Raw genomic sequence first — 57,671 nt, 5'->3', positions numbered from 1 at the left:
TGCCTGCATTATGTGATTTTGTTGTGATGGTGAATAAAAATGCGAGCGTTTACTTAGGTTCTCCTAGAATGGCCGCAATGGCTACAGGGGAAAAGGTTTCAATGGAGGAAATGGGTGGTGCCCGCATGCATAATCAAGTCAGCGGCTTAGGTGATATGTTAGTAGAAACGGAGACAGAAGCTCTTGACGCTGCTAAAAAATATTTAGGTTATTTTCCACAAAACTGGATGAAAACCCCAGAGTTAATCGATTCAAAACCTCCTATTGGTGGTAAAAAAATTGAAGAATTAGTACCGGAAAATCAACGTATTCCTATGAATATGTATCCTTTCATTGAAAACATTGTGGACGAAAATTCATTTTTTGAATTCAAAAAGCTGTATGCGAAAGAAATGATTACAGGTTTTTGCCGAATCGGAGGAAGATCAGTAGGAATAGTGGCGAATCAATCAAAAGTAAAAGGCGGTGTTATTTTCCCAGAATCTGCCGAAAAAGCAGCACACTTTATCTCACTTTGTGATGCTTATAATATTCCTTTATTGTTCCTAGTAGATTTACCGGGCTTTATGGTGGGAAGCAAGGTAGAAAAGGAAGCCATCATTAGAAGAGGTGCAAGAATGCTGTCAACAGTGGCAAATGCTACCGTTCCAAGGATTGCTTTAATTGTGAGGAAGGCATATGGTGCTGGTTATGTCGTCATGTCAGGTGCTTCCATGCAGCCGGATGCGTGCATTGCCTTACCTCAAGCACAGCCTGCTATTATGGGACCTGAGGCAGCTGTCAATGCCATGTATTATAATAAAATTCAATCTATTGAGGACCCTGCCGAACGTCAAAAATTCATACAAGAACAGCGTGAAAAATACAATGATGACATTAATGTTTGGAGCCCTGCATCAGAATTTTATATTGATGATGTTGTACCTGGAGACCGTTTACGTAAAGATCTGATTCAAAGGTTTGAATTATACAGTCAAAACAGAGACATTTTAGAAGGAAAAGCACATAAGAAAACCCTTGTCAGAAGGGGATAAAACTTTCTTAAATGTGGATGAGAAAGAATAAAAGCAGAATACTAAAAAAAAACTAATGAGGTGGAACGAAATGGAAGTATTATCTAATATGGCGGGTAATGTTTGGAAAATCACGGTAAAACCAGGAGATCAAGTAACTGAAGGTCAGGATGTAGTGATTTTGGAATCAATGAAAATGGAAATTCCAATCAGTGCAGAGGTAAGCGGTATTGTTGATGAAATTACCGTTAACGAGGGAGACTTTGTCAATGATGGCGATGTGGTTATTAAATTGAAATAACTTCATACGAGGGGGAACAAATATTGTTTACTAAAATTTTAATTGCAAATAGAGGCGAAATTGCGGCCCGTATCATTCGGACATGTAAAAAAATGGGGATTAAAACTGTAGCTATATACTCTGAAGCAGATATCAATTCACCACACGTAGAAATGGCAGATGAAAGTTATTTAATCGGCCCCCCAAGAGTTAATGAAAGCTACTTAAAAATGGAGAAAATAATGGAGGTGGCATTACAAGCAAACGTTGATGCTATCCACCCAGGGTATGGTTTGTTATCCGAAAATCCTGAATTTTCAAAGAAGTGTGCTGAAAATAATATTGTATTTATTGGCCCTTCTCCTTCAACCATTTCACAAATGGGCAGTAAAATTGAGGCTAGAAAATTAATGAGCCATGCAGGCGTTCCCATTGTTCCCGGTACTGATGCACCGTTAGCAGATGTGGAAGAGGCAGTTCGTGAAGCGAAGAATATCGGATATCCTATCATGTTAAAGGCTTCCGCTGGGGGCGGAGGAATTGGAATGCAAAGGGTTGATGATGAAGAAGGCTTGAGAAGGGCCTTTCAAGGGAACCAAAAACGTGCAAAAGACTTTTTTGGAGATGGAGCCATGTTCCTAGAAAAACTCATTTTAAATCCAAGACATATCGAAATTCAATTATTAGCAGATAAAGAGGGTAATACCGTTTATTTAGGGGAAAGAGAGTGCTCGATTCAAAGAAGACATCAAAAAGTAATAGAAGAGGCCCCATCACCATTTATTGATGAACTGACTAGGAAAGAAATGGGCGGAGCAGCTGTTCGGGCAGCACAAGCGATTGGATATGAAAATGCCGGGACAGTAGAATTTATCATGGATGAGCATAAGAACTTTTACTTTCTAGAAGTTAATACTCGGTTGCAGGTTGAACACCCGGTAACAGAGGAAGTTACTGGCTTAGATTTAGTAGAGCAGCAGATTAGGATAGCAAATGGAGAAACGCTAACCATCAGTCAAAAAGACGTTCAATTAAATGGACATGCGATTGAGGTTAGGATTTATGCAGAAGATCCAAATACGTTCTTTCCTTCACCGGGAACAATCACAAGTTTTAGTATACCTAGCGGTGAAAATATTCGCCACGAGTTAGCTGTTGGACAAGGATCTGTTGTAACACCATTTTATGATCCGATGATTGCAAAACTTATTGTAAAAGGACTCACCCGCAATGAAGCGATAAAAAGTATGGGTAAAGTACTGGAACAATATAAAGTGGAAGGGATTAAAACCAATATTCCAACATTAAAAAGAATCGTAAATCATCCGGAATACATTTCTGGAAATACTACAACCAGTTTTATTGACAGCTATTTAAAAACCGCTAAGGTGAATTAAAAATCTGTAACTGGTAAATCTTTGTGACAAAAATAGAAAGAAGGTGTTGCTATGAGAGAGAATCATATTCTAGTTTCGATAGAGGACTATGTGGCAACGATTACATTAAATAGACCACACAAACATAACGCATTAACAGGGGAAATGATGGAGGACTTTGTTTCGCTTCTTAATGAAATGAATGATCGCTCCGATGTTCGTGTCTCGATGATAACAGGGGCAGGAGAAAAATCCTTTTGTTCGGGAGCCGACCTGGGAGGAATGAGTGAAAATAATGAGCAGCACATTTTAAACTATAAGGCCCATGTCACGAAATATAAGAATTGTTTGCTTGCGATTCGCCATTTAAAAAAGCCAATTATTGCGGCAGTAAATGGTTATGCCTTGGCAGGCGGCCTAGGACTCGCTGCTGCTTGTGATATCACGTTTGCCAATGAAAGTGCACAGTTTGGGGCACCGGAAATTAATGTAGGCCTTTGGGGGATGATGATTAGTGCCCCGCTCCTCCAAACCATTGGTCCCAAAAACACCTATGAATTATTTTATACAGGGAAAAAAGTTAATGCTTTGGAAGCAAAAGAGATGGGGCTTTTAAACGCAGTTTATCCGGATCGTGAATTAATGCAGGAAGCAGCACAGTTTGCACGTCAGCTGGCGAAACGAAATCCAACCGCCTTAACATTAGGCAGAGAGGCAATGCAAATGATTCAAGGAATGGATTACGAGAAATCATTGAATTACCTTCGTGATCAAGTAGTTATTTTAGGTGAAACCAAAGATTCAAAGGAAGGTATGAATGCTTTTCTAGAAAAAAGAGAGCCAATATGGAGTGGTCGGTAAGCAGCAAGTGTTTACAAAAAACTATCCTGGTCAGCTTCTAAGAGGTGAAATAAAGGATATGGGAGGAGGGATGTTTTTTAATGAAGATAATTTCTTACCTTAATGAAAATCAAATTAATGCAGGTATAGTCCATGATAATACAGTGATTGATGTTAGCAATGAGTTTCCTGATGTCTTATCAATAATTAAAGCAGGGCATAATGGAATCGATAGACTAAATAGAATCCTAAATTCGAACGTTGAACCAAGACCTTTAATAAGTGAGCATTTATTACCGCCAATTCCTAAATTAGAACGTAATATAATGTGCGTGGGGTGGAATTACTTAGAACATTTTAACGAACGTTTTCGTCAAGATATTGATCTTCCAACTAAACCAACAGTCTTTACAAAAGCCACAGGGACTATAGCCGGCCCTTATGAGGGAATTCCTTTGCCGGAAAACTTTACCCAAAAATTAGACTATGAGGCAGAACTCGCTGTTGTCATCGGACGTAAAGGAAAAAATATTGCTGAGGCAGAAGCATCCGATTATATTTTCGGATATATGTGTGCAAATGATCTATCTGCAAGGGATGTTCAGCATTCTCATGGCGGTCAATGGTTTATGGGGAAAAGTATGGATAAATCGTGTCCTTTGGGCCCTTGGATTGTAACGAAAGATGAAATAAAGGATGTTCAAAATCTGGATATTTATTGTAAAGTCAATGGTAAAATAGTACAGTCTAGCAATACAAGCCTTATGATCTTCCCGATAAATCGGATCATTGCTGAAATTTCAAAGGCGATGACATTAATACCTGGTGATATTATCCTGACAGGAACCCCATCGGGTATTGGAGTAAAACGGAACCCGCCAATGTTATTAAAAGCAGAAGATGTCGTAGAGGTACATATTGCTGAAATTGGAAGCATTAAAAACCGAATCATTGCGGATAATGCTCGGTAATGAGAAATTAACGTATGTCTAAAGTTCTTCTTTTATTACTCTGACAATTGAAAAAACGGTGGGGTGAAAATATGTTGAATAGTAAAGTAGATTATAGCCAATTAGGGATAACAAAAAAGAATGAGTTGAAAGTTGAGAAAACAAAAAATTTGAACATCACATGGAAAACGGGTACAGCTGGGGAAAAAATATGGATGGGTAAAATAATAGCTGAGCCTAGTGCTGAATCTGCTGCACAGCATCATCAAGAATCTGATACCGTTCACTATGTATTAAAGGGAAAAGCCGTCTTTTTTTATGGGGAAGGTTATAAAAGTTCTGTGGAACTTAATGAAGGTGATTTCATTTATATACCACCTTATCATCCATATATCTATAAAAATGGAAGCAATGTCGAATCATTTGATATTGTTACTACCATGGCACCAAATTACAAGGTAGAGTATGTGGATCAGAATGAAAATATTGAAATCCCGGGAGATGATATTACGGGAGAAGTTTTGATCGTAAGAGCATCTGACTTAAATGATTTAACCAATCAAACGAAAAACATGCCCCGAAGAACCGCAGTACAAGCACCTAATCTATGGATTGGACGCGTAACCGGAGAACCTGCAATGGATTCTGGGGAACATCACCATGGCGAGGCCGAGACTGCGGGATTCATTATTAGCGGTATTACTCGACTTTTACATGGCGAAAGATATGAAGACTATGAAGAGTATGAGCCTGGCGATTTTCTTAGAGTACCTCCATATTTACCGCATATTGAACGTAATATGAGTAACACTGATACAGTAGAATTTTTGACAGCACGGAACCCAAGAAACATTGTTGTCAACATAGAAAGCTAATATTGATCGGGATGATAATGAAAAAACCTATCCCATTAGTATTTAATTTCTAAAATCGTATTGGCAGTTTTATAGAAAGTGGGACACTACTTATATCTTTTATCGTATTTAATTTCGTTGAAAGTATGACGGTGGGTCAATGACTAGATTACAATGGAGGGATAAGATTGGCATTTCCGAAGAAGGTAACGATTCGTGAAGTAGGGCCTAGGGAGGGCATGCAAATTGAAAAGACACCAGTCTCTACGGAAGACAAGATTCGATTAATTGATTTGCTATCTGAATGCAATTTTCCTGTGATTGAAGTTACTTCTTTTGTGAGTCCGAAATGGGTACCTCAGATGGCAGATGCAGAGTTAGTTGCTAAAGGCTTTAAAAGGAATCCGGGTACAGAGTACCAATGTATATATCTAAATTCGAAGGGGATTGAGAGAGCTCAAGCCACTGGAAAATTTGACTTGGAAGGCGTTCTTAGTATAATTGCGAGTGAAACATTTTCAAGAAAGAACACCAATCGTTCCATCGAAGAGACATTCGATGAAATGGATGAACGCATAGCTGTTCTACGTAAGTATAATGTTCCAATCAGTTCAATTAATGTTATGACAGCTTTTGGCTGTAACTATGAGGGAGATGTCGATCCACAGCATGTAGTTAGATTGATTGCTAGAACAATAGAAAAAGCAAACGCATATGGTATTGATCCAGAATGTATCCTTCTCGGTGATACTGTTGGATGGGCAAATCCGGTTTCCATCGAGTACCTCGTAGGTCAAGTGCAAGATAAGTGGCCAGATAAAAACATAAACTTACATTTACATGATACCCGAGGAATGGGATTGGCCAACGCCTATGTTGGATTAAAGATGGGAGTTAGTCATTTTGATTCCTCAGTAGGAGGGTTAGGTGGATGCCCATTTGGTGGTTCCAAGGGTGCTGCCGGAAACATTGCAACAGAAGATTTGGTTCATATGTGCCACGAACTGGGTATCAGCACCGGAATTGACTTGGAAAAGCTTATAGGGGTAACCCTGGAAGCAGAAAGAATTCTTGGGCGCGAACTCCCAAGTAAGGTGGCTAAAGGGAGAAGCTTAGATTCTTATCGCAGGATCCCTTCGCGTTAACTTTCTTGTGGTGTAATATTTAGAGTAAACAAACACATTACAGGTTGACTGTTAATACTTAGACTGGCTGTTAGACAATTGATATAGAAAAATTTTAAAAATTGGAGTACGTGATCCTGTCCTGCCTTACTGGTAAATAGGAAGCGTTGCTCCAATTTTTATTTTGCGTAAACGCTCTGTTTTTAATAGTAATATTAATTCTGAAATAAAATTGTTTGAGGGTTTGGGGAATTTCAAAAATTCCAAAAAAATAGTTGATATAATAACCTATTGTAGTATAAAATAAGAATATGAATAACAAGGAGGTTATAAAGGATGTATGAAGATAATAATGTCTTAATATCTGGATTTGCCCAGCTTCCAAGAGGAACAACTTTGTATGAGAAATATAAAACAATAACCGTTGTTTTAGTTATAAATACCGAAACAGAAATTATTGAAGATGCAGAGTTTACATTTATTGCTGATTTAACAAACTATTATTTATCTTCTCTTGTAAAGGGTTATGATTTAAAGAATGGAATTTATCCTTTAATTGAAAAACTAAGAAAGAGTGTTCTAATACCTTCTCAGGGAGCTGTTATTCAATCGATTAAGTCGGCATGGGATCGTTACAAAGAGTCAAAGGGAATTTACGTTAAACAAACTGTTAGTGCTGGTTATCTATGAGGAAAGTCCAAAATTCTTTCTTATATTAATAGATAAAAATCCAGTAACAAGAGCTGAAGCTTATTGTTGCTGGATTTTTATTTTTTACGAGATAAGAAAGTATAAGCTTTGGACTTTGAGAATTGTCTAGCGCAAGCAGCCTAGCCCCTCGAGGTCAAATAACCTTCTGCCCTAAAAGTCAAAAACCTGACTTTTTAGGCAGAAAAACATTTGCTATGCCTGAGGCCGACCAAGGCGCTTGCGCTTTTCTTAATAATTTTATGGAGGACAAATAGATGAATATTTTTGTATTGATGAAGCGAACCTTTGATACAGAAGAAAAAATTTTAATAAACAATGGAAAAATTGAAGAAAGTGGAGCTGAATTCATTATCAATCCATACGATGAATACGCGATTGAAGAAGCGATCATTCTTCGAGAACAACATGGCGGAGAAGTTACAGTTGTTACAGTTGGTGAGGAAGAGACTGAAAAAGAACTTCGTACCGCACTTGCGATGGGTGTCGATAAGGCTGTTCTAATCAAAAGCGATGAACTGGATGTAATTGACCAGTTTACAGTGTCAATGATTCTTGCTGCATATTTAAAAAATCAAGAATATGACATGATTATCGGTGGAAACGTTACAGTTGATGGTGGTTCTGGTCAAGTAGGTCCATCTGTTGCTGAAATTTTAGACATTCCACAAGTAACGACCATTACCAATTTGGAGATTAATGATATGAAAGCAACAATTGTCAGGGATGTTGAAGGCAACGAAGAAATTGTTGAGGTATCACTGCCAGTCCTTGTTACAGCACAACAAGGGTTAAATGAACCTCGATACCCTTCACTGCCAGGGATAATGAAAGCAAAGAAAAAACCATTGGTCAAGTTAGAATTAGATGATCTTAACCTTGATGTGGACGATATTGAAGCAAAATCTGAAACAGTGGAAGTGTTTCTTCCATCAGCAAAACAAGCTGGAAAAGTACTAGAGGGAGAGAACCAAACTCAAGTAAAAGAATTAATTTCACTTTTAATATCTGAGGCCAAAGTTATTTAACGGAGGGGATATATATGGCAAAGAAAGTATTAGTTATTGCAGAGGTTCGTAATGGGGAATTACGTCAAGTTTCTTATGAAGCTATTGCAGCAGGTCAGAAAATAGCAGATGGTGGAGAAGTAGTGGGGGTTATATTAGGAGAAAAAGTGGATGGATTAGCAAATAGCTTAATACATTATGGTGCAGATCGAGTCGTTGTAGTTAATCATTCAAGTCTTAAATACTATACAACAGATGCCTTTCAACAAGCAATCCTTAAAGTGATTGATTTGGAAAATCCTCAAGGCATTATCCTTGGCCATACAGCTCAAGGCAAAGATCTATCACCACGTCTTGCCATAAAATTAAACACAGGTTTAATTTCTGACGTAATAGCTGTCGAAAAAAATGGTGAAGAAGATGTATTCATTCGGCCAATCTATTCAGGGAAAGCATTTGAGAGAAAGAAAATTAAAAAGGGTATAATTTTTGCGGCCATTCGTCCGAACAATATTAACTCTTTGAAGAAGGACGAGTCCAGAACAGGAGAAGTTTCAATTATTTCTGCAGATATTAAAGATCTTCGGACAATGGTTAAAGATGTTGTCCGTAAAGTAACAGGCGGTGTGGATTTATCGGAGGCGAAAGTTATTGTCTCTGGGGGTCGTGGTGTTAAAAAAAAGGATGGATTTGAACCATTAAAAGAACTTGCAGACCTATTAGGAGGAGCTGTTGGTGCATCACGTGGAGCATGTGATGCAGGGTATTGCGATTACTCCTTGCAAATAGGGCAAACAGGTAAGGTGGTAACACCAGAACTTTATATCGCTTGTGGAATATCAGGAGCTATTCAGCATTTAGCGGGTATGTCCAACTCAAAAGTAATTGTTGCGATTAATAAAGATCCAGAAGCCCCTATTTTTAAAGCGGCGGATTATGGAATTGTCGGAGATTTATTTGAAATTGTACCAATCTTAACTGAGGAATTAAAAAAGGTTCTTAAGGTTGAGGAGTTAGTCTAAAGATAATGAAACATTAATTGCCAAAGTGTAATCGATTAGAAATTTCTTTTAGGAGTGTTAACGATGAAAACAGAATTTGTTGTATGTGCTTTCGATAAGTTTTTAAAGTGCAAATATAAGCGTATAAGTGAAACGAACTTAAAGGTTTTATTACCAATGCAGCGCCTATATTTAAATAGTATAGGGATTGTTCATGGAGGAATTATATGTTCACTGGCAGATATTGCAATGGGTAACCTATTTGGAGCAGGAGAAAACAATAAACAAAAAGTTGTCACAGTAGATATGAAAACTACATAAATAAGAGAGGCAAAGGGCAATTTCCTTCTTGCTGATGCTCATTGGATTAAAAGGGCAGACGGATCAATCATATTGATTGTTTTATATACGATGAAAATAACGAAATGGCAGCAAAGGCAAATGCAATTTATATGTATATTTAAGTCTCTCGCATTTTTGATTTATAGAATGCAAAGGTTATAGAAAGTATGTATGTTTACGAAGGGAGTTGACCTGAGCGGTAATCACAGCCAAATGATATGGATGAAAGGGATTAGATTATGATCAATTTCCAAAGGAGCATTAGGATGAATATTTTGCAAATGATGAACTTACTTCTCTTCCTAATTGTAACTGGGTATGCGATTTACTTGTTTGCAGCATTAGTTAAAACTCGCTATCGATATATAAAGTTAGGAAAAAAAGTTGAATTTAATCGGACAGCCAAGGAAAGGGTCGATGCCATTCTCATCAATGTATTGGGACAGAAAAAGCTCTTAAAAGATAAAAAAAGCGGTACCATGCATGTTATGTATTTCTATGGTTTCCTGCTTGTTCAATTCGGAGCCATTGATCTCATTTGGAAAGGGCTGGCCCCAGGTTCCCATCTTCCACTTGGTCCCATTTATCCGTATTTCACTTTCTTTCAGGAAATTGTTGTCTTAATGATTTTGTTTGCTACAGCATGGGGATTCTACCGGCGTTATATTGAAAAACTTGTTCGTTTAAAACGAGGATTTATGGCCGGGCTTGTTTATTATTTTCTTATCGGACTTATGTTATGTACGTTATTGGCTAATGGAATGGACATGATTTGGCTGAGGGATAAGCCTAGTTGGACGGAACCAATTGCTTCGGCGGTTTCGCTCGTATTTAACTGGCTGCCGCAAAGTGTTGCCGGTACACTTTTCTTTGTTTTTTGGTGGGGACATCTTTTGTTTTTATTGGGATTCCTAGTGTATGTTCCACAAGGAAAGCATGCCCATTTAATTGCGGGGATTGCCAATGTTTGGCTAGGGCGTACACATAAAGTTGGCCAATTATCAACGATTGATTTTGAGGACGAATCACAGGTAACATTTGGCGTTAGTAAGATAGAAGATTTTAATCAAAAGCAGCTATTAGATCTTTATGCTTGTGTCGAGTGTGGCCGGTGCACAAATATGTGTCCTGCATCTGGAACAGGTAAAATGCTCTCTCCTAAAGATTTAATTCTAAAGTTGCGGGATCATTTAACGGAAAAAGGTGCAGCCATTACATCGAGAGGACCGTGGATGCCCGCCTTTGCTTTTAACCAAACAAGAGGAAATCAATTAGCATTAGCGGGAAGATTGGCCAGTGCCCAAGAAGCAGCTGTCTCAATAGAAAATGTCAGTTTAATAGGCGATGTTATAACCGAAGAAGAAATTTGGGCGTGTACGACATGCCGCAACTGCGAAGACCAGTGTCCTGTCATGAATGAACATGTGGATAAAATTATTGATTTGCGTCGTTACCTGGTTCTAACAGAGGGAAAAATGAATCCAGATGCCCAGCGTGCGATGACCAATATTGAACGCCAGGGCAATCCATGGGGAATCAACCGAAAGGAACGGGTTAATTGGAGAGAGATGTTAGAGGATGTAAAAGTTCCTACTGTGAAAGAATTGAAAAAAGCAGAAGGAGAGTTCGATGTCCTTTTCTTTGTGGGGTCAATGGGTTCCTATGATAATCGAAGCCAAAAAATCGCGCAATCCTTCGTCCGAGTGCTAAACCTTGCCGGAGTAAAGTTCGCAATCCTCGGTAATGAAGAAAAGAACTCCGGTGATACACCGCGGCGAATTGGAAACGAATTTTTATTCCAAGAGTTAGCAAATGCAAATATTGCAACCTTAAAAAAATACAATGTTAAAAAGATAGTAACAATTGATCCGCATGCTTATAATTCACTAAAAAATGAATATCCTGAATTTGGACTAGTAGCTGAAGTTTATCATCATACAGAGCTGCTTGCACAGTTAATTAAGGAAGGAAAATTAACACCAAAGAATCATGTGGATGAAACAATCACCTACCACGATTCCTGTTATTTGGGACGCTATAACAATATATATGATGCACCTCGTGAAATCTTAAAATCAATTCCTGGTGTCAAAGTTAAAGAACCTAAGAGGAAACGTGAGACAGCCATGTGCTGCGGTGCAGGAGGAGGTCTTATGTGGATGGAGGAAGATACTGGTACTCGCATCAATGAAGCTAGAACAGAACAGCTTCTTGAAACAAAAGCAACGATGATAAGTACGGGGTGTCCATATTGCTTAACAATGATTAGTGACGGAACGAAAGCAAAAGAAGTAGAAGATAAGATACAAACCTTAGATGTGGTAGAAATTCTTGAAAAGTCCTTAATTTAAATGTATAAGAACTTTTGGAAATAAAGTAAATTTATTAATCTAATCTTTCTAAAGGGGATATATCAAATGATATTGAAAGAAGTAGTGGAATTAAGACAAAGTATTGTTCATGATCGCTTAAATATGATTAAACTAGCAATGGATAAAGAGTTTTTCCATCCAGAAGTGTTACAAATTTGTCAGAAAATAGATATGAAAATAGCTATGGTGCAAAAAATAATGTATCTAATTAATAAAAACCAAAATAATTAAAAATGTTATTAAACCTAACTAAACCTATAATTAAAATGCGAATACGATGATGTTTGTGTAGATTGAATTATAGAATTCTAATTTCGTGATATTACATCACTGGAAACCTCTATTAAATCATCAAATAGAAAAGGAAAGAAAACTAGTATTTTAATGGAAGCAATAAGAATGTTAATTGTTGAAACACACCAGTTTTATAAAATAGTTTGTAATGGAAACATTATGACTGTATTATTGTTGGAATATTAAAAAGTATTTGAATATTATATCCGTTTATTGTAAAATAAATTTATCTAAAATTAAATATTTCAGCTGTTATTTACTGGGGTTGATTTAAAATCAACCTCGGATCGTAAATAGGCCCAGCAAATGAGAGATTTTTTCTTTCCTTTTGCTGGGCCTATTTGTTTTGAAACCAATAATATATAACGGAAATTGGGGGTAATTCAAGTGGATATGTTTTTTGATGATTTTAATATCGGTGATGAAATGATAACACCACGTAGAACAATAACAGAAACCGATGTAGTCCAGTTTGCGGGACTTTCGGGTGACTTTAATCCATTGCATATTGATGAGGAATTTGCGAAAGAAACACCTTATAAAACTAGAGTGGCTCATGGACTATTATCAGTATCAGTTATAACGGGTCTACAGTCAATGATGGGAATTGTAAATGGAACAACACTTGGCCTATTGGAAATCAATTGGAAATTCAAAAGAGGAGTAATTCCCGGAGATACCATTTTTGCAAAATTTATAGTAAAAGCAAAACAAGAAACGTCAAAAAAAGACCGTGGTGTTCTTACAAGATCAGTTCTTGTATATAACCAAAGGGATGAAATCGTATCAGAAGGAGAGATTATATTGTTAATGAAGAAAAGGATAGGTATTCCAACCAATTAATTATAGCTTTTGGATTGTTAGTAGTTTTACCAGATTAGATAAAAAAGTAGTAGGGAGAGAAGAAAATGGAAACGATTGAGATAAGGAGAAAGAAATTTAAGGATATTTCCGAAAAGTGGACCCCGGAACCAATTCATGAACTTTTTCTTAAGCAGACAGAAAAATACAAAGATAAAGCTTATATTGTCAGTGATGAACAATACTGGACATATGGTGAAACTAGAAAACTATCAATAAAATTAGCTGCAGGTTTGATTGATTTAGGGGTAAAAAAGGGAGACCATATCGCATTAATTTTCCCAAATTACCCTGAGTTTATATTTTCGAAGTTGGGCAGTGCCATTTCGGGCTGTGTCACTGTGCCTTTAAATTATCGATTAAAAAAGGAAGAATTAAGTTATTTAATCCGTCAATCAGATTCATCTTATATTATTACACTGGACATTTGGAATAATTTTGATTATGTATCAAGTTTAAAAGAACTTTGTCCAGAAGTTTTTGAAGGAAAAAAATCATCAAAGTTTCCCAACTTAAAAAACATTATTGTTTATTCTCCTGAAGGAAAAAAATATAAGGGAACTATAGATTTTTATGAGCTTATAAATTCAATTAAAGATGATCAATCTGATCAAATTTTAATCAAGTATAAGAAAAATAGGAACGATTATGTATCAGATGTTACAGATATTATGTACACCTCCGGTACAACATCATTACCAAAGGGTGTACTGGTTACACATGATATGATTTGGAGAAGTGCCCTGGGAACGAGCCTGAGCAGAGGATATCAAGAAGGCAGAAGAATATTTGTTCCGATTCCATTCTATCATTGTTTTGGTTATATTGTTGGTGTTGTAGGAGCATCGATGGTAGGTGGGTGTGTAATACTACAGCTTGACTTTGAAGAGTATGAGGCCCTTTCAATCATAGAAAAACATAGAGTTGAAGATATTCTTTGTGTTCCAACTATAGGTTTAAGACTACTTAATGCATTCCGAACAAAAGAAATTGATATCTCAAGTTTGAGAGCGATGTATTGTGCTGGTTCAGAAGTGCCTGCACATATTTGGAAAAGTTTAAAAGAAGAAATGAGGATAGAAGAACTAAATACAGGGTATGGAATGACAGAAATTGCTGCTGGAGCATTACAAACTGATCCAACTGATGATTTGTTTTACCTAAATCAATATGTTGGCCGCCCCATCCCTGGCGGACATGTTGGCTTAAAAGAGCTGAATGGAAAGAATATTGAATTTAGTGTAACTGATATTAATACAGGTGAAATCCTTCCATTCGGAAAGGAAGGAGAATTGATATGCAGAGGTCCCATGGTCACTAAGGGTTATTACAATAAACCGGAAGAGACAGCAAAAACAATTGATAATAACGGCTGGCTGCATACAGGTGATTTGGGTGTCATAGATGAGAATGGCTATATTTCATTGACTGGCAGAATCAAAGAAATTTATCGGATTGGTGCAGAGAATGTTGCACCAAAAGAAATTGAGGGTATTTTTACAAGTCATCCCAAAGTAAATCAGGCATATGTAATAGGGGTTCCCTGCCCAATGATGGGCGAAGTTGGTATGGCGTGGATTGTTCTGGAACAAGGCGCAGATGCAACGGAGGAAGAAATGTTGCAATATGTAACTGATAAATTAGCAAGATTTAAAATTCCTAAGTATATAAGGTTTGTAACCCAACAGGAACTTCCAGTTACTTCGACGGGAAAAATACAAAAATTTAAATTAAAAGAATGGTATTTAAATGAAAAAGAAAAGATTAAATCAGTATTTTAATTGAAATTTAATAATTTGCCTTTTGTCTTAATAGGAAAAAGTTTCAAAAGGGGATACGGAGGAATCTTTATGAAAAGGGTAAATGGAAAAGTAGTCTTAATTACTGGTGCAGCAGGTGGTCAAGGTAGAGAAGAGTCAAAATTGTTCGCAAAACATGGTGCAAAACTGGTATTAACAGATATTAATGAGGAAGGTATGATGGAAACCGTTTCATTAATCGAAGATCATCATGAAGACATTCTTACATTAAAACATGATATTTCTTTGGAAAAGGAATGGGAAAGAGTAATTGCGAAAACAGAGGAAAGGTTTGGAAGACTAGACGTATTAATAAACAACGCTGGGATACTAATCAGAAATGGTATTTTTGAAACTTCACTTGAAGAGTTTGAGAAAATCCAATCAATTAACACGAATGGTACTTTCCTGGGAATGAAATATGCAGCAAAGCTGATGAAAAAATCAGGCGGCGGTTCGATTATCAATATTTCTTCGATTTGGGGGCTTGTGGGAAGCCCAACATCTTTAGCATACCATTCCTCAAAAGGAGCAATAAGGTTAATGACAAAATCGGCTGCAGTAGAATTAGCAAAAGATTATATCCGTGTAAATTCGATTCATCCTGGCGTTATTGCAACAGCCATGGCAGAAGTGAAAAACGGACGACATCCATTAAAAGAGAAGACACCGTGGCCAACTTTGGGAACACCCGATGATATTGCATATGGTGCCATGTACTTAGCCTCTGATGAGTCACGTTTTGTAACAGGTACTGAATTAGTCATTGATGGCGGTTATACAGCGCAATAAATGAAATATTAATGTTATTTCTAGGAAGCAACAAATAAATAAGCAGAAAGTATGCATCAAAAAAATTTGCATATTTTCTGCTTAGGGATAATGATAAGATTTTCCCTTCACTATCTCATTTTTTATCCTTTCTTATATCCAGAAAAAAGCGATGACAATGCGCAACGAAGGATTCAGAAATTTTGGTAGGGTATAGATAACGATGTTTTAATAATCCGATTGTACGACTAAACTTCTTATTTCTAATTTTTAAATGCTTTATGTTATCTTCATATAGATTCACAGATGTTTCAGGTGTAAAAGCAGCACCGCGACCGTTTTTTACAAGCTGCAAAATCGTTGTGGCTTCTTCTACTTCTACTCTATACTTAGGTATAAATCCTACTGATTTACAAAATTGATCTGTAAATTGACGAAAGCTATACTGATTAGTCAAGCCGATAAATGGGAGGTTTTCTATTTCAAGCAAATCAATTGTCCCTTTTTGTGCTTCTATATATGATTTTGGCACAGTCAAAAAAATTTCTTCTTCGTATAATGGCACCCACTCGACATTTTGATGATCAATTTTTTCTGTGGTAATACACACATCATATTTGCCATTCTCTACAAACTGCTGCAAGTTTTCTTTTGATAATGGAACTTGTTTACATTTCACATGTGGATATTCATAAAAAAATAAATCTACGATATTTGTAAATGTATATGGAAGTGTTGTAACAATCGATAAATACCCATTTAACTTCCCTCGTCTCTCCTCTAATCCACGTTCTAAATGATGTACCTCTAAGAAAATTCGCTCTACCCGTTTGAATAAAAAACGTCCATTTTCATTCAGTGAAATGCGCTTCCCATTGCGGAAAAATAGATCCATACTTAGCTCTGCTTCTAGGTTTGTAATCGCCTTGCTTAAAGCTGGCTGCGAAATTGATAGCTCTTTAGCAGCAAGTGACATATTCTCCAATTTAGCTGTTGTATAAAAGTATCTTAATTTAATTAAGTCCATAATCCGCTCATCCTTTTATAATCATAAGTTATAAGTAAATAGATAATTGGTATTTTTAATTATATCAAAAATGTTTTAAAATAAAATCGTAATTTAAATGTGAACAAATGTGTGTAATATATAGGAGGTTATCAAATATGAGATTAAAAGACAAAGTAGCCATCATTACAGGAGCGGCATCAGGTATGGGGAAGGGGGAAGCTGTCAGGTTCGCAAAGGAAGGAGCAAAAGTGGTCGTGGCTGACTTAAATTTGGAAGGTGCCCTAGCCGTTGCCGACGAGATTAAAAAATTTGGCGGAGAAGCTATAGCTTCAGCAGTAAATGTTATGAAAACAGAGGATATTTTAAACTGCGTAAAAGTAGCCGAAGAAACATTCGGTCCAGTTGATGTATTAGTAAATAATGCAGGTGTATTTGATAAATATGCTTCATCATTAGAAACGACATTGGACCAGTGGAACTTCTTTTTAAATATTAACTTAACAAGTGTATTTGAATTTTCAAATGCTGTCTTACCAAGGATGATTGAACGTGGTATTGGTTCTATCGTTAATATTGCATCTATTGCAGGTCTTGTAGCTGGTAAAGGTGGAGCTGCATATACAGCTACAAAACATGGAGTGATTGGATATACAAAGCACTTATCTTCTGAATATGCACGCTATGGTATAAAAATTAACGCGATTTGTCCTGGAACAATCGAAACACCTTTAGTTAAGGATGTTTTATCTGGTATTCCAAAAGATTTAGTACCAACTCGTACATTCGGACAAGTTGAACAAGTAGCAGATTTAGCAGTATTTTTGGCATCAGATGAAGCGAAATTTATGAGTGGTGCAGCTGTACCTATTGATGGGGGATTCACAATTCAATAATGTAAAGCAGTTTATTATCAAGTAATCCATAGCTGAGGAGCAATCATGATTGCTTCTCCTTTTTTATAGGGTAAAGGTATGAAAAAGCAAGGCAAAATTCTTTATAACATGGTGGATTATGGTACAAAGCGCTGCGATTTAAACAGCTAGTACTGGAATTATGATTAGCAAAATAACACAATTCCTCCAAAAACTTTATAATAAACATATACCACCGCACTGTGTTCTCAACACTTCGTGCGTTTTTTTTCATTAAGATTAGATTTTTATAAAGGCATCAGGAATATTTAATATCAAAGTGCATATTTTGTTTGAATGGTACTACTTACCTAGATTTTTAGGTTCATATTCCTAAAAAATGGAGTGATACGATGATTCCAAACTATGATGTAATTATAACAGGTGCAAGATGTGCCGGGGCGACTTTAGCGATATCTCTTGCGGAAGCAGGCTTCCAAGTTCTGTTACTAGATCGTGCAGTATTTCCAAGTGACACTTTATCAACTAATACATTTTTTAATAATACGACTGCTCTGCTTAGGGAAATCGGTGTTTTGGATCAATTGCTGGAAACCCATGTTACACCGGTAAAGATAATCAAATTTCAGTTTGAGGACACCGTCATTGAAGGCCCCATTCCTAAGGTTGCTGGAGAGGATACGGCCTATTCCATTAGGAGGACATACCTGGACGATATTTTGCTTCAACATGCTAAATCAACGGAAAATATAACGGTAATAGAAGGATTCCGTGTAACAGATGTACTGTACGATAAAGATTTAGTGAGCGGTATAAGAGGGGAAAATCGTTCTAAACAAAAACTAGAATACAGGGCCCGCTTAATTGTCGGTGCTGATGGAAGAAATTCCTTGGTCCGAAAATTAGTAAACAGCCAGCTGAAAATCAAAAGTCCTTCAACTGTCGCTGTTTATTACGGCTATTTCTCCGGAATTCCCCACGATTCAGAACCTAAGTTTGAAGTGTATAAGAGAAAAGATAAAATGGCGATATTTTTTCCGACGAATCATAATCAATATGCAGCAGTCGTCAATTTCCCGTTAGAAAATAAGAGTTTACTAGAGAACTTTAAAGAAGCCCCGGAAAATAGCCTGCGCCAATTTTTAATGGGGAATTTCCCGAATACATCAATTGCAGACCGAATGAAAGATTCAACATTAACGGAGTCCATTAAAGGATTAATTGGTTATGAAAATTATTGGTACCAAGGTATGGGAAAAGGCTGGGCGCTGGCGGGAGATGCGGTTTGTTTTAAGGACCCGGCAATGGCTCAGGGAATTCATGACGCAATTCGTGGAGCTCAAATTTTAGCTGATACCTTAATCAAAAATAATTGGCCGGCTATTCAATGGGAAAAAGCAGCTGAAGAATACCAACAATCTTTAGAAAAAGAGTTTATGGTCCGATTTTATATGGGGTGTGAGCTTTCCAAAAATGAGCCTATTACAGTACAACAGGATGCTGTCAATAAAATGATTGCTGCCCATCCTTCCGCAGTAGAGAAGTTTTTGGGTATCTATAATTATGCAAATGAACCTTCGGATTTTGAAAAGGAACTCGGGAGGATTATAGATTCAATCTCTTAAAAATGAATCAACGTCGGCATGGGAAATTTCAGGAATGATAGTGAAAATGATACAATGAATTTATTCACATTAATTGAAAAGGAGTGATTTCAATTGAAATACGCAGATACATGGGATTTAGATACCATTTTTCCCGGGGGAACGAAATCACCGGAATTACAAACAAAATTACAACAGATAAAGAAAGAAATACAGGAATTTCAAAACCTGATCAGCGGGTGGAACTTTACCGAAAATAAATCGGCAGAGCCGTTAAGAGCTATCTTAAAAAAACAGGAGACCATTGGAAAAGGGTTGGGCCAAACAGGGACATTTGTCCAAATGTGGCATGATGCCTTTACGAATGATCAACACGCGAATGTGGTCATGGGGCAGGTCTTAGATTTATCAAGTGAAGTTGAAAAAATATCCACTTCCTACGTGAAAAAACTTGTCGCTATTCCTGATGAAGAATGGCAGCAGCTTTTGCAAAATGAAGGTCTGAAAGTGGTATCGTTTGCTCTTGATGAAATTCGCGAAGAAGGAAAACGTTTGTTATCTGAGGAAGAAGAAAAAATTATTACCGAATTAAATAAAGATGGTCTAACAGCTTGGAGCCGGCTTTATGATACAGCTGTATCGATCATAACCATTCCTTTTACCGATAAAGACGGTAAAACAACGGAATTTTCTGTTGGCCGGGCAATGAATCGGATGTATGCCGATCCAGACCCGGAAGTGCGTAAGCAGCTTTTTGAAAATTGGGAAGCTGCATGGACAAAATTTGCACCTATTTTTGCTGATACATTGAATCATTTAGACGGTTACCGAATTACACTGCAAAAAGCCCACAGCCGTGAACACTTTTTGGAGGAACCATTGGAATACAACCGTATGTCCAAAGAAACTCTTGATGCCATGTGGACAGCTGTCAAGAATAACAAACAGCCTTTTATTGATTTTCTAAATCAAAAGGCAAAAATATTTGGAATGAATAAATTAGGGTGGCAGGACGTTGATGCGCCTGTTGCTATAGGAACAGTGGAACCACATCGATTTACATATGATGAAGCCTGTGATTTTGTCATCGAAAACTTCGCTTCATTTGGTTCTAAATTAGCAGCTTTTGCTAAGCATGCCTTGGAGAACCGCTGGGTGGAGGCTGAAGATCGTCAGAACAAACGGCCGGGCGGCTATTGCACTAGCCTGCCAGAATTCAAAGAATCGCGGATTTTTATGACCTTTACAGGGTCGCCAACAGATGCCAGTACATTGGCACATGAATTAGGGCATGCATTCCATAGCCATGTGATGAAAGATTTACCAGCTTTGAACAGAAAATATGCGATGAATGTTGCCGAAACGGCCAGTACCTTTGCTGAGACAATAATTGGTAATGCCACTGTTGCAAACGCCAAAACGAAAGGAGAAAAAATCTCTCTGTTAAATGCAAAAATGGAAAATGCGACGGCTATGTTTTTAAATATTCATGCTCGTTTTCTATTTGAAACTTCTTTTTATGAAGAACGGTCAAAAGGGATTGTGTCTGAGGAAAGATTGAATGAATTAATGGTCAATGCTCAAAAAGAGGCATACGGTGACAGCTTATCCAGCTATCATCCACATTTCTGGTGCAGTAAATTACACTTTTTTATTGATGATGTTCCATTTTATAATTTTCCGTACACTTTCGGCTTTTTATTCAGCCTGGGTATTTACTCCGAATATTTAAAGAACCCGGATGGCTTTGAAGATAAATACATTGCCTTGCTTCGAGACACTGGTTCGATGAAAGTAGAAGAATTAGCAATGAAACATTTAAATGTTGACTTGACAAAGCCTGATTTTTGGGAGGAAGGCATCCAATTGATGGCAAAAGATGCGGATGAATTTATTCGTTTAACGGAAGAAATGATTTAAGAGTACAAAAATAATAATGTTGATAAGGAGGCCGATTTTCATACAATAGGCCTCTTTTCCGTTTTACAAACAATGAAATGTAGTCTAATTTATCCATTCACTTATTTTTTTTACTCATATAAAATGATTAATGACTAGGTGTATGATACAGGTGGTGAACAGGGTGAATACCGATCAAGCTTTTGAATTGTTAACTGACGCTGGATTTGATCAAGAAATTAGCATTCGAACTGTTAGACGTTGGTTAAGTGAAAGAAAGATAAGATACGAAGGTGTAGGACATCGAGGAAAAGGATTTATTTTTAATGATTCAAATAAAGCTTTAAACATGTTATTGGATGCCGGTTTAACTGAAAATGATGCCCTTCGGATTGCCCAGCGCTGGCTGGACGAAGGTAAAATTCAAAAAAAGGGAATGGAAAATAAAAAAAATAAATACATACCACATGAAAAGATCTTCCAACAGTCTTTAAAAAATCCAACGGAGCAGGATAAAACCATTCATCAGCTGCGGGTAAATATAAAAGCACTGAATGAGCAAATTACGGGAATGGAACAACTTCATCAAACCGCAATAAATTCATTAATTAAACAAAGAGATCAGTTAAATAAAGAAATTCATAAAAACGAATATGAAAAAATTCAATTACAACAAGAGATAAAAAAGTTATTGCAAGATAATATAAATCTAAAAAATAAATTAATGGAATTACAAGAAGAGATTTCAAAGGGATCCAAAAAAGAGCCTAATCATAAACAGGAAGCTGGAATTCCTTCAAGAACAATGGATAGCCGTCAAAAATTAGGACTTTCTAAAACAGCAAGTAATAAAGAAATCTTAGCTGGTTATAAGAAATTGTTATTGGTAACACACCCGGATCATGGCGGGAATGCGGCAGTATTTCATTATATAAAAAGTGAATATGATTATTTTAGAAAAAGTATTAAAGAGCAATAAAATTTGGATTCCGTTAATAGGACTTTTAAAATAAAAATCGTGGATTGATGTTTTTTGATAGAATATGCAGGAATTTTATTTTAAAAGAGGTATATTAATATGTAATAGCGGCTGCAAGCCTTCGAGGACAGTCGTTTATTTTGAAAATTAAACAAGCGCTTACACAACAAAACCCCTTTGCTAATGTTAAAGGGGTTTTGTTGTTAAACAATATAATGTTATACACGTTTAAGTTAACATCAGCAAGATTCATTCTGTCTTTTCAACCGTACTTAAAATTGTTTTAACTAAATAAGAAACAAGGGAGTTAATGGAATGAAAACTCTAAAACTGAATGACTTGTTACATGTCCGCCAAGAGAATGAATTATGGTTTGCCAACAATGATAGAGCTGTTTTTGTTTCGACAAAGGCTTTTGGGGCGATGCAGCGTGATTTAATAGAAAATATTGGGATTAATCGAATGAAAACCTTTTTCTTTAAATATGGTTATCAATTGGGAGTTGAAGATGCACAAGAGGTGGCAAAAAGAGAGTCTTTGAGTTTACTTGAAAAGATTGAATATGGTCCAATTATTCATGGGTTAAAGGGACATGCGAAGTCTCGCATCACTGAAAAAGATTTTGAAGCAGAAGGAAATGAAATTAAATCTTTTCACTTTAAAGGAGTTTGGGAAAATTCTTATGAAGCGGAACAACATCTTCAAAATTTTGGGGTTAGCCAAGGGCCTGTTTGTTATACGTTAACTGGCTATGCCACAGGATATATTACTGGTGTGGTTGGAGTGGATGTCTTTTTCAAAGAATTGCAATGTCAGGGACAAGGAGCTCCGTGTTGTATTTGGGAAGGTCGTCTTGTTTCGGAATGGAAGGAAGAGGCGGAGGAATTCTTCTCTTATAGTAAAGAGCTTCCGATTTTGAAGGAGCTGGAACAAACAAATGAAAAGCTTATACAGGAAAGAAATAATCTGGCACTTGTTTCGAAAACTTATAATAAGATGACCAATGAGCTGATCAGAGGCAATAGTATCGATTCGATTCTTGACATTTTACATCAACAAAATCACTTACCAATTGTTATTGAGGATAATCGGCAGCATGTCTTAGCTTGTAAGGGAATCTCTTTGGAAGACTTCATATCAATGAGAGGAACATTTTCTAAGATTCCAGTTAAAAAGCAAAGCCATTCCAAAGTGAATATTTTCTCGTTTGAAAACGGGACTAGCCTCATGACCCCAATCTATCTTTTAGGCCAGATAGTAGGTTATTGTACTTTTCTATATGAGCAAGGAAGAACCCCTAATTATGAGATTGACTCAATGATTCTAGATCGATTAGCGTCGATTTGCTCACTTCTGTTTTTAAAGGAAAAAACAGAAGTGGATTCAATGGAACAAATGAAAGGTCATTTTCTCGAAGAAATCATTAGCGGGAAATATACGCAGCAAGAAATCATGAGGAAAGCAGACTTTATTCAGTTAGATCTATCCAATCATTATCATATTGCGGCATTGACCTACAAGTTTTTAAATACATGTGATGAAGGGGAATTCACACTTCATAAAAAAATTTTTGAAATGGTTTCTGCTTACTTTCGAGAAGAAAAAAATCTCAATGTATTAATCGGCCAGCAAACTGACAGCTTAATTCTTTTGATTACTGAAAACCAAGTCCGTCAGGAAAACATGAAGAAAACGATTTGGGCTTTAGTTTCCTTTTTAAAAAGGCAAATAAAAAATGCTCTATTCTTAGCAGGAATAAGCTCACAAAACAGCAACATTATTGAAGCAGGTGTTGCAATGGAAGAAGCATGTTCAGCTGTTAGACTTTCTTCCAGGGATGAACCAATCACTCTTTTTAATGATTTAGGCGTGCTTGGCATCTTGATCAATGACCAAAATGAACAAGCCATCAAGAAAATGATCCGGGATCATCTTGGGGTTCTTTACGAGGATATCGATAAGAATAAACTAGAGTTGATTGAAACGCTCTACCATTTTCTTGATCAAGGGGGAAATTTGGATCATGCAGCGGAAAAACTAGCATTATCTAAAAGTGGACTTCGTTATCGTCTCAATAAAATTACAGAACTTCTTGATAGTGACTTGCGTAATCCTCAACGACAATTTCAGTTGATGATAGCTTTAAAAGCTTTGAAAATTGTTGAACATGAAAGAATCAAAAAAATACAAGCAGAGTAAATGGTTTTACGAGGAACTAATAAATTGAAGAGTATGAAAAACTTGAAGTCAATTCATTTTTAACTTTTCTGGACTGCCCGAAGGGATTCAACTTTAGGGGTGTCCAGCTTTTTTTTGCAAAACTGACACAAAGTAGTAGAACTAGTTAAGTTTTCTGTCATCTTGTGTTGTTGTTATGAATTTTCAGATAAATTATTATAAAACTAGTGATTGACAAGGTAATCACAGTAAAAATAGTAATAATCTAAGATTGGAGTTGAGGATATGTTCACAGGCAAAGAGTATTTGGAAAGTCTTAATGACGGCAGGGTAGTTTACTTAAACGGAGAAAAAATAAAAAATGTTACAACACATCCAGCTTATCGGAATGCGGCCCGTTCGTATGCGAGAATGTATGATGCACTTCATGATCCAGCAACACGTGATATCTTAACGACTACTACCGAATTTGGCGACAGAACACATAAATTCTTCAAAACTCCTACCAGCCCTCAGGATTTACTGGAGGCAAGGGATGCCATTGCTCAATGGGCAAAGCTAAGTTATGGTTTTATGGGACGTACCCCTGATTACAAAGCATCTTTCACTGGACACCTAAATGCATTTGGTCATTTTTATGAAGGTTTTGAAGATAATGCAAAGGCATGGTACAAAAAAGCAACAAAGGAAGTACCATTTATTAATCATACAATCATAAATCCACAAGTGGATCGTTCAAAGCCTTTACACGAGAATAAAGATGTCTTTGTTCGTGCAGTTGCAGAAAAAGATGACGGTATTATTGTAAGCGGTGCCAAAATGGTTGGGACAGCTTCTGCTTTAACTCATTATAATTTTGTTGCTAACTATGGACCGAAAGATTTAGGCGGGGGCGATGATAGTCATGCACTTATCTTCTTCGTTCCAATGAATGCTGAAGGGGTCCGTATGATTAGCCGCCAATCCTACGAATTAAATGCTGCCCAAAACGGCACTCCATTTGATTATCCTTTATCAAGCCGCTTTGATGAAAATGATGCGGTGATTGTTCTCGATAACGTCTTTATCCCTTGGGAAAATGTGCTGGCTTATAGAAATGTTGAAGTCTCGAATAATTTTGCAAAAGCAAGCGGCTTTATTCCACGTTTTACCTTTCATGGCTGTACACGTTTAGCTGTTAAATTAGATTTTATGACTGGGCTGCTATTGAAAGCAACAGAAGGAGCGGGAACAAAAAATTTCCGAGGTGTTCAGGCTAAGATTGGCGAGGTCGTTGCTTTACGAAATATGTTCTGGGGTCTTTCCACCGCAATGGCAACAGATCCTGAAAAAGGGCCAAATGGGTTAGTCATTCCAAACTCTTATTCAAGTGCAGCTTATCGAGCTTTAGCTCCATTAGCTTGGGTGAAAGTGAAAAATATTTTTGAACAGGTCGTTGCAGGTGGGTTAATTCAATTACCTTCAAGCTCAAAAGATTTCCTCAATAAGGATTTAAGACCTTATTTAGATACGTATTACAGAGGAACAGGAATCGGGGCTGAAGAACGTGTAAAATTGCTGAAAATGGTTTGGGATACAATTGGGACTGAGTTTGGTGGCCGTCATGAATTATACGAAGTCAACTATGCTGGAAACCATGAAAACATCAATATGGAGGCTCTATTCCATTTTGAAGCGGCAGGTGCAGCGGATCAACAAAAAGCGTTCGTTGAGTCTGCATTAAACGATTATGACCTATATGGTTGGACAAACCAAACGTGGGCAGATGCGGTAGAAAAAGAACCTGTCATCGGATCATAAAAATTTTTAGAGGGAGGGAACAAAATGGATGATCGTCAATTTCGCCAAGCGATGGGGAAATTCGCTACTGGTGTTACCGTGATTACAACTGAGGTCGATGGAGAGGCCCATGGCATGACGGCAAATGCCTTCATGTCGGTCTCTCTCGTTCCGAAACTAATAGTGATTTCTGTCGGAGAAAGAGCGCAAATGCTAGAAAAAATCAAACAAAGTAAAAAGTTTGCCGTCAATATTTTATCGGGAGAGCAGCAAGAATACTCGATGCTCTTTGCTGGTCAAATAAAAGAAAAAAGAGAAGTCAATTTTGACCGGCTCGCTGATCTCCCGGTCTTAACAGGAGCGATTGCTCAAGTTGCTTGTGAAGTAGTAAATGAGCATGTTGAAGGAGACCATACTTTATTTATCGGCAAGGTCATCGATCTTCAGGTTGAGGAAGAAGAGCCGCTATTGTTCTTTAATGGCAAGTATCGCTCGTTAACACCTGAAGAAAGTTTTAGCAAATAAGCAGTCTATTTTAAAAACCACGAATCATAGATTACTAGGATAAAAACAACTGCAAAGATGGGATATTTAATTATGAAAGAAGTAAAGAAATTATGAACTAAGGAGGGAGTCATCTTGGAATTCATTCATGTGACGAGCACCAACCGCCAAAAAACTCTTTTAACAGCAAAACCTTGTGTGATGGCTTTAGGATTTTTTGATGGTGTTCATTTAGGTCATCAGCAGGTCTTAAAAGAGGCAAAAAGAGTTGCGGAAGAGCAAGAACTCCCTTTCGTTATTATGAGTTTTTTTCCTCATCCGAAAGAAGTACTTTCAAATGGGAAAAGAATCTTTCCTTATTTGATGCCCATTAACGATAAACGAAGAATCTTTGAAGACCTTGGGGCAGATTGTTTTTACCTAATTCAGTTTGATAGGGAATTTGCTGGATTATCGCCAAGGGAATTTGTTCAGACTTATCTTCTTCATTTAGGAGCTAAACAGGTGGTGGCAGGTTTTGACTTTTCCTATGGTTACCAAGGAAAAGGAAATTTAAATACGATTAAAAACGATTCAGATGGAAAAATCGAGGGAATTAATGTCGATAAAATAGAATGGGAAGGGGAAAAAATCAGCTCTACGACCATTCGAAATATGGTCTTGTCTGGTGAAATGGAAAAGATCCCACCATATTTGGGAAGTGATTACCAAACTGAGGGCAGGGTTATGTTCCGTAATAATAATACTGAGATTAGGCTTCTACGGCATTATTTGCTTCCTGCACAAGGTTTTTATGAAGTTACCTTAAACCATCACCAAGAGCTTTTAACGCAAATCGCGTCGGTATATGACGGAACGATTACTTTATTCTCATCCCAGGGGCAAGGTTCTCCGTTAAATGAATGGCAAACCATTCGCCTGTCATGGAAGAAACGCTTGTCCCAAAGGTGTGAAGAGTTAAGACATGTGTTTTTAAGTTCCGCTTTGGTGAAATCATGAGGGAATCTTACCTTTTCCAGTAACCAAGTCTTTCAGAAATTAATTCTCCAGAACGGATCAATTCACCTGCGAAATACTGAATCCGCTGTTTTGAGAATCGTGAACTAGGACCTACTAGATTAATAGCAGCAATGACACTGCCCGTATGGTCTCTGACTGGAGCCGATACAGATGTCCGCCCAAGGGTATATCCATCGATACTTACGGAAAAACCTTGCTTTAAGATTGTTTTTAACTCTTGTCGGAACATATCTGGGTCTGTAATCGTTTTTGGTGTAATGGCATCGAGTCCATTCTGAATCACCAGGTCGATTAAGTGGGTACCGCTATGTGCAAGAAGGAGTTTTCCTGAGCTCGTACAGTGAGCGTAATTCTGTAATCCTAAATGTGATGGCACTTTATTCGAGGTTTTGCTTTCAACTTTATCTAAATAGACAACATGGTTCCCATCTAAAATCGCTAGATGAGCAGTTTCCCCGCATTTATTGGCTAAATCAGTGAGAATTGGATGTGCTTCAGTATGCAGGTTGATGTTGCCTAAGACAATTGAGCTCAGTTCAAGAACAGAAAGGCCTAATTCATATTTATTCGTTTCTTTATTTTTTTGTACTAAACCCTCAGATGCCAGGGTAGAGAGAATTCTTTGGACACTGCTCTTGCCGATTTTAAGTTCATTCGCGAGTTCACGTACTCCTTTTTGCGGCTGATCCATTTTGAATGTACGCAGAATTTTAATCGCGTTTTTTACCGAAGATAGCAGCTTATCTTGTTCTTGTATCATATTTTCCTCCGATTACAAAAAAATTATATAAAAATTCAAAAAAATGTCCCGTATACAGGGACAAAGCTATTGTGAGTATTGTGAAGGCCCTTTAAGATAAAGGCATACATCAGGTTTTAGACAATTTTAAAAACATTGGTACCGAATATAATGAAAACGGTATCACTTTTCAGTATATTTAGTCAATATAATTTGTTCGTGTCTACAAAACAAAAAAATTAAAAAGGAAACTTAGGGAGGAACAAGCATGACTAATTTTAAAGAACCAATTTTTGATGTAGCACAGCTAGCACACGTAGAGATACTTTCTCCAAAACTTGAACAATCAGTTGAATTTTTCACAAGATTCCTAGGAATGGAAGTAACAGCTCGTTCTGGTGGATCCGTTTATCTTCGTGCTTATGAAGATTTCTACCATAATACTTTAAAAATCACCGAATCAAAAGAAGCAGGAGTCGCTCATGTTGCATGGCGTGCGACATCGCCGCAAGCGCTTGAGAGGCGCGTCGAAGAAATTGAAAAAACAGGTTTAGGCAAAGGCTGGATTGATGGAGATATTGGTCATGGCAGAGCTTATCAATTTTCGACACCTGACGGTCATCTAATGGAAATCCTTTGGGATGTTGAATATTACAAGGTTCAAGACCAGCAACGCTCAAAACTATTAAACCGCCCTTCAAAACGTCCAGATCGTGGTGTACCAGTTCGCCGCTTAGATCATATTAATCTAATGACTTCAAGTCCTGCAGTTGATACAAACTTTTTAATTGATAATCTAGGCTTCCGTTTAAGAGAGCAAATTCAAGATAACGGTCATGTTCTTGGAAGCTGGATCAGCGTTTCCAATCTAGTTCATGAAATTGCATATATGCAAGAACCAAATGGTATAAAAGGAAAACTTCATCATCTTTGTTACTGGTACGGTATTCCGCAAAACCTATATGATGTGGCAGACTTGCTGAAAGATCATGATATTAAAATTGAGGTTCCTCCTAATAAACATGGTGTTTCCCAAGCGTTTTGCATGTATGTGATTGAACCAGGAGGCAATCGTATAGAATTGTTCGGTGATGCAGGGTATATCATTACGGATCCGGCGTGGAAACCAGTAATTTGGGAAATGAAGGATGTTCCTGGAAATGGCGATACTTGGATTGGAACTGAATTTCCACAATCTTGGTGGACTCAAGGAACACCACTTACATCTAATAAGGCTGTTGAAAAAGAAGTTGTAAAACCTTAATTTATTGAATACGAGAAAAGCGGGGTGTAAGGTCTTGGCAAAAGTAAAAGCAGCGATTTTAGGATCGGGAAATATAGGAACAGATTTGATGTACAAAATTTTAAAAAATGATGGAAACATGGAGTTAGTGTTAGTTGCAGGAATTGACCCAAATTCTGAAGGGCTTGCAAGAGCAAAGGATAAGGGAATTACAACAAGCCATCATGGGATTGATGCGATTTTAGAAGACCCAGACATTAAGATTGTGTTTGATGCAACAAGTGCCAAAGCCCATAAACTAAATGCTCAAGCACTAAGAAAACAAGGAAAGTTAGCTGTTGATATGACTCCGGCGGCAATTGGACCATTTGTTGTTCCAACCGTAAATCTGCATGATCATCTTGAAGCGATGAACGTTAACTTAATTTCGTGCGGCGGTCAGGCAACGACTCCGCTCGTTCACGCCGTCAGCCGCGTGGTTCCTGTTCATTATGCAGAAGTTATTACGACAGCGGCAAGTCTGTCAATTGGCCCAGGAACAAGACAAAATGTTGACGAGTTTGTCCGCACAACAGCAAATGCGGTTCAACAAATTGGAGGAGCGACAATGGCGAGAGCGATTCCTGTTTTCAATCCAGCAGAGCCGCCAATCAATATGACAAATTCCATCTATGCGGTAATTAAAGAAGAATTTGATGAAGCAGCGGTAATTGAATCGGTTCAATCGATTGCAGCTGAAATTTCAAGCTATATTCCGGGATATCACTTAAAAGGGACGCCATTTGTTGATTATCGTGAAACCCCATGGGGACATTTGCCAACAGTCGTGATCATGAATGAGGTTGTCGGAGCGGGGGATTTCTTCCCAGCCTATGCCGGGAATTTGGATATCATGACTGCATCTGCCTATCGAGTTGGAGATGTATATGCAGCACATTTTCTTGGATCTAAGGAGGTAACTCGATGAAGATTCCTAGACTGACAGATACAACATTAAGAGACGGTGATCATGCCGTTAGTCATAGTTATACACCAGAACAAGTTCGCTCAATTGTAAAAGATTTAGATGAAGCAGGTGTGCCTGTTATTGAAGTTAGCCATGGTTCTGGTTTAAACGGCTCGACAATTCAGCAAGGGTTTTCGACTCATTCTGAATTTGACTTGATTAAAGCAGCTGTGGAAACAGCAAAACAAGCAAAAATTGCATCTTTATTTGTTCCAGGGATTGGAACGAGCGAAGAGTTAAGAGAGGCCGCCGAAATAGGCATTTCCTTAATCAGGATCGCCGTTCATTGTACGGAAGCAGATGTTACGGAGCAGTACTTCCGCCTGGCAAAAGAATTAGGACTTGAGACCGTTGGGTTCCTAATGATGTCGCATACCCAGCCTGCAAACGTTCTTGCCGAACAGGCGAAGCTGATGGAATCCTATGGCGCAGATTGTGTTTATGTTGTTGATTCTGCTGGAGCACTTGTTCCAAACGGTGTTCGCGAAAGAGTAACCGCATTAAAATCAGCATTGTCCATTAATGTTGGTTTCCACGCTCATAATAATCTTGGCTTGGCAATTGGTAATACGATAACAGCGCTTGAAGCTGGCGCAGACCAAATCGATGGTACGCTGAGAGGATTAGGTGCAGGAGCTGGAAATGCACCAACCGAAATCCTTGTTGCTGTGCTAAACAAAATGAACATTGAAACAGGCATCAACTTAGCGATTTTAATGGATGCAGCGGAGGAAAAGGTGGCTCGTCTGATGCAGTCTCCAATCGTGATTGACCGCGATAACTTATCGAGTGGCTATGCAGGTGTTTATAACAGCTTTTTATTCCATGTTCGACATGCTGCAGAAAAGTTTGATGTCGGTGTATCCGAGATTATGGAAGAGCTGGGGAAAAGGCATGCCGTCGCTGGCCAGGAGGACTGGATTTTAGACGTCGCGGTAGAACTAGCGCAGAAAAAAAGGTTAAAAGTTTAGTACTAGGATAAGGAGGAACACTAGTGTCAATCATTGAAGCTGCTGCCACTCGTTTATTGGAAGCCGAGAAAACAAAGAAAGTGATTGAGCCGTTAACGGTTTCCTATCCAGAAATTACCGTCGATGAAGCCTATCACACACAATTAGAGATTATCCGTAGAAAAATCGAAAGCGGCGGAATCATTGTCGGGAAAAAAATTGGCGCGACAAGCAAAGCGATTCAAAATATGTTTGGCGTCAACCAACCCGATTATGGTCATTTATTGGCAGATATGATGTATGTTGAAGGTGACGATATTTCGCTGGAACCATTTATTCAACCAAAAGTAGAATTTGAGATTGCCTTTATTTTGAAGAAGGATTTAAAAGGTCCCAATGTTTCCATTTTTGATGTCATTGAGTCTACTGATTATATCGTTCCAGCTATTGAAGTGATTGATAGCAGAATTGCAGATTGGAAGATAAAGTTTGAAGATACTGTTGCAGACAATGGTTCTTCTGCTTGTGCGATTATTGGAGGGAAACCGACAAAGCTTGATGGGATTGATCTTACTCATATCGGCATGGTCGCTTATCAAAATGGTGAAATGATTGATTCAGGTGCAGGAGCAGCCGTCCTTGGAAATCCAATTCGTTCGGTTGCATGGCTGGCGAATTCTTTAAGCAAATACAATGTCTCTTTAAAAGCTGGTGAAATTATTCTTTCAGGAGCATTAACTAGTGCCATTGAAGTGAATGTAAATGACATCTTTACTGCGGAGTTTGCTCATATAGGCTCAGTCACAGCTTCTTTTAAAGAATAAGCTCTGTTAAAGAGTGGTGTTGATTTTTTATAACCATGTTGATTGCAGCGGAAGGCACGAAGACTTCCTTGTGGAGCGAAAATCAACAGCCAAGTTTAACATAGCCAAAGAATAAAGGGAATATTTATCAGTGGGGCTCACAATCCTCTGCTGATAAATGGGATATCAATAGAAACTAGGTGAAAACATGATTAAGACGGATGTAATCGATCAAATTGCCTTTGACCTGCTTAAGGCAGAAAAACAGAAAAAACCGGTGAATAGGTTTGTTGACGTCTATCCTGAATTAGATGAAACGTTGGCTTATCAGGTTCAGGAACGCTTAGTAGATATAAAATGTAAAGAAGAAAACACCAAAAAAATAGGTCGAAAACTCGGTTTAACCAGCAAAGCTAAACAACAAATGATTGGTGTTCATGAGCCATCTTATGGAGTCTTGCTTGAAAATATGCAGTTGTTTGAAGATGAAAAGATTTCGCTTGCTCCTTTCATCCATCCAAAATTAGAGCCGGAAATTGCTTTTATTTTTAATAAAGAAGTCAAAGGACCTCATGTAACGGTCGCGGATGTATTAGCAGCAACTGAATATATTGCGCCTGCAGTTGAACTGATTGACAGCCGGTTCCATGGGTTCAGCTTTACACTTCCAGATGCGGTGGCAGATAATTCATCTTCTTCCCGCTTTATTATTGGCGAAAGATTTTATTCTCCTAAAAATTTTGATATGAAATTAATGGGAATGGTATTTAAACAAAACGGTGAAGTCGTTGCAACTGGTGCTGGTGCAGCGGTAATGGGGCATCCTGCGAGAGCGATAGCTTGGTTAGCCAATCGTTTGTATAAAGTCGGCCAAAGTATTCATCCAGGAGAAGTAGTGTTAAGCGGCTCCTTATCAGCTGCGATTAAAATTGAAGCAGGTGACCATTTCACAGCAGGCTTTGATGGCCTTGGTATGGTTGAGGCTGTATTTACGGAATAAATTTCAATGTGAAGGGAGCGGTATTTATGCCATTTATTCAAGTTAATATTCTTAAAGGGAGATCGCCAGAAAAGAAAGAACGTTTAATTCGGGAAATGACCGATTTAGTTTCTGATGTTTTAGATGCTCCCGTCCAAAGTGTTCGCGTGATGATTAATGAATTAGAGCCAGAACACTGGGGGATAGCAGGAGAATCTGTTAAGAAGAGAAATGAGGTTTCAAAATGACAAACGTACAAACCGGAGTAAGAGAAGTCGGTCTTTATATAAACGGTGAATATGTAAAAGCTAAAAGTGGTGCTGTTTTTGAGGTAAAAAACCCTGCTACGCAGGAAATCATTGCGAAAGTAAGTGAAGCCGCACATGAAGATGTGGATCGTGCTTGTCGGGTTGCTAGGGATGCATTTGAGAATGGCCCATGGCGAAAGATGACAGTAGCTGAGCGCTGTTCAAAGCTTCGCCGCATGGCCGAAATCATCCTTGAGCGGAAAGAAGAGATTGCGAGATTAGATGCAACCGATGTCGGGAAACCATTCCATTCTGCGGTCCAGCATGAAGTCCCGCGTGCTGCTAATAACATCAAGTTCTTTGCTGACTTCATGGAGAAGCAAGGCGGTGAAGTGTATCCAATGGAAGAGGAGTATTTGAATTATACCCGCTATGAACCGGTTGGTGTTGCTGCATTAATTACCCCTTGGAATGTTCCTTTTATGTTGACCACTTGGAAACTTGGTCCTTGTCTAGCTGCAGGGAACACAGCGGTTATTAAACCAGCTGAAATGACGCCGCTTTCTGTATCCCTTCTTGGAGAAATTGCCAAGGAAGCAGGGATACCAGATGGCGTTGTCAATGTAGTCCATGGTTTAGGCGGAGTCGTGGGAACTGCTTTGACTTCCCATCCCGAAGTGGATCTTGTTTCTTTTACAGGCTCGACCGCAACAGGAAAGCGAATCATGAAAAGTGGAGCAGATACGTTAAAAAAAGTTTCTTTTGAATTAGGTGGAAAAGCCGCGAATATCATTTTTGAAGATGCTAATCTTGATAAAGCTATACCTGTTTCCATTCATGCAGCATTTATGAATTCAGGGCAAGTCTGTCTTGCGGGCTCCAGAATTTTGGTGCAAAGAACCATTTTAGATGAGTTTCTTGAAAGGTTTAAGAAAGCAGCAATGGAACTTAAAGTAGGCGATCCGCAAGATGTGGAAACAAAAATGGGTCCGGTTGTCAGTGAAGAGCATTATAAAAAAGTAACAAGCTATCTTGAGATTGCCAAAGAAGAAAATGCTATGTTAATCTGCGGTGGCAAACGTCCAGATTTACCGGAATATTTACAAAAGGGTTTCTATTTAGAGCCTACGGTGTATATTCAAGAAAATCCAAAGTCTCGTATTTGCCAAGAAGAAATCTTTGGACCAATCGTGACGATCATCCCATTTGATACCGAAGAAGAAGCGCTTCGAATTGCTAATGATACAGATTATGGCTTAAACGGCGTTGTTTGGACCGAAAATCTCAAGCGTGCCCACCGAATTTCACATTCAGTTCGTGCTGGTACGATATGGGTGAACTGCTGGTTTGTTCGTGATCTAAGAGCTCCTTTTGGTGGAATGAAGAAAAGCGGGGTGGGACGTGAAGGCGGTCATCATAGCATGGAATTTTTTACAGAAGCAAAAAATATTTGCATTGCTTTGAAATAATGTAATGCAATGAAGCTGAGTTTTAGGATGGAATCATTGTTCTAGCAGGAAGCATTTCAACTGGTCAAGACATTCTTGCAGCAGATCTTGTTTATTCGGGAACCGCGCTTCCTTGCATCGGAGAATATAACAACAAGGAATAACAGAACATCTTGATGGAGTCAATGATAGAAGATATTCTTTACACTAATGTTTTGAGCGGAATCCATGCAAATTTTTTGCTTACAAGTCTGAAATGGATCGGCAGGAAAAGAGAGTGAATGTTCGAAAGCATGGAAAGATATTTGGTTTGCTGGACATGGGGTTTGGCGAATAAGTAAGGTTCAATTGATGGCTGTAACTGCAGGATAGTTACAAATCAAATATCAACGTGTTAAAAATAAAAGTAAATTCAAAGTGATTTTTGGGAAAGCTATCCATCGGCATAACAATAATATTTGTTATCCTGAAAATTGAATTGTTTAGTTTAGGATTGAATAAACAATTAGAATTTCTAATTGTTGGAAGGGATGAGGGGGAATTACTCGAATGGCGAGTGGAATGATGGTAAAGGAAACTGCTCAAATATGGGCAGTTTCTTTATTTTTTTACCAAAATAATCAAGAAGAAAAAATTTGTGTTAATATTGTAGTAAGATAACTTATAACTTTCATATAATTGTAGATATTTTAATCTATAAGTAATAGTGCTATACTATAAGTAGGTTAGTATTGGTTCGGAAATGATGTGTGGCTAAGTTACGTCCGGCTTGCTATGCTGCATAAGCAGGGACGCCTGCATCCTTTCTGTAAATCTTAGGGGATAAAAGGATGGGAAATATGAGTATTAAACAAACTGGTTCAGACGTAATCTTAATTGGCGCCGGTATTATGAGTGCTACTTTGGGGTCGTTTTTGAAAGAATTATCACCGGACTGGGAAATTACGGTGTTTGAGAAACTCGAAAGCGCAGGAGAGGAAAGCTCAAATGAATGGAACAACGCTGGAACAGGGCATTCTGCACTTTGTGAGTTAAACTACACACCCGAAAAACCTGATGGATCTATAGATATTACGAAGGCAATCAGAATTAATGAACAGTTCCAACTTTCAAAGCAATTTTGGTCTTATCTTGTAGATAGCAAACTAATAAAGAATCCGCATGACTTTATCATGCCGCTGCCTCATATGAGTTTAGTACATGGGGAACAGAACGTAGCTTTCCTGAGAAAGCGTTTTGAAGCATTATCAAAAAATCCATTGTTTAAGGGGATGGAATTTTCCGACAACCCTAATAAATTGAAGGAATGGATTCCGCTTATTATGGAAGGCCGAACTTCCAACGAGCCTATTGCAGCAACTAAAATTGACTCTGGAACGGATGTCAACTTTGGTAATTTAACCCGGATGCTGCTTGGTCACTTAGAAAATCAAAATGTTGATATTAGATATAGACACCAAGTAGAAGATATTAAACGTACCGAAGACGGCTTATGGGAATTAAAAGTATGGAACATGGAAACAGGTGCGATTGAACGTCATACTGCAAAATTCGTCTTTATTGGCGCCGGCGGCGGAAGTCTTCCTATACTGCAAAAAACAGGGATTCCTGAAAGCAAGCATGTTGGCGGATTCCCGGTAAGCGGTCTATTCCTGGTATGTAATAATCCAGAAGTTGTGAAGAAGCATCATGCAAAAGTTTACGGTAAAGCTAAAGTTGGTGCTCCTCCAATGTCTGTACCACACCTTGATACACGTTATATTGACAACAAAAGATCATTACTATTTGGACCATTTGCCGGTTTCTCGCCAAAATTCTTAAAAAACGGTTCTAATATGGATTTATTAGGTTCTGTTAAACCGGATAATGTTTTAACCATGTTAGCTGCTGGTGCAAAGAACATTCCATTAACCAAATATTTGATCCAACAGCTTATGTTATCAAAGGAGCAGCGTATTGAAGAGCTGCGGGAATTTATCCCAAATGCTAAAAGCGAGGATTGGGATATCGTAGTAGCAGGCCAGCGCGTCCAAGTAATTAAAGATACAGATGCCGGCGGAAAAGGAACCCTTCAATTCGGTACAGAGGTAATCAATGCTGCTGACGGATCAATCGCTGCATTGTTAGGTGCTTCTCCAGGTGCATCTACTGCTGTACACGTAATGCTGGATGTCATTAATAGATGCTTCCCGCAATATATCAATGAATGGGAACCAAAAATTAAAGAAATGATTCCATCTTATGGCTTGAAATTATTGGAACACCCAGAGCTTATTCGCAAGATTCAAGCTTCAACAGCTCGGTCGCTTGGCCTCAGCGATAACATAGAGCTGCAGGCTGCCGGAAGCGTATCGTAATCAAGTGTGAATTTTTGAACTTTCGGGAAATATCAAGGTCAAAGATTTAAAAATATTATTATCGAATAATATAATTGCTATTTTTCTATAAAAAAGGACTTCTCTTGTAAGAAGTCCTTTTTGCTATTTTTATTGAATCGAAGATGACGTTTGCTAATTTAGCCCATTCCGATACTTTAACCTGATATTTGATGAGCTGCCGGAAGCATTTTTGCTGATACAAGTCTTTTATAAACCGTAATGCCAATCCATGAAGCTAGAAATGCTTTAATTACCCCAACCACAATAAACGGTAAAAATCCCGAGGCAAAAGCTGTTGACCAGTTTAGGTTTGCAGCGAATTTCAGCCAGACTGTTCCGATGGATAATGTAATCAACATGGCGGCAGTATTGGCAATCATGGCTTGGGGAATGGTATATTTTGTCTTTTCTAAAATAAGGCCTGTAATAAATGCTGCTGGAATAAATCCAACAATAAAACCGCCTGTAGGCCCTACAATTACCCCAAATCCTCCAGACATTTCACTAAAAAAAGGAATTCCTGCTGCGCCCATGAAGGCATACAAGATAACGGAAAGAGTGCCATATCTAGAACCTAAAATGGTAGCCGCTAATCCAACTGCAAGTGTTTGGCCTGTAATCGGAACAAGCGGCAGCGGGATGGTCACCTGTGCCAAGATGCCAATGATTGCTGCAAATAGGGCACTAAAAATCCACATTTTTAATTGAGTATGTGATTGTAACATATTTTCCCTCCTAGACTTTAAGTAAACTTATTAATAAAAAAGGTTAACAATAAGATTATAAATCTTTAGTTAATTTGGTGTCAATCTTGTATCTATTAAAAATTGAATGTGTGACTGATGATCAGAGTCAATCAGATAGATTTTTTTAACGAATATCATTTCTCAAAAATCAATTACGACAATTTTTTGGAAGGAAAGTAGGACTTTTTAATTAAAAGCTAAGAGAATTGTTGATTTGTGGAGGAAAAAGCAGGATTTTCATTTTATAAGGGGAATATATATATATAACAACGATTTACCGGTCTATCCAATTAACGTATGAAAGAAGGTATAAGTGATGAACGAAACTTTTTTTGCAGACTATAAGAAATATATTGTTAAGCCGGTCGACGAAAAGTCAGTTGTTGAAGATGTATTTGATCCCTCAAAGTATGCTTCTCATTATATTCTGACATTGTCTCTATTCGACTCCCGCATATCGGCCTGGAGAGATGCTGGTAAATACGAAATAGATATAGAAAAAAGCATCAAAACAGTTTTGAAAGATTTCAATAAAAAACAGCGTAAGTCCCGTTATCTGCAGCTGCTTGAATTAGATAAGTTTCAAAACTATTTTGTATTGGCACTTTCCACGAAAACAAAATGTCAATCAGAAGAAGAACATGAACGTATTGCTTTTATTGTTGATAATATCATCATGAATCCATTTTATGTGGGGCAGCAATGGTTTAATTTAATTGGAGAAAAAGGGAAAGTCGAACGTAAGCTGTTTTCCTTTTCTTTTAAAAAATATGATATAGGTGTCCAAGAGCACCCGAAAAAATATGAATTAATACCCAAAAATGGGGAAATGAAGCTGATTAAAACCCTTTAATAGAGCGGTATTCTGTTTAGTGCAAAACAAATTAACAGAATGTTCTAAATAACAGAATATACAAATTACTAATTTTGAAATAAATGAGAAAAATGCAGCTGGACTTATATTTTTTAAAATTTCACTATTTATTTTTACAATCCTTGCATATTTTAAAAATAAGTGGTATGATAGTAAAGAATTATTTTTGTTCAGTGTAAAAAATCGCATAAGTTTATCTTTTCGTCTTTGGATCACTGAGGTCAAGGATAGTATTATAATGTGTGTGTTATACACTAGGAGGCAACATAAATGGAAAATGGTAAAGTAAAATGGTTTAATGCAGAAAAAGGTTTCGGATTCATTGAACGTGAAGGCGGAGAAGATGTATTCGTTCATTTCTCAGCTATCCAAGGCGAAGGTTTCAAATCTCTTGATGAAGGTCAATCAGTAACTTTTGACGTTGAGCAAGGTCAACGTGGACCTCAAGCTGCAAACGTTCGTAAAGCTTAATATAAATAAGAGGCAGGCTCTTTCTTAAGAGTCTGCCTCTTTTTTTTCGGATCATTGATAAACAAAAAACTCTACTCACAAATGAGCAGAGTAAGGAACCATTCTGTCCTTTAAATTATATTTTTTCAACTTTCGATATAGAGTGGATCTTGCTACATTCAATTCTTTTGAAACAGCGGAAATATTCCAGCCTGTTTGGATTAAAAGTTGTCGTATTTGCTCCATTTCTGTTTTTTCGATAATAGAAAAACCGGAAGGCTTTTGTGTTTTTTGAAAATACTTGGTTTTTAGTTCTGCTAAATAGTCAGGTAAATGTCTTTTTTCAACTTCAGATGAATCACAAAAGATAACGGCATGTTCCAGTGCATTTCTTAATTCCCTTATATTTCCCGGCCATGTATAACTCAAAAAGAAATCTTTTGTTCTCTCTGTTAAACCCATAGGCATACGTCTTTTATACTTTTGCGCAAATTGATTCAAATAGTAATTACTGATAGGTATAATATCTTCTTTCCTTTCTCGCAAGGAAGGAATGGAGATGGAAATGACATTTAATCTGAAAAATAAATCCTTTCTAAAAAGTCCCTCGTCAATCATGGCTTTTAAGTTTTTATTCGTTGCTGCAATGACTTTTACATCAATCTCAATTGGCTTAGAAGAACCTAGTCTGGTAAATTCCTTTTCCTGAAGCACTCTAAGTAAATGAACCTGCAAATCAATGGGCATTTCACCGATTTCATCCAAAAAGATGGTCCCGCCATTTGCCTCTTCGAATTTTCCTCTTTTCCCGTCTTTTTTTCCGCCTGTAAATGTCCCGCCTTCATAGCCAAAAAGTTCACTTCCTATTAGTTCTTTCTGCACAGCACCACAATTAATGGCGATGAAAGGTTTATCATTTCCTGAACTTCTTTCATGAATATGCCTTGCAATAAGCTCTTTACCTGTGCCTGTTTCACCGGTTAACAAGATAGGGGCGTTGATTGGTGCAACCTGTTCGCATTTATGTAATATATTTTTTATCATTGCGGATTCGCCTATAATAGTACGTTCTTTTAAAGAGCGCACAAGGGATGAGCTCTGATGATTCTTTTCTTTGAACATAATTATATAGCCAATTTCTTCTCTATTTAAACTGATGGGTTTGGCACCTTTAAATTGGTAACCATTCTTTTCTGCTTCCTTAATGAGCTTTGTATGGTAAGCAGTTTGATTGGCTGCCGTGTTCATGCTTTGGAAAAGATCCTTTATTTGCGGGTGATTTTCAATATTCATCATTTTTTTAAGTTTTAACGTTTCCATTAGTACTGGATCGCCATTTATAAAAACAAACTCATTACTAAAGACTAAAATAGGATTATCTTTCCATCGGGTTTTACTATGATGATAGTATTCTTCTAGATGGAAATATTTCTCTTTATACATGGTAAGAAGCTCTTGTTCAATGATCTGTGCCAGGGACACCGCTAAACCAAGTGTGTGTGGCTGGGTGCTGGGCCAAAGGCCGGTAAAGTCGATAGCACCAATTACCTTTTTCGTGTATGGATGGAAAATGGGTGAGGATGAGCATGTCATTGGATGGAAGCCTTCACAAAAATGTTCAGCAGAAAAAACTTGAATAGGCTTTTTGGAAATAATACTTGTACCAATAGCATTGGTGCCAGCCGCATTTTCACTCCAATCCATACCTGGTAAGAAATTCATCTTTTCAGTTTTTCTAATAATATCCGATTCGCCTTTTAAATAAATCATATTTCCATTTTCATCATTTAACGTAATCAAGTAGCCAGTCCCAGCTAATTTATCAAAAATGTTATCAATGATTGGTTTGGCTGCACGGTAAAGGTCTGATTCTGATAGGAGTTTTTCTAGTTCCAATGTAGTAAGTACGTTTTTGGCTTGTTTTTGTCCAGGGTTCAAACCAATAGACTGACAACGGCTCCATGAATGTAGTATTTCACTGCGGACGGAGGCTAGCACATTTTCATTTAAAGAAGGGTTAGTTATAAAGTTTTCCCATGTTTTTCTTAATTCGTCTACTTTGTGAAACAAATCCTGTGTGGAAAAAACGGAGAGAAAAGAGTTTATCAAACCTTTTAAACCTCCTCAAAATATTTTAAAACAATCTGAACCAGCAAAATTATACGCTTTAAGAGGATTGAAGCGATCTAGGAAGACGATTAAAAAATACGAATTAATAATCACTTGATTATTCTGTATATTCATAATATTAGACCAACCTTGAATTTATATCAATAATAATGTTCACTGTTTTAAGTAAAACAGTGTGTTTCGCTACAGTGTAGCGAAACGCTACAAGACAATTCCCAAAAAAACGTTGAAATTTTGAATATTAACGAGAATGGAGATTGGCACGCTCCTTGCATTATAAAAAGTAACAGCAAAATAAGAATAAATAGTCTTACTTAGACTGCTGTTAAATTTTTCGCTAGAAGGGAGATTTTTATTTGGCCAGATCACAAATTCTTGCCATTGATGCAGGGGGCACAATGACAGACACATTCATTATTGATGAAAAAGGAGATTTTGTTGTAGGCAAGGCACAAACAACACCTTTGGATGAACATATTGGACTATTAAACTCTGCTAAAGATGCCTTAAGCCAATGGAATGCCAAAGTAGAGGATGAATTCCCAAATCTTCTTGCCGGAGTTTATTCTGGAACAGCGATGCTTAACCGTCTAGTTTCAAGAGTTGGCCGCCGGGTCGGCTTAGTCGTGAACAGAGGAATGGAGGATAACCATCGAATGGGACGCGGACTTCAATCCTTCCTTGGCTATTCCTACTCGGACAAAATTCATATTAATACACATCACTTTGATTCTCCTCTTGTGCCTAGGAAATGGACAGTCGGTGTAACAGAGAGGGTAGACCTGTTTGGAAATGTTGTTATTCCTCTTTATGAACATGAGGTGGAGCCGGCAATTCAAAAACTGATTGATGAAGATGTTGAAGCAATTGTCATCAGTTTGCTTCATTCCTATAAGTATCCTGCACATGAGAGAAAGGTACGCGATATCGCAGAACAAATTGTTAAAAAGGCAAATAAAGATATTAAAGTTTTTGCAACGGTAGACTATTATCCTGTGAGAAAAGAATCTCACCGGACCAATACAACAATTGTTGAGGCATATGCAGCCGAGCCATCACGGCAGACATTAGCAAACATTGACACTGCCCTAAGAGAAGCAGGAACTAATTTTGACCTGCGGATCATGGCCAGCCACGGGGGCACGATTAGCATAAAAGCAAACGAATTAGCGAGAACCTGTGTTTCCGGACCAATTGGCGGAATGGTTGGTGCTAAATACTTAGCGGAAAAGCTTGGATTAAAGAATGTTGCTTGTTCAGATATCGGCGGAACAAGTTTTGATATTGGCCTAATTACTCAAGGTGAGCTTTCAATCAATACAAGTCCAGACATGGCCCGCCTTGTCTTGTCCCTGCCGCTTGTTGCAATGGATACAACAGGTGCTGGTACAGGAAGCTTTGTCCGCATCGATCCTAACTATGGAAATATTACACTGGGACCTGACAGTGCGGGATCACGTGTAGGTGTTTGTAACCCAGGCGGAGGCATTGACACGGTCACTGTTTCAGACTGCCACGTTGTTCTTGGTCTCATCAATCCAGATAACTTTATCGGTGGAGTCATCAAGCTTTCTAAAGAAAAAGCTTATGAAGCTGTTAAAAAACAAATTGCTGATCCGCTTGGCTTATCTGTGGAGGATGCAGCATACGGAGTTATCGAACTATTAGAATCACAGCTGCGCAACTATCTGGAGTCTATGATTCTAGGAAAAGGCTATTCTCCTTCACAATATGTCTGCTTCTCTTATGGCGGGGGAGGGCCGCTTCATACAGCCGGCTATACAAAGGGGCTGGGTTTTGAGGAAGTTCTTATTCCTGCCTGGGCTGCCGGATTCTCGGCATTCGGCTGTGGTGCTGCTGATTTCGAATACCGCTATGATAAAACATTAGATATTAATGTCGCTGAAAAAGCGGAAGACTCTGATATTTTACTGGCTGGAAAAGAACTTCAGGGAGCATGGGATGAATTAAAGAAAAAGGTAACAGAAGAGTTTAAGAAAAATGATTATGCACCGGAAGAAGTTGATTTCCGTCTTCTATACCGTATGCAATACCAAGGCCAATTAAATGATTTGGAAATTGAGGCACCGATTTCAGCTTTCCATTCTGTTGATGATTGGGAAAGCCTTATCAAGACGTTTGAAGAAACATACGCAAGAGTTTACGCACGAGCTGCCCTTTCACCAGAGCTTGGCTACTCCATTACAGGTGCGATTGTCCGAGGAGTTGTTGAGGTAGCAAAGCCGCAGATTCCTGAAGAGCCAATATATGGAGAAACTCCTCCAGCAGATGCTTTAGCAGGATATCGTCAAATTTATTGGAACGGAGAATTCCTGCCGGCAAAAATTTACGAAATGGAAAAATTGATGCCAGGGAACCGTATTCAGGCGTTTTCTATTTTGGAATCTACGGCAACTACATTAGTTGTCCCTCTTGGCTTTGAAGCATATCTTGATGAGCACCGGATTTTCCATCTAAAGGAAATGAAGTAACGAGCTTATTTTAAAAATATGAAGGAGGTACTGAATTTGGCTAAAACTATTAAGGATCATCAACAAACAAAGAAGGCAATCGGCTGGGACGGAAAAACGCTAAAGCAAATGCGAAGAGAAATGAACGACATCAGTAAAGAGACGGGACATTATGCTGGTTTAAGAACACTTCCATTTAAGGAAACCGATCCCATTCGTTTTGAAAAAATCTACTCCAAGCTCCGCGGCGGGGTCGTACATGCTAGAGAAACGGCAAAAAAAGTTGCCGCTTCGCCAATCGTTGAGCAGGAAGGCGAGCTTTGCTTCAGTTTGTACACTCCTGAAGCCGACTCCATTGTTACTTCAACCGGCATCATTATTCACGTAGGAACAATGGGGGCAGCCATTAAATTTATGATTGAAAATGATTATGAAGATAATCCAGGAATAAATGATAAGGATATTTTCTGTAATAACGATAACCATGTAGGAAATGTTCATACATGTGATGTTCATACATTAGTTCCAATTTTCTGGGAAGGTGAAGTGGTTGGCTGGGCTGGCGGCGTAACCCATGTTATCGATACAGGAGCTTCTGCACCAGGAAGTATGCCAATGGGACCTGTCCAGAGATATGATGACGGTTATCAGGTAACGTGCCGAAAGATTGGGCAAAACGATACACTTTCTAAAGACTGGATTCTTGAAAGCACCAGGTCTGTGCGTGCGGTTAAATATTGGACACTTGATGAAAAGACCCGCATTGCAGGCTGTCATATGATCCGTGACCTTGTTCTTGATGTTATCAAGGAGGAGGGCGTCGATAACTATAAACAATTTATTCGTGAAATTATTGAGGATGGCCGCCGCGGTTTCGTAAACCAGGTGAAAACGATGTTGATTCCTGGAAAGTACCGTCAAGCATCTTTTGTTGACATTCCGTTTAAGGACCTGGATCTGCCATCCTTTGCAAAGCTAAATACGATCATTCATACACCATCAGAAATTACGGTTCATAAAGATGCAAAGCTTGAAATTGACTTTGAAGGGGCAAATCGATGGGGCTGGCATCCGTTTAACGCGACACCTGTATCCATTACGAGCGGAATTTGGGTCATGCTTTCCCAAACATTGGTACCAAATGACCGGATTAATGATGGTGCCTATTATGCAAGTAAATTTGGTATCCCGTATGGTTCGTGGTTTAACCCGGATGATATTCGTTCGGCCCATTCGAATACTTGGCATGCGCTTGTGGCCGCTTGGTCTCCTTTATGGCGGGGATTAAGCCGTGCCTATTTCGGACGCGGATATTTAGAAGAAGTAAATGCTGGAAATGCTCATACCTCCAATTGGCTCATGGGCGGAGGATATGATCAATATGGCCAATTATCTGCCATGAACAGTTTTGAAACCTCATCCTGCGGGGTTGGAGCCAGTGCTGTTCAGGATGGAATCAGCCATTCGGCCGCTCTTTGGAATCCAGAAGGCGATATGGGCGACATGGAAATTTGGGAGCTCTTAGAGCCGCTGATCTTCTTAGGAAGACAAATTTTACCTGGATCGGGCGGTGCAGGTAAATACCGCGGCGGAAACGGCTGGCAATCACTTCGTTTAGGATGGGGAGCAAAAGAATGGACAATGTTCGTCGCCGGTGCCGGAGTCATGGCAACAGATTGCGGTTTAATGGGCGGATACCCGGCATCTTCAGGATATCGATTCCAGGCTAACAAAACAAACATTAAAGAGCGTATTGCTAAAGGACTGCCGCTCCCATTAGGCGGCGATGTGGATCCTGATAATCCAATATATGAGGATAATATGGAAGCTGAGGTTATCCACCGCGACAGGCAGGCCGTGTCTACGCAAGAGCAGTTTGGCGATTACGATGTGATTATGAACTATCTCCGCGGGGGTCCAGGATTTGGCGATCCGCTTGAAAGAAATCCAAAGCAGGTTGAAAGTGACTTAAATGAAAAGTATATCCTGCTGCGCTATGCGGAACAAGTATATGGGTGTGTCTTCGTGGAAGAAAATGGCGTCTACACCGTTGATTTAAAAGCGACGGAAGAAAAACGCAAAGAAATCCGCAAGCAGCGTTTGGAGCGCAGTCAGCCTGTAAAAGAATGGATGCAAGAAGAAAGAACAAAGATCATGAACGAAGACGCTTCTATTCAGGTTAGACATATGTATGCGCAAAGCTTTGCCTTAAGCGAAAAATTCACCGATGAATTCAAGGACTTCTGGAATATCCCTGAAGAGTGGATGATCTATGAGGATGATTTGGGGGTCCCTACTCTTGGGGCACATATCAATCGTTTCAAGCAAAAGAAATAAAAAATGAGACAAAGAGGTGAATGGCGTGGCAAAATACGATAAGAAAAGAATAAATGAGTTAATTGAAGGGACATTAGAGTTTTATCAGTTAAAGGAAATGATGTCCAGCCATAAAGACCCTGAACGATTCGAACTTTATCGGGAGGTTTTGCAGGATCGGGTGAGCTGGGATGATCCAATCCTTCTTCCATATGGCTTGCATTTATATATTGTACAAAAAGCAAACGGAGACCGCATTGTTAAATGTGACTGTGGTCATGAATTTTGCGATTACAAAGAAAATTGGAAGCTTCACGCTCGGATTTTTGTTCGGGACACTGAGGAGAAGATGAACGAAATTTATCCAAAATTAATGTCTCCTGATCCAGAATGGCAGGTAATTAGGGAATATTATTGCCCTAATTGTGCAGCACAGCTGGAGGTTGAAGCAGTTCCTCCTTGGTATCCAATTATTCTTGATTTTGAACCGGATATTGATACGTTCTATAAAGAATGGATAAAAAAACCACTGCCAAAAGCATAATGTGAAACTTCAATCAGCGGGGGTTGACTTTCCGTCAATGTGTAATGCATAGATTTAAGCGGCGATCCAAATGGACCGCCGCTTTCTGCTTTACAACCTTACTAAAGTACTATTTTATTTCTGTAATTATCGGAATATATTGATAAATAAAAGAATGATTGTTAAACTATTACTAAATAATGGATCGGAGCCACTCCAAAGGAAGGAACTACAAGGGATGAATTTTGAACATCTGAAAGTATTCCATACTGTAGCTCGTGAAAAAAGCTTCTCCAAAACTGCGAAAATCCTTCATATGTCACAGCCTGCTATCAGCCTTCAAATCCGGCAGCTGGAAGAATCTCTTAATACCAAACTATTTAAAAGAACAACTAGAAAGGTAGATTTAACGCAAGCAGGCGAAATCTTGTTTCAATCTGCTGAAAAAATATTTTATATCGTTCATCAAACTGAAAAAGATATTACATTGCTGTCTAATTCTATTCACGGTGTTTTACATATTGGCGCAAGTTTGACAATGGGAGAACATATCCTCCCGCAGGTGATTGGAAATTTCAAGAGGGAATTTCCAAATGTGCAAATACTATTGGATATTAACAATTCAGAACAAGTGATAGAAAAGCTGATTAACGAGAAAATTCATATTGGATTTGTTCAATCCATGATTAATTATCCTGAATATCGGCAGCGCATTTTCTTTGAGGACGAGTTAATCATCATTGCCGCAAATGATTTTTCATTGCAAGATTCGATGGAATTGGGAAACAGCCTGACCCTGGAGGATATTTATACTCTTCCATTTGTTTTTCGTGAATCAGGATCAGGGACCAGGCAATTATTTGAAGAACAGTTAATAAAAAATAATATTGATCCATCAAAACTGCATGTTATTCTTGAATTGGACAATACACAGTCAATCAAATCGGCCGTGGAAGCAGGTATCGGTATATCAATAATTTCAAAAGCATCTGTTCAGCATGAACTTTCGCTAAAAACAATCCGGCAATTAACGATTCAGGGTTTAAATTTAAAGAGATATTTTTATTCGGTTTATGATGAAAAGAAATTAACACCGGCTGGTGAAACTTTTCTATCATTTATCCATTATGAACTTTGATGGTAAAAGAGATATAGTAAACTAGTTCTAAAGACCAACTCTATCATTCGAGCTGGTCTTTTTTATTACCTATGGAAACTGTACGAAATGATTCATAAATATTTCAGATAAATTTAATTTTATATTAGAATATATTGAATATTATAAATATATTGAATTTTGGGGAGCACATCCATTATGATTAAACATGCAAGCCCAACCTTTTGGGCTGGTTAAGAAATGAATGATAGATGGAGGGGTTCCATGGAAGAGGTTAAAAATCGTGATAATCAAACGGTCGAAGTAAATGTTCAAGAAACAGTTTCCGAAATGGTAAGAAAAGCAAAAGCGGCGATGAATTCCTTTTATAACTACAGCCAGGAACAGGTAGATGAAGTGGTTCAAGCTGTTGCCTGGGCGATCTATAAACCCGGTCATGCAGAAAAATTGGCTGAAATTGCCTTAAAAGATACAGGGTTAGGCCGTTACGAAGATAAGGTTACGAAGAAAAGACGGAAAACGTTAGGAACACTCCGGGACCTGAAAGGAGAAAAATCTGTCGGTATCATTAATATTGACGAAGCAAAGGGCATAACAGAAATCGCTAAACCAGTTGGCGTTGTGGCTGCTGTTGTACCTTCTACCAATCCAGGTGCAACGCCTGCTAATATTGCTATGATGGCACTAAAAGGGCGGAATGCAATCATTATTGCGCCTTCACCAAAAGGACATTCCACAAGTCAATTACTTCTCCAATATATACACGAAGAATTTGAAAAAATCGGTGCGCCAAAAGATCTATTCCAAATACTACCTGCCCCAGTAAATAAAGCCATTACAAAAGAATTAATGAGTCAGGCTGATTTTGTAACAGTAACAGGTTCGGCAAATAATGTCCGTAATGGTCAAACGTGCGGCAAACCGAATGCCTGTGTAGGAGCCGGAAATGTTGTTTCTATTGTAGATGCCTCTGCCAACATTGAAGAGACAGCCAGGAGAATTTTCTTAAGTAAAACCTTTGATAATGCCACTAGCTGCTCAAACGATAACTCAGTTGTCATTGAAGAAGCAGTTTATGATCAGATGATAGAAGCACTGGAAAAACAGGGTGGATATCTCTGTAATGCCGAGGAAAAAAAGCGTCTGCAGGAGGCAATGTGGATAGATGGAAAAAGAAATCCACGCACCACGGCCAAAGATCCCAATGTGATTGCTAAGGAGGCAGGTCTGGATAATGTGAATGCCCAAAATGCGTCCTTCTTCATGGTGAAAGAGACCGGGGTAGGAAAAGATTATCCATTTTCCGGTGAAAAGCTGGCTGTAGTTCTAACGGTTTATAAAGCCAAGGATTTCCAAGAAGCAATGAAACTAACAAAGAAAATTTTAAATTACCAGGGAAAAGGACACTCCTGCGGACTGCATACTACCAATGAAAAACATATAGAACAGATTGGATATGAAATGGATGTATGCAGATTATTGATTAATCAAGTTCAAGTGTATGGTAATGGCGGTAATTTTAATAATGGACTAAACTTTACCCTTTCTATGGGCGGAGGTTCATGGGGAGGCAATAATATCGGAGAAAATTTATCTTATAAACATTTTTTAAATATTACAAGAGTTTCCCGGGTTATTCCGGAAGTAGTTCCGACAGAAGAAGAGTTGTGGGGTAATTATTGGAATAAATATGGAAAGTAATCCGGAGGTGATGGATTGATGAAATTATTCGAATACCAAGCTAAAGAGCTATTTGAACAAATTGAAATTCCTGTACCAAATCGTACGTTCATTAAAGGACTTGAAGGAATGGCGGAAGCAGCAGGCCAAATTGGTTTTCCTTGTGTTTTAAAAGCCCAGGTGCTGCAAGGCGGAAGAGGGAAAGCGGGACTTATTAAGCTGGTTTCAAATATAGAGGAAGCGTCAAACCAGGCGGAATCCATTTTTTCAAAAGCGAAAAATATGTCCGGTCTTTTGATTGAAGAAGCTATTCAAATCGAAAAAGAACTCTACGTTTCGATTACAGCTGATCCCGTAACAGGAAAAGCCATGATGATGGCCTGTTCCGAAGGCGGCATGGATATTGAGGAAATTGCCAAAGACATTCCGGAACGAATCCATAAAATTTATATTGATCTTTCAAAAGGGATCCAACCTTACCAAGTGCGCGGCCTTTTATATGAAATGGGAATAGATGAAAAATTAATAGGGCAGGGGACTAAAATTTTGCAAGATTTGTATAATGTCTTTAGAACCTATGAAGCTGAATTAGTGGAAATTAATCCATTGATTGTAACCAAGGATGGAAAATTAATAGCAGGGGATGGGAAAGTAAGTATAGATGATAATGCCTTATTTAGACATCCCCAGTTTAAGGCGACTGAGGCCTATTATGAAAATGATGCGGAATATGAAGCGGCGGAGGAAGGAATCCCATATATCCAGTTTGATGGAGAAATCGGTTTAATGTGTGCCGGTGCTGGTTTGACAAACACGGTCTTTGACCTGGTGAATGATTATGGTGGTAAGGTTGCTAACTATCTTGAATTTGGCGGACCTAATTATCGTAAGGCGAAGAAGGCAATGGATATTATGATGAAAAATGATATAAAGATTCTGCTGATCGTAACGTTTGGAACCATTGCAAGAGCTGATGTGATGGCAGAGGGAATTGTAGAAGCCATTAAAGAACTCAATCCACCTTTTCCAATTGTTGCTGCCATTAGGGGAACTGGCGAAGAAAAAGCTCATGAGCTTCTTCGAAGTGCAGGGATTGAGCCATTAATCGATACAGAAGAGGCGGTCAAGAAAGCAATAGCACTTTCTGGGGGTGTAAAACAATGAGCATTATCCTAGACCAATTTACACGGGTATTGGTTCAAGGTATTACGGGAAAGGAAGGAAGCTTCTGGACAAAACATATGATTGATTATGGCACAAATGTTGTGGCAGGTGTGACACCTGGCAGGGAAGGGCAGTATGCTGCCGGTGTACCAGTTTTTCATACTGTTGAAAGGGCTGTAAGAAATATACCGGTAGATGCTTCCTTATTGTTTGTGCCTCCGCGGTTTGCAAAAGAAGCCTTATTTGAAGCACTTGATGCCGGAATTAAGAAAGTGGTGATTCTATGTGACGGTATTCCGCTGCATGATGCACTGCAGATGAGAAAGGCAGCCATTGATGCTGGTGCTATGGTCATTGGCGGAAATACTTCAGGGATTATATCAATGGGTCAGGCAATGATGGGATTTTTCCCGTATTGGCTGGAACGTGTGTACCGGCCAGGACGGATCGGCATTATGACACGAAGCGGTTCCCTTACAAATGAAGTAACGGCTGAAGTGGTAAGAGCTGGCTTTGGAGCCTCGTCACTTATCGGTATAGGCGGTGACCCCGTCCCATTGACCCGGTTTGCAGAGGTGCTGCCATTATTCCAAGCAGATCCAAATACAGATGCTGTTGTGTTGATTGGTGAACTTGGGGGCACCATGGAGGAGGAAGTGGCCGAAGCCATTGAAAAGAAAATCTTTACTAAACCGCTGGTTGCCTTTTTAGGCGGCAGAACCGCACCAAAAGGGAAAAAAATGGGTCACGCAGGTGCTATCATAACGGCTGGAAAAGGGACAGTTCAAGACAAAATGCTGGCATTAAGAAATGCTGGAGCTCTTGTTGCCGAACGTCCAAGACAGGTTGGCACACTATTGGAATCGATTTTAACCTCCAAAATTTGATCATGTTTTTTCTTAAGGCTGTTTTCGTAAACTATGTTGTTATGCCAAGAAAAGCAGTGGTTTATTCTATTTAGGAATAAGCGGACTCTGCGAAAAAGCTGGATTACAGGATAGCCCCCTTGGAAGTAAAAAATAAGCGGAGGTTTTCCCGTTATTTGCAAAATTAAGGCTTAAATAGTAAAAAATAAGCGGAGTTTTTTCCGTTATTCAATAAAAAGCACCCGATTTTAGCAGTTTAAAATCAAATAAGGGAAATTCCTCCGTCTATTTCAGCTAATTAACATCCAATTTCCTAAATAAGGGGAATTTCTACCTCTATTTTTTGAACGAATCTTAAAAAGGGTGCAAAAAGCAACAATCTTTTAGAAAAGAGCCTTTCTTAAAAACTGAAAGTGCTTACAACGGATAAGGAATATTCCTGAAACACCTGGACAGGAATATTCCTTACCATTCTTCACTAGTCTAAATGTAAGCGTTTTAAAAAATACAAATAAAGGATGTGATAAATACCAAAAAGCGGCGGGTGCTCATAAGCAAATTATATGTTGAGATTTTGAGCAAGGCAAAACCAATAATAGGGGGAAAGGTATGAAGAAAAAAATCCCAGTTGGAACTAAGGTGTTATTTCTTCTATGTGCCATGTACTTCATTACCTACATCGATCGTGTTAACATTGCCACTGCAGCTCCATTCATAGAAAAAGATTTAGGATTATCAACAACGGAAATGGGTTTTATCTTATCTGCATTTGCATACCCATATGCTCTTCTTCAGATTTTCGGTGGTTGGATTGGCGATAAGGCTGGTGCTAAGAAAACTCTTACCTTTGTAGGTCTGATTTGGTCTTTAACAACAGCTTTAACCGGTATGGTAACAGGATTAGTCAGTGCTATATTAGTTAGAATTGGCCTTGGCTTCGGCGAAGGAGCAGCCTTTCCTACAGCTACAAAGGCAATGTCCCAATGGCTGCCAAGAGAAAAATTTGGTTTTGCACAAGGCATTGTCCACTCAGCTTCCAGGCTTGGAAATGCTATTGCACCACCGGTTATTGCTCTATTTATTGTTGCTTTTGGCTGGAGAGAATCATTCTTTATTATGGGTGCAATCAGTATTATTTGGATGGTGGTCTGGACTTTGTATTTTAAAGATAATCCGAAAGACCATCCTAAAATCACTCCAGAGGAATTAGCCACATTACCTGTTTATGAAGAAAATCATCCTCAATCTAAAAAGATCATCCCTTGGAAAAAACTATTTAAGCGAATTCTTCCTGTTACATTTGTAGACTTTTGTTATGGATGGACCTTATGGGTATATTTAACTTGGCTCCCGTCGTTTTTATTTACTGCTTATCATTTGAATATTAAGAGTTCAGCATTATTTTCAGCTGGTATTTTATTATCTGGGGTTATTGGTGATACTTTGGGAGGAGTATTATCTGACCGGATTTACAAAAAGACAAAAAACCTAAAGTTTGCTAGAAGATCAATCCTTATCACTGGATTAGCAGGGTCGCTGATCTTTTTATTACCAACCTTATTTGTTCATAACCTTACTTTAATTGCCATATCCATGAGCTTGGCCTTTTTCTTCCTTGAGCTTTGTAATGCCAATTTATGGGCAATCCCGATGGATATAGCTCCAGATTATTCTGGAACAGCGAGCGGCATGATGAATACTGGATTTGGAATAGCAGGTATGGTGTCACCAGTTGCGTTTGGATTTTTAATTTCACTCTCAGGAAACTGGCAGGTTCCATTTGTTATGTCCGTCATCCTATTACTAATTGGCGTGTTTGTAACGTTAACAATCGACCCGTCTAATAAATTGAAAATGGATTCTGATCAGGACAATACCGATTTGACAACTCCAATGTAAAATATAGCTAAAAAAATAGACATTAAGCTAATCGCTTAATGTCTATTTTAATGAATTAATATGCTAAATTGTACAATGCTTTAATATGTGATAAGTAACGTACATTACTTGCTTCCTTCATTAAGCTTGCAGGAAGACCTTTAAGTGAAATATTATTAGCACCTACAGTAGCAACTGCGTCTTTGCGTCCAAGGCTTGCAAGAGTACCTGAATTAACTGGAGAGAATTTTTCCATTTCTTTTCCGTTTAAGTAGGCATATAAGTTGTAACCAACTAGTTCGCCCATCTGCCAAGCATTTTGTGCAGTTGGAGCATATGGACGTCCGCCTTCTGGAGGGAATGCAACAGCACTATCACCCACAACAAATACATCTTGGTGTGATTTAGATTGCAGGAATTCGTTAACGGTTGCTTTACCGCGGTCAACTTCAAGTCCTGATTCGCCAACGATTGGAAGTGCTGCAACACCGCCTGTCCAAATAAACGTATTAGCAACGATTTTTTGGCCGTCTTTTAATTCAATTTCATTACCTTTAACACCTGTAACAGGAAGTCCTGTTAAAAATTCAACACCACGTGCTGATAAGCTTTCCATTGCACGCTCGATTAAGTGGTCTGGTAAAACCGGAAGAATTTTTGGCGCAGCTTCAACAAGCTTGATTTTTAATTCGTCTGCACTTACCCCATATTTTTTTGCAATCTTAGGGAAGTTGTCAATGATCTCACCAACAAGTTCAACACCGGTTAGTCCGCCGCCGCCAATAACAATGGTTGCATCAGCTTGATTTTTTGTTTCAGCATATGAACGAATACGGTCTTCGATATGTTGATTAATTTTGTTAGCATCATCTACTGATTTTAATACCATGCTGTTTTCTTCAAGTCCTGGAATACCAAAGTAACCAGTTTTACTTCCTAGAGCAACGATTAGTACATCATAGGATAATTGTGAACCGTCAGCAAGTTTGACTTCTTTCTTATCAACGGAGAAAGATTCAACCTTAGAAATTTTAATGTTAACGTCAAGTCCTTTGAAAAGTTTTTCCAATGGAATGGAAATTGCTTGTTCCTTAATAGTTCCACCTGCAAGACGGTGTAATTCAGTAATAATTTGATGTGTAGGGAACTGATTAACCACTGTAACTTCTGCTTCATTTTTATTTAAATATTTACGTAATGTTAATGCAGAAAGTACACCGCCGTACCCTGCACCTAAAATGACGATTTGTTTTGACATTGATAAGCCTCCGTTCTTCCTAAATGCATTATTGAAATGATTATTTTTGATTATTTTGTTCGTTGCTGACTTGAAGATAAGCACTTAAAAATCTGAAAAGCTTTTGTGCCTGTGGATCTTTAAGCATTTTTAAAATGCCGAACAGTCCAATTGCTTCGTGATTTACTTCAGCACGATCTTTTGCTTCAATAACATTTGCAGCAAGGTTTTTAACGGAATCTTTTACAGGTGTTGCGATTTCTGAAATGGCGTTGACAGTATCATTTTTTAATACCTCATCAGTTGAAACTAATTGGAATAAATCATAAACCTTTGTTAAATTATTCACTAATTCGGTCAATTTTGGTAACTGCTCAACTAATGTAGTCAAAGATTCCTGTACTTCGGGTTTTAAAAGCTGATCAAGTACATCCAGTTTTTCTTGACTGGCTGTCTTTGTTTCCTGCTGTGCCGCTAAAGTGGTAGTTGACATAATTCAATTCTCCTTTGCATTAACTATTCTAAAAAGAAAACATAGATAGACCATTAAGAAATTACTTAAATGGCCCTTTTGGAGTATTTGACGACTGTGTAACCCCAATGATTAAAACAATAGCCCCATACATAAATTAGAGTCATAAGCATTAGGAATTCCTCATTTAAGCAATAATCATTTCCAAAACGTTCAAGTGGATTCCTGGTTACAGGATAAGTTCAGCGTTTTTTGTTTAGGGGGGTTACTTGTATCAGGTGTAATGGCATTAATTAATACCTTTGGAGCCATGTACGGCTGCAATTTATGCTTAGTATAACCAACAACTCCATGATTTGATGCAGTGTAAGATACCCCCGGCTTTTGCCGTTCTTTTGCAAATATGTAATGCTTCCGCTCTTTAATCCAGATTCTGCTTTGGTCTGATTGTAACTTTATTTAGAGGTTTTCCTATTTCTCAATTCCTCACCATATCGATTATAATCTAAATTGCTTATCTTTAAAAGAAATAAAATACATCTAATCAAATTTTATTCCAAATTCCTGCATCAGATAAAAATGGGTAAATGCCGTTCCTATTTCAATTACAGTACATATTCTGTCAGTAGTTTAAAAAGGAGGTTTGTTAAATGGCTGATGGAGTAGGATACGGCGGCGGTTTTGCCCTGATTGTAGTGTTGTTTATCCTTTTGATCATTGTTGGCGCATCATTTGTTGGCGGATATGGTGGATTCGGTGGTTATGGTGGTTTTTATTAAAATCAAACAGTAAATTTGAAAGAGAAGGGGACTTTCATTTAGAAGGGCCCCTTTTTATGGTTGCTTTTAACAAGAGATCATCATTTCCTGTTGTTTCTCCCTGGACTTTCAAGAATAGGTTGAAGAAAACATAGGAAGAATTTTTTAATTTATTTCCTTCAGACACTAACAGACCTCAGTTATCATATCGTACATTAATTAAATTAAAAATGGGTTAAAAATCTAACTATCTTAAAATAAGTCTAAGTGAGAAGGATGAATGTTCATGCCGGTAATTGTTGGGCCAATAGAAATTTTGAATGTAAGCGGGGATGGTATTCTAAATGTTGGTGATGCAGCTTTTGTAACACCAAAGTCAAGTGCAAAAACGTTTGGTGGTTCAGGTGGATTTAATACTGGCGGGTTGGTTTTCTCAGCTACAGGAGCCAGTGGCACTAACGTGATTGATACAGACGTGGTTGATGAGCCAATGGCCGGAAATAAATAAAAAAATGATTTTACGGCGGAAATTCCGTCGTCTATTTTGTGGTTTCGACGTTTTGCTCTGTCATCTTTTCAAAAAATTTTTGGAATGCGTAATTTAAAAATGCATTTGTAATAATTAATGAAAAAAACTTGGTGGAACTTATCTTTATTTTAAAGAACTTCAATTTTCTAAATAAAGTGATGATAGGAAAGGCATAAATTAAATCTGCAATGATATTGATGAAAGAATATAAGAAATATTTCCCCTTGGATAAATGGAAAACCCAGAAATTTGCGAAAAAGTATGGCCCCATTATCAAAATTAATGTATCACACACCATTGCACTTGCTCCGCCTTTAACTTTCCACAGTTTGTGGACGGTAAAATAGAAAATCTCCAAAAGAAGAACAGTTGATGAAAACAATGTAACAGGTAAAAATTTAATATACGATTTTTTAGGAAGAAGCACAGCCGCAATGATTGAACATAAAACAATGAAGACTCTTATGGAATTTTTCAACATCTAAAAACCTCCAGGTCGTAGTTTTTTATAATTTGCACAAAGTTTGGTATTTTCATTACAAAATGATTGGTTGTTTGCCAAGCTTCCCTTTGGATGTTAAAAAATCAGCGGGGTATGGAGCCCCGCTGATGTAAAATCCATTATACCGACTGATTGATGGATTTGATCTTATCATCTTCATTTATTTTATGCGGTACTAAATTTTCATCACCCGGCATTAGCCTCCACCCTTTGTTCACCACAATCCGAAGCCATGTTCCGGGCATCCAAGAAGTAACTAGTGCGAGCATGACAAGGATAGCGAAAAATTCCTGGTTGATGATACCAGCTGTATATGCTACAGAGGACAAGACAATTCCCGGGCCGCCCCGGTCATTTATGGCCACACCTAAATTGAAACTTGTAAAATGATCCTGTTTCATTGCACGAGAAGAGAGATATACTGCTAAAGTTTGTGTAAGGGTGGCAAATAATAAGTAGACTAGGAAGAATAGAGGGTTAAAGTGCCTTACTAAATCTAATTGCAGCCCTACTGTTGCAAAATAAATGGGAATAAACCAGGAAAACGATATATTGGAAACACTTTGTTCGACACGTTCGGATACACCTTTTGGTAAGGCAACCTTAGCAATAATACCGGCAAGAAGTGCACCAAATATAGTTTCAACATGCAGGCTGCCGGCTACTGAAGCGAGTATGAACATTATAAATAAAAAGTAGCCTAAATTAGAAGCGCGAAATAATAAATT

General features: G+C 38.2%; 52 protein-coding genes (2 of these 52 cut by a window edge). 44 read left to right on the top strand and 8 right to left on the bottom strand.

Annotated features, from left to right (window positions below; all coding sequences use genetic code 11):
* The 16 genes from M3183_RS08310 to M3183_RS08235 all read left to right on the top strand — a co-directional run.
* A protein-coding gene (locus M3183_RS08310) for an acyl-CoA carboxylase subunit beta (protein WP_251468408.1) crosses the window boundary here: on the top strand, positions 1 to 1,034 show its 3' portion. Its footprint begins 544 nt before the window's first position; the window shows 1,034 of its 1,578 coding nt (coding positions 545-1,578); the start codon falls outside the window, past its left edge; its stop codon occupies positions 1,032 to 1,034.
* Positions 1,035 to 1,104: 70 nt separating this feature from the next.
* Positions 1,105 to 1,314 carry an acetyl-CoA carboxylase biotin carboxyl carrier protein subunit gene (locus M3183_RS08305; RefSeq protein ID WP_251468406.1) on the top strand — a complete coding sequence of 70 codons (210 nt, stop codon included), beginning with the start codon at positions 1,105 to 1,107 and terminating at the stop codon, positions 1,312 to 1,314.
* A gap of 23 nt (positions 1,315 to 1,337) precedes the next feature.
* Positions 1,338 to 2,690, top strand: a complete 1,353-nt coding sequence (locus tag M3183_RS08300; RefSeq protein WP_251468404.1) for an acetyl-CoA carboxylase biotin carboxylase subunit — start codon at positions 1,338 to 1,340, stop codon at positions 2,688 to 2,690.
* 51 nt (positions 2,691 to 2,741) lie between these two features.
* A complete protein-coding gene (locus tag M3183_RS08295) occupies positions 2,742 to 3,530 on the top strand; it encodes an enoyl-CoA hydratase/isomerase family protein (RefSeq protein WP_251468402.1) in 789 nt (262 codons plus the stop codon).
* Between the two features lie 80 nt (positions 3,531 to 3,610).
* Positions 3,611 to 4,480: a fumarylacetoacetate hydrolase family protein gene (locus M3183_RS08290; RefSeq protein ID WP_251468400.1), complete on the top strand. Its 870-nt coding sequence runs from the start codon at positions 3,611 to 3,613 to the stop codon at positions 4,478 to 4,480.
* Positions 4,481 to 4,551: 71 nt separating this feature from the next.
* Complete coding sequence (locus M3183_RS08285; protein ID WP_251468398.1) at positions 4,552 to 5,334, top strand: cupin domain-containing protein; 783 nt, start codon at positions 4,552 to 4,554, stop codon at positions 5,332 to 5,334.
* 167 nt (positions 5,335 to 5,501) lie between these two features.
* Positions 5,502 to 6,458 carry a hydroxymethylglutaryl-CoA lyase gene (locus tag M3183_RS08280; RefSeq protein WP_251468396.1) on the top strand — a complete coding sequence of 319 codons (957 nt, stop codon included), beginning with the start codon at positions 5,502 to 5,504 and terminating at the stop codon, positions 6,456 to 6,458.
* Positions 6,459 to 6,773: 315 nt separating this feature from the next.
* A complete protein-coding gene (locus tag M3183_RS08275; RefSeq protein ID WP_251468395.1) occupies positions 6,774 to 7,127 on the top strand; it encodes a DUF3870 domain-containing protein in 354 nt (117 codons plus the stop codon).
* A gap of 275 nt (positions 7,128 to 7,402) precedes the next feature.
* Positions 7,403 to 8,173, top strand: a complete 771-nt coding sequence (locus M3183_RS08270) for an electron transfer flavoprotein subunit beta/FixA family protein (RefSeq protein WP_251468393.1) — start codon at positions 7,403 to 7,405, stop codon at positions 8,171 to 8,173.
* Positions 8,174 to 8,187: 14 nt separating this feature from the next.
* Positions 8,188 to 9,174, top strand: a complete 987-nt coding sequence (locus tag M3183_RS08265) for an electron transfer flavoprotein subunit alpha/FixB family protein (protein WP_251468391.1) — start codon at positions 8,188 to 8,190, stop codon at positions 9,172 to 9,174.
* Between the two features lie 63 nt (positions 9,175 to 9,237).
* A complete protein-coding gene (locus tag M3183_RS08260; RefSeq protein ID WP_251468389.1) occupies positions 9,238 to 9,474 on the top strand; it encodes a PaaI family thioesterase in 237 nt (78 codons plus the stop codon).
* A gap of 287 nt (positions 9,475 to 9,761) precedes the next feature.
* On the top strand, positions 9,762 to 11,846 hold the full coding sequence (locus M3183_RS08255; protein ID WP_251468387.1) for a (Fe-S)-binding protein: 2,085 nt from the start codon (positions 9,762 to 9,764) through the stop codon (positions 11,844 to 11,846).
* A gap of 66 nt (positions 11,847 to 11,912) precedes the next feature.
* Positions 11,913 to 12,098 carry a Spo0E family sporulation regulatory protein-aspartic acid phosphatase gene (locus M3183_RS08250; RefSeq protein WP_251468385.1) on the top strand — a complete coding sequence of 62 codons (186 nt, stop codon included), beginning with the start codon at positions 11,913 to 11,915 and terminating at the stop codon, positions 12,096 to 12,098.
* Between the two features lie 456 nt (positions 12,099 to 12,554).
* Positions 12,555 to 13,004 carry a MaoC/PaaZ C-terminal domain-containing protein gene (locus M3183_RS08245; RefSeq protein WP_251468520.1) on the top strand — a complete coding sequence of 150 codons (450 nt, stop codon included), beginning with the start codon at positions 12,555 to 12,557 and terminating at the stop codon, positions 13,002 to 13,004.
* 65 nt (positions 13,005 to 13,069) lie between these two features.
* Positions 13,070 to 14,803 (top strand): class I adenylate-forming enzyme family protein, encoded by a 1,734-nt coding sequence (locus M3183_RS08240; RefSeq protein ID WP_251468383.1) that lies wholly within the window; start codon positions 13,070 to 13,072, stop codon positions 14,801 to 14,803.
* A 69-nt stretch (positions 14,804 to 14,872) separates the two neighbouring features.
* Complete coding sequence (locus M3183_RS08235; RefSeq protein ID WP_251468381.1) at positions 14,873 to 15,613, top strand: SDR family NAD(P)-dependent oxidoreductase; 741 nt, start codon at positions 14,873 to 14,875, stop codon at positions 15,611 to 15,613.
* Positions 15,614 to 15,728: 115 nt separating this feature from the next.
* Here the strand turns inward: M3183_RS08235 and M3183_RS08230 are convergent, their stop codons facing one another.
* The gene (locus M3183_RS08230; RefSeq protein WP_251468379.1) at positions 15,729 to 16,619 is read right to left on the bottom strand and encodes a LysR family transcriptional regulator; all 891 of its coding nucleotides are present in this window, start codon (positions 16,617 to 16,619) and stop codon (positions 15,729 to 15,731) included.
* A gap of 137 nt (positions 16,620 to 16,756) precedes the next feature.
* On the opposite strand from M3183_RS08230, the gene M3183_RS08225 reads away from it, so the two are divergent.
* The 8 genes from M3183_RS08225 to M3183_RS08190 all read left to right on the top strand — a co-directional run bounded on the left by M3183_RS08225 (position 16,757) and on the right by M3183_RS08190 (position 27,415).
* Positions 16,757 to 17,494: an SDR family NAD(P)-dependent oxidoreductase gene (locus M3183_RS08225; RefSeq protein WP_251468377.1), complete on the top strand. Its 738-nt coding sequence runs from the start codon at positions 16,757 to 16,759 to the stop codon at positions 17,492 to 17,494.
* Between the two features lie 371 nt (positions 17,495 to 17,865).
* Positions 17,866 to 19,098, top strand: coding sequence for an NAD(P)/FAD-dependent oxidoreductase (locus M3183_RS08220; protein ID WP_251468375.1), 1,233 nt, complete (start codon positions 17,866 to 17,868; stop codon positions 19,096 to 19,098).
* Between the two features lie 93 nt (positions 19,099 to 19,191).
* The gene (locus M3183_RS08215; RefSeq protein WP_251468373.1) at positions 19,192 to 20,997 is read left to right on the top strand and encodes a M3 family oligoendopeptidase; all 1,806 of its coding nucleotides are present in this window, start codon (positions 19,192 to 19,194) and stop codon (positions 20,995 to 20,997) included.
* A 163-nt stretch (positions 20,998 to 21,160) separates the two neighbouring features.
* Positions 21,161 to 21,955, top strand: coding sequence for a hypothetical protein (locus M3183_RS08210; protein ID WP_251468371.1), 795 nt, complete (start codon positions 21,161 to 21,163; stop codon positions 21,953 to 21,955).
* Between the two features lie 315 nt (positions 21,956 to 22,270).
* Positions 22,271 to 24,154 carry a XylR N-terminal domain-containing protein gene (locus M3183_RS08205; RefSeq protein WP_251468369.1) on the top strand — a complete coding sequence of 628 codons (1,884 nt, stop codon included), beginning with the start codon at positions 22,271 to 22,273 and terminating at the stop codon, positions 24,152 to 24,154.
* A 264-nt stretch (positions 24,155 to 24,418) separates the two neighbouring features.
* Positions 24,419 to 25,933, top strand: a complete 1,515-nt coding sequence (locus M3183_RS08200) for a 4-hydroxyphenylacetate 3-hydroxylase family protein (protein ID WP_251468367.1) — start codon at positions 24,419 to 24,421, stop codon at positions 25,931 to 25,933.
* A 24-nt stretch (positions 25,934 to 25,957) separates the two neighbouring features.
* Positions 25,958 to 26,437, top strand: coding sequence for a flavin reductase family protein (locus M3183_RS08195; RefSeq protein ID WP_251468365.1), 480 nt, complete (start codon positions 25,958 to 25,960; stop codon positions 26,435 to 26,437).
* A gap of 114 nt (positions 26,438 to 26,551) precedes the next feature.
* Positions 26,552 to 27,415 (top strand): FAD synthetase family protein, encoded by an 864-nt coding sequence (locus M3183_RS08190; protein WP_251468363.1) that lies wholly within the window; start codon positions 26,552 to 26,554, stop codon positions 27,413 to 27,415.
* 7 nt (positions 27,416 to 27,422) lie between these two features.
* On the opposite strand, the gene M3183_RS08185 is transcribed toward M3183_RS08190, so the two are convergent.
* Entirely contained in the window at positions 27,423 to 28,196 is a 774-nt protein-coding gene (locus M3183_RS08185) for an IclR family transcriptional regulator (RefSeq protein WP_251468361.1), read from the bottom strand.
* A 247-nt stretch (positions 28,197 to 28,443) separates the two neighbouring features.
* On the opposite strand from M3183_RS08185, the gene M3183_RS08180 reads away from it, so the two are divergent.
* The 8 genes from M3183_RS08180 (at position 28,444) to M3183_RS08145 (ending at position 37,209) form a co-directional block, all read left to right on the top strand.
* On the top strand, positions 28,444 to 29,439 hold the full coding sequence (locus tag M3183_RS08180; RefSeq protein WP_251468359.1) for a catechol 2,3-dioxygenase: 996 nt from the start codon (positions 28,444 to 28,446) through the stop codon (positions 29,437 to 29,439).
* Between the two features lie 34 nt (positions 29,440 to 29,473).
* A complete protein-coding gene (locus M3183_RS08175) occupies positions 29,474 to 30,385 on the top strand; it encodes an acetaldehyde dehydrogenase (acetylating) (protein WP_251468358.1) in 912 nt (303 codons plus the stop codon).
* Entirely contained in the window at positions 30,382 to 31,395 is a 1,014-nt protein-coding gene (gene dmpG, locus M3183_RS08170) for a 4-hydroxy-2-oxovalerate aldolase (protein ID WP_251468356.1), read from the top strand. Before M3183_RS08175 ends, dmpG begins: the two co-directional genes overlap by 4 nt.
* A gap of 23 nt (positions 31,396 to 31,418) precedes the next feature.
* Positions 31,419 to 32,198 (top strand): 2-keto-4-pentenoate hydratase, encoded by a 780-nt coding sequence (locus M3183_RS08165; protein WP_251468354.1) that lies wholly within the window; start codon positions 31,419 to 31,421, stop codon positions 32,196 to 32,198.
* 187 nt (positions 32,199 to 32,385) lie between these two features.
* Positions 32,386 to 33,177, top strand: a complete 792-nt coding sequence (locus tag M3183_RS08160) for a 2-keto-4-pentenoate hydratase (RefSeq protein ID WP_251468352.1) — start codon at positions 32,386 to 32,388, stop codon at positions 33,175 to 33,177.
* Between the two features lie 26 nt (positions 33,178 to 33,203).
* Complete coding sequence (locus M3183_RS08155) at positions 33,204 to 33,404, top strand: 2-hydroxymuconate tautomerase (RefSeq protein ID WP_251468350.1); 201 nt, start codon at positions 33,204 to 33,206, stop codon at positions 33,402 to 33,404.
* Positions 33,401 to 34,873 (top strand): aldehyde dehydrogenase, encoded by a 1,473-nt coding sequence (locus M3183_RS08150; protein ID WP_251468349.1) that lies wholly within the window; start codon positions 33,401 to 33,403, stop codon positions 34,871 to 34,873. Before M3183_RS08155 ends, M3183_RS08150 begins: the two co-directional genes overlap by 4 nt.
* 818 nt (positions 34,874 to 35,691) lie before the next feature.
* Positions 35,692 to 37,209 carry a malate:quinone oxidoreductase gene (locus M3183_RS08145; RefSeq protein ID WP_251468348.1) on the top strand — a complete coding sequence of 506 codons (1,518 nt, stop codon included), beginning with the start codon at positions 35,692 to 35,694 and terminating at the stop codon, positions 37,207 to 37,209.
* A 176-nt stretch (positions 37,210 to 37,385) separates the two neighbouring features.
* On the opposite strand, the gene M3183_RS08140 is transcribed toward M3183_RS08145, so the two are convergent.
* Complete coding sequence (locus M3183_RS08140) at positions 37,386 to 37,955, bottom strand: biotin transporter BioY (RefSeq protein ID WP_251468347.1); 570 nt, start codon at positions 37,953 to 37,955, stop codon at positions 37,386 to 37,388.
* Positions 37,956 to 38,292: 337 nt separating this feature from the next.
* Between M3183_RS08140 and M3183_RS08135 the strand changes: the two genes are divergently transcribed.
* On the top strand, positions 38,293 to 38,829 hold the full coding sequence (locus M3183_RS08135) for a hypothetical protein (RefSeq protein ID WP_251468346.1): 537 nt from the start codon (positions 38,293 to 38,295) through the stop codon (positions 38,827 to 38,829).
* Positions 38,830 to 39,120: 291 nt separating this feature from the next.
* Positions 39,121 to 39,321: a cold-shock protein gene (locus M3183_RS08130; protein ID WP_251468345.1), complete on the top strand. Its 201-nt coding sequence runs from the start codon at positions 39,121 to 39,123 to the stop codon at positions 39,319 to 39,321.
* 75 nt (positions 39,322 to 39,396) lie between these two features.
* Here the strand turns inward: M3183_RS08130 and M3183_RS08125 are convergent, their stop codons facing one another.
* Positions 39,397 to 41,409, bottom strand: a complete 2,013-nt coding sequence (locus M3183_RS08125) for a sigma-54-dependent Fis family transcriptional regulator (RefSeq protein ID WP_251468344.1) — start codon at positions 41,407 to 41,409, stop codon at positions 39,397 to 39,399.
* A 377-nt stretch (positions 41,410 to 41,786) separates the two neighbouring features.
* Between M3183_RS08125 and M3183_RS08120 the strand changes: the two genes are divergently transcribed.
* From M3183_RS08120 to M3183_RS08085, 8 genes are all read left to right on the top strand, one after another.
* Positions 41,787 to 43,922 carry a hydantoinase/oxoprolinase family protein gene (locus M3183_RS08120; RefSeq protein WP_285879055.1) on the top strand — a complete coding sequence of 712 codons (2,136 nt, stop codon included), beginning with the start codon at positions 41,787 to 41,789 and terminating at the stop codon, positions 43,920 to 43,922.
* Positions 43,923 to 43,958: 36 nt separating this feature from the next.
* Complete coding sequence (locus tag M3183_RS08115) at positions 43,959 to 46,238, top strand: hydantoinase B/oxoprolinase family protein (RefSeq protein WP_396953706.1); 2,280 nt, start codon at positions 43,959 to 43,961, stop codon at positions 46,236 to 46,238.
* A gap of 25 nt (positions 46,239 to 46,263) precedes the next feature.
* Entirely contained in the window at positions 46,264 to 46,761 is a 498-nt protein-coding gene (locus M3183_RS08110) for an acetone carboxylase subunit gamma (RefSeq protein ID WP_251468342.1), read from the top strand.
* A 217-nt stretch (positions 46,762 to 46,978) separates the two neighbouring features.
* Positions 46,979 to 47,878, top strand: coding sequence for a selenium metabolism-associated LysR family transcriptional regulator (locus M3183_RS08105; RefSeq protein ID WP_251468341.1), 900 nt, complete (start codon positions 46,979 to 46,981; stop codon positions 47,876 to 47,878).
* A 243-nt stretch (positions 47,879 to 48,121) separates the two neighbouring features.
* Complete coding sequence (sauS, locus tag M3183_RS08100) at positions 48,122 to 49,558, top strand: acylating sulfoacetaldehyde dehydrogenase (protein ID WP_251468340.1); 1,437 nt, start codon at positions 48,122 to 48,124, stop codon at positions 49,556 to 49,558.
* Between the two features lie 18 nt (positions 49,559 to 49,576).
* The gene (locus M3183_RS08095) at positions 49,577 to 50,701 is read left to right on the top strand and encodes a succinate--CoA ligase subunit beta (RefSeq protein WP_251468516.1); all 1,125 of its coding nucleotides are present in this window, start codon (positions 49,577 to 49,579) and stop codon (positions 50,699 to 50,701) included.
* On the top strand, positions 50,698 to 51,588 hold the full coding sequence (gene sucD / locus M3183_RS08090) for a succinate--CoA ligase subunit alpha (protein WP_251468338.1): 891 nt from the start codon (positions 50,698 to 50,700) through the stop codon (positions 51,586 to 51,588). The genes M3183_RS08095 and sucD overlap by 4 nt, the downstream gene beginning before the upstream one ends.
* A 588-nt stretch (positions 51,589 to 52,176) precedes the next feature.
* Complete coding sequence (locus M3183_RS08085; RefSeq protein ID WP_251468337.1) at positions 52,177 to 53,466, top strand: MFS transporter; 1,290 nt, start codon at positions 52,177 to 52,179, stop codon at positions 53,464 to 53,466.
* A gap of 55 nt (positions 53,467 to 53,521) precedes the next feature.
* Here M3183_RS08085 and M3183_RS08080 read toward each other — a convergent pair whose 3' ends face one another.
* Together M3183_RS08080 and M3183_RS08075 are read right to left on the bottom strand one after the other, a co-directional pair.
* Positions 53,522 to 54,703: an NAD(P)/FAD-dependent oxidoreductase gene (locus M3183_RS08080; protein ID WP_251468336.1), complete on the bottom strand. Its 1,182-nt coding sequence runs from the start codon at positions 54,701 to 54,703 to the stop codon at positions 53,522 to 53,524.
* A gap of 40 nt (positions 54,704 to 54,743) precedes the next feature.
* Positions 54,744 to 55,175, bottom strand: a complete 432-nt coding sequence (locus tag M3183_RS08075) for a helical membrane plugin domain-containing protein (protein WP_251468335.1) — start codon at positions 55,173 to 55,175, stop codon at positions 54,744 to 54,746.
* A gap of 629 nt (positions 55,176 to 55,804) precedes the next feature.
* On the opposite strand from M3183_RS08075, the gene M3183_RS08070 reads away from it, so the two are divergent.
* Positions 55,805 to 55,933, top strand: coding sequence for a YjcZ family sporulation protein (locus tag M3183_RS08070; RefSeq protein WP_251468334.1), 129 nt, complete (start codon positions 55,805 to 55,807; stop codon positions 55,931 to 55,933).
* 265 nt (positions 55,934 to 56,198) lie between these two features.
* On the top strand, positions 56,199 to 56,420 hold the full coding sequence (locus tag M3183_RS08065) for a spore germination protein (protein WP_251468332.1): 222 nt from the start codon (positions 56,199 to 56,201) through the stop codon (positions 56,418 to 56,420).
* A 31-nt stretch (positions 56,421 to 56,451) separates the two neighbouring features.
* Here M3183_RS08065 and M3183_RS08060 read toward each other — a convergent pair whose 3' ends face one another.
* Together M3183_RS08060 and M3183_RS08055 are read right to left on the bottom strand one after the other, a co-directional pair.
* Positions 56,452 to 56,922 carry a hypothetical protein gene (locus M3183_RS08060; protein WP_251468330.1) on the bottom strand — a complete coding sequence of 157 codons (471 nt, stop codon included), beginning with the start codon at positions 56,920 to 56,922 and terminating at the stop codon, positions 56,452 to 56,454.
* A gap of 140 nt (positions 56,923 to 57,062) precedes the next feature.
* On the bottom strand, positions 57,063 to 57,671 hold the end of the coding sequence (locus M3183_RS08055) for a cation:proton antiporter (RefSeq protein WP_396953705.1). The gene runs 732 nt beyond the window's last position; 609 of the gene's 1,341 nt are visible here — the last part of the coding sequence; its start codon lies beyond the right edge, outside the window; its stop codon occupies positions 57,063 to 57,065.

Origin of the sequence: Neobacillus mesonae (assembly GCF_023715155.1) — a bacterium.
GTDB classification, from domain to species: Bacteria; Bacillota; Bacilli; order Bacillales; family Cytobacillaceae; genus Neobacillus; species Neobacillus mesonae_A.
The sequence above is the reverse complement of the archived record's forward strand: the minus strand, read 5'-3'. Positions and strand labels throughout refer to the sequence as shown.

Bases quoted from the DNA above. Each gene is read 5' to 3' on its own strand.
- M3183_RS08305 (WP_251468406.1), top strand. From the start codon at position 1,105: ATGGAAGTATTATCTAATATGGCGGGTAATGTTTGGAAAATCACGGTA.
- M3183_RS08295 (WP_251468402.1), top strand. From the start codon at position 2,742: ATGAGAGAGAATCATATTCTAGTTTCGATAGAGGACTATGTGGCAACG.
- M3183_RS08290 (WP_251468400.1), top strand. From the start codon at position 3,611: ATGAAGATAATTTCTTACCTTAATGAAAATCAAATTAATGCAGGTATA.
- M3183_RS08285 (WP_251468398.1), top strand. From the start codon at position 4,552: ATGTTGAATAGTAAAGTAGATTATAGCCAATTAGGGATAACAAAAAAG.
- M3183_RS08275 (WP_251468395.1), top strand. From the start codon at position 6,774: ATGTATGAAGATAATAATGTCTTAATATCTGGATTTGCCCAGCTTCCA.
- M3183_RS08270 (WP_251468393.1), top strand. From the start codon at position 7,403: ATGAATATTTTTGTATTGATGAAGCGAACCTTTGATACAGAAGAAAAA.
- M3183_RS08265 (WP_251468391.1), top strand. From the start codon at position 8,188: ATGGCAAAGAAAGTATTAGTTATTGCAGAGGTTCGTAATGGGGAATTA.
- M3183_RS08260 (WP_251468389.1), top strand. From the start codon at position 9,238: ATGAAAACAGAATTTGTTGTATGTGCTTTCGATAAGTTTTTAAAGTGC.
- M3183_RS08255 (WP_251468387.1), top strand. From the start codon at position 9,762: ATGAATATTTTGCAAATGATGAACTTACTTCTCTTCCTAATTGTAACT.
- M3183_RS08250 (WP_251468385.1), top strand. From the start codon at position 11,913: ATGATATTGAAAGAAGTAGTGGAATTAAGACAAAGTATTGTTCATGAT.
- M3183_RS08245 (WP_251468520.1), top strand. From the start codon at position 12,555: ATGTTTTTTGATGATTTTAATATCGGTGATGAAATGATAACACCACGT.
- M3183_RS08240 (WP_251468383.1), top strand. From the start codon at position 13,070: ATGGAAACGATTGAGATAAGGAGAAAGAAATTTAAGGATATTTCCGAA.
- M3183_RS08235 (WP_251468381.1), top strand. From the start codon at position 14,873: ATGAAAAGGGTAAATGGAAAAGTAGTCTTAATTACTGGTGCAGCAGGT.
- M3183_RS08230 (WP_251468379.1), bottom strand. From the start codon at position 16,619: ATGGACTTAATTAAATTAAGATACTTTTATACAACAGCTAAATTGGAG.
- M3183_RS08225 (WP_251468377.1), top strand. From the start codon at position 16,757: ATGAGATTAAAAGACAAAGTAGCCATCATTACAGGAGCGGCATCAGGT.
- M3183_RS08220 (WP_251468375.1), top strand. From the start codon at position 17,866: ATGATTCCAAACTATGATGTAATTATAACAGGTGCAAGATGTGCCGGG.
- M3183_RS08205 (WP_251468369.1), top strand. From the start codon at position 22,271: ATGAAAACTCTAAAACTGAATGACTTGTTACATGTCCGCCAAGAGAAT.
- M3183_RS08200 (WP_251468367.1), top strand. From the start codon at position 24,419: ATGTTCACAGGCAAAGAGTATTTGGAAAGTCTTAATGACGGCAGGGTA.
- M3183_RS08195 (WP_251468365.1), top strand. From the start codon at position 25,958: ATGGATGATCGTCAATTTCGCCAAGCGATGGGGAAATTCGCTACTGGT.
- M3183_RS08185 (WP_251468361.1), bottom strand. From the start codon at position 28,196: ATGATACAAGAACAAGATAAGCTGCTATCTTCGGTAAAAAACGCGATT.
- M3183_RS08180 (WP_251468359.1), top strand. From the start codon at position 28,444: ATGACTAATTTTAAAGAACCAATTTTTGATGTAGCACAGCTAGCACAC.
- dmpG (WP_251468356.1), top strand. From the start codon at position 30,382: ATGAAGATTCCTAGACTGACAGATACAACATTAAGAGACGGTGATCAT.
- M3183_RS08160 (WP_251468352.1), top strand. From the start codon at position 32,386: ATGATTAAGACGGATGTAATCGATCAAATTGCCTTTGACCTGCTTAAG.
- M3183_RS08155 (WP_251468350.1), top strand. From the start codon at position 33,204: ATGCCATTTATTCAAGTTAATATTCTTAAAGGGAGATCGCCAGAAAAG.
- M3183_RS08150 (WP_251468349.1), top strand. From the start codon at position 33,401: ATGACAAACGTACAAACCGGAGTAAGAGAAGTCGGTCTTTATATAAAC.
- M3183_RS08145 (WP_251468348.1), top strand. From the start codon at position 35,692: ATGAGTATTAAACAAACTGGTTCAGACGTAATCTTAATTGGCGCCGGT.
- M3183_RS08140 (WP_251468347.1), bottom strand. From the start codon at position 37,955: ATGTTACAATCACATACTCAATTAAAAATGTGGATTTTTAGTGCCCTA.
- M3183_RS08135 (WP_251468346.1), top strand. From the start codon at position 38,293: ATGAACGAAACTTTTTTTGCAGACTATAAGAAATATATTGTTAAGCCG.
- M3183_RS08130 (WP_251468345.1), top strand. From the start codon at position 39,121: ATGGAAAATGGTAAAGTAAAATGGTTTAATGCAGAAAAAGGTTTCGGA.
- M3183_RS08105 (WP_251468341.1), top strand. From the start codon at position 46,979: ATGAATTTTGAACATCTGAAAGTATTCCATACTGTAGCTCGTGAAAAA.
- sauS (WP_251468340.1), top strand. From the start codon at position 48,122: ATGGAAGAGGTTAAAAATCGTGATAATCAAACGGTCGAAGTAAATGTT.
- M3183_RS08095 (WP_251468516.1), top strand. From the start codon at position 49,577: ATGAAATTATTCGAATACCAAGCTAAAGAGCTATTTGAACAAATTGAA.
- sucD (WP_251468338.1), top strand. From the start codon at position 50,698: ATGAGCATTATCCTAGACCAATTTACACGGGTATTGGTTCAAGGTATT.
- M3183_RS08085 (WP_251468337.1), top strand. From the start codon at position 52,177: ATGAAGAAAAAAATCCCAGTTGGAACTAAGGTGTTATTTCTTCTATGT.
- M3183_RS08080 (WP_251468336.1), bottom strand. From the start codon at position 54,703: ATGTCAAAACAAATCGTCATTTTAGGTGCAGGGTACGGCGGTGTACTT.
- M3183_RS08075 (WP_251468335.1), bottom strand. From the start codon at position 55,175: ATGTCAACTACCACTTTAGCGGCACAGCAGGAAACAAAGACAGCCAGT.
- M3183_RS08070 (WP_251468334.1), top strand. From the start codon at position 55,805: ATGGCTGATGGAGTAGGATACGGCGGCGGTTTTGCCCTGATTGTAGTG.
- M3183_RS08065 (WP_251468332.1), top strand. From the start codon at position 56,199: ATGCCGGTAATTGTTGGGCCAATAGAAATTTTGAATGTAAGCGGGGAT.
- M3183_RS08060 (WP_251468330.1), bottom strand. From the start codon at position 56,922: ATGTTGAAAAATTCCATAAGAGTCTTCATTGTTTTATGTTCAATCATT.